Annotated in this window: 45 protein-coding genes and 1 pseudogene; 21 read left to right on the top strand and 25 right to left on the bottom strand. The window is 60.5% G+C overall.

The window, feature by feature from the left end; translation table 11 throughout:
- Positions 1 to 300: transposase (locus BMY36_RS12455; RefSeq protein WP_139194039.1), on the top strand; the 300-nt coding region annotated here is incomplete at its 5' end.
- Between the two features lie 146 nt (positions 301 to 446).
- On the opposite strand, the pseudogene BMY36_RS12450 reads toward BMY36_RS12455, so the two are convergent.
- Positions 447 to 632, bottom strand: a pseudogene (locus tag BMY36_RS12450) (IS3 family transposase); the annotation flags it as partial.
- Between the two features lie 221 nt (positions 633 to 853).
- On the opposite strand from BMY36_RS12450, the gene BMY36_RS12445 reads away from it, so the two are divergent.
- The 10 genes from BMY36_RS12445 to BMY36_RS12400 all read left to right on the top strand — a co-directional run bounded on the left by BMY36_RS12445 (position 854) and on the right by BMY36_RS12400 (position 10,980).
- The gene (locus BMY36_RS12445; protein ID WP_050520453.1) at positions 854 to 1,534 is read left to right on the top strand and encodes an orotate phosphoribosyltransferase; all 681 of its coding nucleotides are present in this window, start codon (positions 854 to 856) and stop codon (positions 1,532 to 1,534) included.
- A 221-nt stretch (positions 1,535 to 1,755) separates the two neighbouring features.
- On the top strand, positions 1,756 to 3,249 hold the full coding sequence (locus tag BMY36_RS12440) for a replicative DNA helicase (protein WP_050520452.1): 1,494 nt from the start codon (positions 1,756 to 1,758) through the stop codon (positions 3,247 to 3,249).
- A gap of 335 nt (positions 3,250 to 3,584) precedes the next feature.
- Complete coding sequence (gene alr / locus BMY36_RS12435) at positions 3,585 to 4,634, top strand: alanine racemase (RefSeq protein ID WP_050520451.1); 1,050 nt, start codon at positions 3,585 to 3,587, stop codon at positions 4,632 to 4,634.
- A 39-nt stretch (positions 4,635 to 4,673) separates the two neighbouring features.
- The gene (locus BMY36_RS12430; protein ID WP_050520450.1) at positions 4,674 to 5,132 is read left to right on the top strand and encodes a hypothetical protein; all 459 of its coding nucleotides are present in this window, start codon (positions 4,674 to 4,676) and stop codon (positions 5,130 to 5,132) included.
- A gap of 222 nt (positions 5,133 to 5,354) precedes the next feature.
- A complete protein-coding gene (locus BMY36_RS12425) occupies positions 5,355 to 6,077 on the top strand; it encodes a hypothetical protein (protein ID WP_050520449.1) in 723 nt (240 codons plus the stop codon).
- Positions 6,078 to 6,207: 130 nt separating this feature from the next.
- Positions 6,208 to 6,657, top strand: coding sequence for a paraquat-inducible protein A (locus BMY36_RS12420; protein WP_050520464.1), 450 nt, complete (start codon positions 6,208 to 6,210; stop codon positions 6,655 to 6,657).
- Positions 6,658 to 6,701: 44 nt separating this feature from the next.
- Positions 6,702 to 8,060, top strand: coding sequence for a DNA repair protein RadA (radA, locus tag BMY36_RS12415; RefSeq protein WP_050520448.1), 1,359 nt, complete (start codon positions 6,702 to 6,704; stop codon positions 8,058 to 8,060).
- A gap of 21 nt (positions 8,061 to 8,081) precedes the next feature.
- A complete protein-coding gene (locus tag BMY36_RS12410) occupies positions 8,082 to 8,690 on the top strand; it encodes a CvpA family protein (RefSeq protein ID WP_050520447.1) in 609 nt (202 codons plus the stop codon).
- An 86-nt stretch (positions 8,691 to 8,776) separates the two neighbouring features.
- Entirely contained in the window at positions 8,777 to 10,240 is a 1,464-nt protein-coding gene (gene purF / locus BMY36_RS12405) for an amidophosphoribosyltransferase (protein ID WP_050520446.1), read from the top strand.
- Between the two features lie 89 nt (positions 10,241 to 10,329).
- Positions 10,330 to 10,980, top strand: a complete 651-nt coding sequence (locus tag BMY36_RS12400; protein ID WP_139194038.1) for an SDR family NAD(P)-dependent oxidoreductase — start codon at positions 10,330 to 10,332, stop codon at positions 10,978 to 10,980.
- A 3-nt stretch (positions 10,981 to 10,983) separates the two neighbouring features.
- Here the strand turns inward: BMY36_RS12400 and BMY36_RS12395 are convergent, their stop codons facing one another.
- From BMY36_RS12395 to BMY36_RS12380, 4 genes are all read right to left on the bottom strand, one after another.
- A complete protein-coding gene (locus BMY36_RS12395; protein ID WP_050520463.1) occupies positions 10,984 to 11,883 on the bottom strand; it encodes an NAD(P)-dependent oxidoreductase in 900 nt (299 codons plus the stop codon).
- A complete protein-coding gene (locus tag BMY36_RS12390; protein WP_050520444.1) occupies positions 11,883 to 13,313 on the bottom strand; it encodes an aldehyde dehydrogenase family protein in 1,431 nt (476 codons plus the stop codon). The genes BMY36_RS12395 and BMY36_RS12390 overlap by 1 nt, the downstream gene beginning before the upstream one ends.
- Positions 13,310 to 14,869, bottom strand: a complete 1,560-nt coding sequence (locus BMY36_RS12385) for a trimethylamine methyltransferase family protein (protein WP_139194037.1) — start codon at positions 14,867 to 14,869, stop codon at positions 13,310 to 13,312. The genes BMY36_RS12390 and BMY36_RS12385 overlap by 4 nt, the downstream gene beginning before the upstream one ends.
- A 129-nt stretch (positions 14,870 to 14,998) precedes the next feature.
- Positions 14,999 to 17,434, bottom strand: a complete 2,436-nt coding sequence (locus tag BMY36_RS12380; RefSeq protein ID WP_050520461.1) for a GcvT family protein — start codon at positions 17,432 to 17,434, stop codon at positions 14,999 to 15,001.
- Between the two features lie 188 nt (positions 17,435 to 17,622).
- On the opposite strand from BMY36_RS12380, the gene BMY36_RS12375 reads away from it, so the two are divergent.
- Positions 17,623 to 18,177: a helix-turn-helix domain-containing protein gene (locus tag BMY36_RS12375; RefSeq protein ID WP_050520443.1), complete on the top strand. Its 555-nt coding sequence runs from the start codon at positions 17,623 to 17,625 to the stop codon at positions 18,175 to 18,177.
- Between the two features lie 7 nt (positions 18,178 to 18,184).
- On the opposite strand, the gene BMY36_RS12370 is transcribed toward BMY36_RS12375, so the two are convergent.
- The gene (locus BMY36_RS12370) at positions 18,185 to 20,623 is read right to left on the bottom strand and encodes a GcvT family protein (protein WP_050520442.1); all 2,439 of its coding nucleotides are present in this window, start codon (positions 20,621 to 20,623) and stop codon (positions 18,185 to 18,187) included.
- A gap of 172 nt (positions 20,624 to 20,795) precedes the next feature.
- On the opposite strand from BMY36_RS12370, the gene BMY36_RS12365 reads away from it, so the two are divergent.
- Positions 20,796 to 21,647, top strand: a complete 852-nt coding sequence (locus BMY36_RS12365) for a LysR family transcriptional regulator (RefSeq protein WP_050520441.1) — start codon at positions 20,796 to 20,798, stop codon at positions 21,645 to 21,647.
- On the opposite strand, the gene BMY36_RS12360 is transcribed toward BMY36_RS12365, so the two are convergent.
- From BMY36_RS12360 to BMY36_RS12350, 3 genes are all read right to left on the bottom strand, one after another.
- On the bottom strand, positions 21,644 to 22,681 hold the full coding sequence (locus BMY36_RS12360) for a zinc-dependent alcohol dehydrogenase family protein (protein ID WP_050520440.1): 1,038 nt from the start codon (positions 22,679 to 22,681) through the stop codon (positions 21,644 to 21,646). The two genes, BMY36_RS12365 and BMY36_RS12360, sit on opposite strands and share 4 nt — an antisense overlap.
- Positions 22,682 to 22,751: 70 nt before the next feature.
- Positions 22,752 to 22,991, bottom strand: coding sequence for a phosphoribosylformylglycinamidine synthase subunit PurS (purS, locus tag BMY36_RS12355; protein ID WP_050520439.1), 240 nt, complete (start codon positions 22,989 to 22,991; stop codon positions 22,752 to 22,754).
- Positions 22,992 to 23,011: 20 nt separating this feature from the next.
- Positions 23,012 to 23,770 (bottom strand): phosphoribosylaminoimidazolesuccinocarboxamide synthase, encoded by a 759-nt coding sequence (locus BMY36_RS12350; RefSeq protein WP_050520438.1) that lies wholly within the window; start codon positions 23,768 to 23,770, stop codon positions 23,012 to 23,014.
- A 174-nt stretch (positions 23,771 to 23,944) separates the two neighbouring features.
- Between BMY36_RS12350 and BMY36_RS12345 the strand changes: the two genes are divergently transcribed.
- The 3 genes from BMY36_RS12345 (at position 23,945) to BMY36_RS12335 (ending at position 26,278) form a co-directional block, all read left to right on the top strand.
- A complete protein-coding gene (locus BMY36_RS12345) occupies positions 23,945 to 24,259 on the top strand; it encodes a DUF1476 domain-containing protein (RefSeq protein WP_050520437.1) in 315 nt (104 codons plus the stop codon).
- A 174-nt stretch (positions 24,260 to 24,433) separates the two neighbouring features.
- Positions 24,434 to 25,447 carry a betaine--homocysteine S-methyltransferase gene (gene bmt, locus BMY36_RS12340; protein ID WP_050520436.1) on the top strand — a complete coding sequence of 338 codons (1,014 nt, stop codon included), beginning with the start codon at positions 24,434 to 24,436 and terminating at the stop codon, positions 25,445 to 25,447.
- A 135-nt stretch (positions 25,448 to 25,582) separates the two neighbouring features.
- Positions 25,583 to 26,278 (top strand): cobalamin B12-binding domain-containing protein, encoded by a 696-nt coding sequence (locus BMY36_RS12335; protein ID WP_050520460.1) that lies wholly within the window; start codon positions 25,583 to 25,585, stop codon positions 26,276 to 26,278.
- 132 nt (positions 26,279 to 26,410) lie between these two features.
- On the opposite strand, the gene BMY36_RS12330 is transcribed toward BMY36_RS12335, so the two are convergent.
- From BMY36_RS12330 to yghU, 3 genes are all read right to left on the bottom strand, one after another.
- Entirely contained in the window at positions 26,411 to 26,857 is a 447-nt protein-coding gene (locus tag BMY36_RS12330; RefSeq protein ID WP_082224895.1) for a rhodanese-like domain-containing protein, read from the bottom strand.
- A gap of 152 nt (positions 26,858 to 27,009) precedes the next feature.
- Positions 27,010 to 27,312 (bottom strand): DUF1801 domain-containing protein, encoded by a 303-nt coding sequence (locus BMY36_RS12325; RefSeq protein ID WP_244888670.1) that lies wholly within the window; start codon positions 27,310 to 27,312, stop codon positions 27,010 to 27,012.
- A gap of 143 nt (positions 27,313 to 27,455) precedes the next feature.
- Complete coding sequence (yghU, locus tag BMY36_RS12320; RefSeq protein WP_050520434.1) at positions 27,456 to 28,316, bottom strand: glutathione-dependent disulfide-bond oxidoreductase; 861 nt, start codon at positions 28,314 to 28,316, stop codon at positions 27,456 to 27,458.
- A gap of 153 nt (positions 28,317 to 28,469) precedes the next feature.
- Here yghU and BMY36_RS19955 point away from each other — a divergent pair, with 153 nt between their 5' ends.
- The 4 genes from BMY36_RS19955 to BMY36_RS12305 all read left to right on the top strand — a co-directional run bounded on the left by BMY36_RS19955 (position 28,470) and on the right by BMY36_RS12305 (position 31,094).
- Positions 28,470 to 28,619, top strand: coding sequence for a hypothetical protein (locus BMY36_RS19955; RefSeq protein WP_175469298.1), 150 nt, complete (start codon positions 28,470 to 28,472; stop codon positions 28,617 to 28,619).
- The gene (locus BMY36_RS12315; protein ID WP_050520433.1) at positions 28,616 to 29,254 is read left to right on the top strand and encodes a DUF1638 domain-containing protein; all 639 of its coding nucleotides are present in this window, start codon (positions 28,616 to 28,618) and stop codon (positions 29,252 to 29,254) included. Before BMY36_RS19955 ends, BMY36_RS12315 begins: the two co-directional genes overlap by 4 nt.
- Before the next feature lie 65 nt (positions 29,255 to 29,319).
- Positions 29,320 to 30,693, top strand: a complete 1,374-nt coding sequence (locus BMY36_RS12310; RefSeq protein WP_050520432.1) for an FAD-binding oxidoreductase — start codon at positions 29,320 to 29,322, stop codon at positions 30,691 to 30,693.
- Positions 30,690 to 31,094 carry an SgcJ/EcaC family oxidoreductase gene (locus BMY36_RS12305; RefSeq protein ID WP_050520431.1) on the top strand — a complete coding sequence of 135 codons (405 nt, stop codon included), beginning with the start codon at positions 30,690 to 30,692 and terminating at the stop codon, positions 31,092 to 31,094. Before BMY36_RS12310 ends, BMY36_RS12305 begins: the two co-directional genes overlap by 4 nt.
- Here BMY36_RS12305 and recN read toward each other — a convergent pair.
- The 13 genes from recN to murD all read right to left on the bottom strand — a co-directional run bounded on the left by recN (position 31,091) and on the right by murD (position 46,582).
- The gene (gene recN / locus BMY36_RS12300) at positions 31,091 to 32,731 is read right to left on the bottom strand and encodes a DNA repair protein RecN (RefSeq protein WP_050520458.1); all 1,641 of its coding nucleotides are present in this window, start codon (positions 32,729 to 32,731) and stop codon (positions 31,091 to 31,093) included. The two genes, BMY36_RS12305 and recN, sit on opposite strands and share 4 nt — an antisense overlap.
- A gap of 66 nt (positions 32,732 to 32,797) precedes the next feature.
- On the bottom strand, positions 32,798 to 33,637 hold the full coding sequence (locus BMY36_RS12295) for an outer membrane protein assembly factor BamD (protein WP_050520430.1): 840 nt from the start codon (positions 33,635 to 33,637) through the stop codon (positions 32,798 to 32,800).
- A 125-nt stretch (positions 33,638 to 33,762) separates the two neighbouring features.
- On the bottom strand, positions 33,763 to 34,683 hold the full coding sequence (gene lpxC / locus BMY36_RS12290; protein ID WP_050520429.1) for a UDP-3-O-acyl-N-acetylglucosamine deacetylase: 921 nt from the start codon (positions 34,681 to 34,683) through the stop codon (positions 33,763 to 33,765).
- A gap of 280 nt (positions 34,684 to 34,963) precedes the next feature.
- Positions 34,964 to 36,643, bottom strand: a complete 1,680-nt coding sequence (ftsZ, locus tag BMY36_RS12285) for a cell division protein FtsZ (protein WP_050520428.1) — start codon at positions 36,641 to 36,643, stop codon at positions 34,964 to 34,966.
- A gap of 181 nt (positions 36,644 to 36,824) precedes the next feature.
- On the bottom strand, positions 36,825 to 38,159 hold the full coding sequence (ftsA, locus tag BMY36_RS12280) for a cell division protein FtsA (protein WP_050520427.1): 1,335 nt from the start codon (positions 38,157 to 38,159) through the stop codon (positions 36,825 to 36,827).
- Positions 38,156 to 39,073 carry a cell division protein FtsQ/DivIB gene (locus tag BMY36_RS12275; protein WP_050520426.1) on the bottom strand — a complete coding sequence of 306 codons (918 nt, stop codon included), beginning with the start codon at positions 39,071 to 39,073 and terminating at the stop codon, positions 38,156 to 38,158. Before BMY36_RS12275 ends, ftsA begins: the two co-directional genes overlap by 4 nt.
- Entirely contained in the window at positions 39,061 to 39,939 is an 879-nt protein-coding gene (locus BMY36_RS12270; protein ID WP_231579741.1) for a D-alanine--D-alanine ligase, read from the bottom strand. Before BMY36_RS12270 ends, BMY36_RS12275 begins: the two co-directional genes overlap by 13 nt.
- 77 nt (positions 39,940 to 40,016) lie before the next feature.
- The gene (murB, locus tag BMY36_RS12265) at positions 40,017 to 40,949 is read right to left on the bottom strand and encodes a UDP-N-acetylmuramate dehydrogenase (protein ID WP_050520457.1); all 933 of its coding nucleotides are present in this window, start codon (positions 40,947 to 40,949) and stop codon (positions 40,017 to 40,019) included.
- A gap of 62 nt (positions 40,950 to 41,011) precedes the next feature.
- Positions 41,012 to 41,269, bottom strand: coding sequence for a DUF2484 family protein (locus BMY36_RS12260; RefSeq protein WP_050520424.1), 258 nt, complete (start codon positions 41,267 to 41,269; stop codon positions 41,012 to 41,014).
- A complete protein-coding gene (gene murC / locus BMY36_RS12255) occupies positions 41,266 to 42,720 on the bottom strand; it encodes a UDP-N-acetylmuramate--L-alanine ligase (RefSeq protein WP_050520423.1) in 1,455 nt (484 codons plus the stop codon). Before murC ends, BMY36_RS12260 begins: the two co-directional genes overlap by 4 nt.
- Positions 42,717 to 43,811, bottom strand: coding sequence for a UDP-N-acetylglucosamine--N-acetylmuramyl-(pentapeptide) pyrophosphoryl-undecaprenol N-acetylglucosamine transferase (locus BMY36_RS12250; RefSeq protein WP_074818771.1), 1,095 nt, complete (start codon positions 43,809 to 43,811; stop codon positions 42,717 to 42,719). The genes murC and BMY36_RS12250 overlap by 4 nt, the downstream gene beginning before the upstream one ends.
- A 3-nt stretch (positions 43,812 to 43,814) precedes the next feature.
- The gene (ftsW, locus tag BMY36_RS12245; RefSeq protein ID WP_050520422.1) at positions 43,815 to 44,981 is read right to left on the bottom strand and encodes a putative lipid II flippase FtsW; all 1,167 of its coding nucleotides are present in this window, start codon (positions 44,979 to 44,981) and stop codon (positions 43,815 to 43,817) included.
- A gap of 197 nt (positions 44,982 to 45,178) precedes the next feature.
- Entirely contained in the window at positions 45,179 to 46,582 is a 1,404-nt protein-coding gene (gene murD / locus BMY36_RS12240) for a UDP-N-acetylmuramoyl-L-alanine--D-glutamate ligase (protein ID WP_050520455.1), read from the bottom strand.
- A 217-nt stretch (positions 46,583 to 46,799) separates the two neighbouring features.
- Between murD and BMY36_RS20470 the strand changes: the two genes are divergently transcribed.
- Positions 46,800 to 47,058 (top strand): IS3 family transposase (locus BMY36_RS20470; RefSeq protein WP_074818768.1); only part of this gene is annotated, 259 nt, incomplete at its 3' end.

Raw genomic sequence — 47,058 nt, 5'->3', positions numbered from 1 at the left:
GGGAGTATGGATCGAAAGCAGGTGGCTTGTTTAACTGGAGTAGCGCCGATGACACGGCAATCTGGACAATGGCGAGGGAAATCATTCATTCAGGGTGGTCGCAAAGTAGTGAGGGACGCCCTCTACATGCCAGCCTTGGTCGCGATGAGATTCAACCCTGACCGCAAGGCAAAATATCAAGCCATGATTAAAGCTGGAAAGCCGCCAAAAGTCGCCCTTACTGCGCTCATGCGAAAGCTGATTGAACTCGCCAACGCCCTCATCAAAGCAAATCGAAGTTGGGTGATGAAAGAGGCTTGATCAAGACGGATACTCTGATCTTCGTCCAACATGATCGCCTCCTGAAATTCTTCAGGCGCAATATCGCAAATCCCTTATTTTATTGAAACATGGGGTCTTTGCACCGCTTACCATGCATGTAAACATGCATTGCCGGGTAACATTATCCAAGGATGCCCCTTCACATTGCGCAGATGCAGGAAACATAGGCCAAATCCCCAAGTCTTACGGGCATCCGTAAGTCCGGTCAGCAGATCGGCGATCACATCGTTCTCGGCACGCAACTTCGGGCCATAGCGGTGGCAGGTCTCGCTAACTCCGAAGGCCCGACACGCCAGCGCTATGCTGATGCCCATGACGGCCTCCTCGTTGGGCGAATGGCCGTAGTCATCGGACCCGATGTGTGACACATATATGCGACACACCGGAGTTGGAACAAGCCAACACCATAATTCCAAACGGATATCCCGGCTATTTACCTCCGGCTATCCCCGCCGGAGGCTTTTTTTGCGGACGGTGGATGCGCTCCGCGCGGGGGATATTTAAGAACAGAAAAAGTTGAAAGGACCAACACATGATCCCCTCCAGTTTCCCCCCCGCCGATGAGATTGCCCGCCTGACAGCGCGGATGTTGTTGGAAATCAAGGCGGTGCATTTTAACGCCGACCAGCCGTTTACACTGGCATCTGGCCTGCCCAGCCCGACCTATATTGATTGCCGCAAGTTGATTTCCTATCCGCGTATCCGGTCGACGTTGATGGATTTTTTATGCATCACCGTGATGCGAGACGCGGGGTTTGAAGCGTTTGACAACATTGCGGGCGGTGAAACTGCGGGGATACCCTTTGCCGCTTTGGTGGCGGAACGGATGGCGTTACCGATGACCTATGTGCGCAAAAAACCCAAAGGGTACGGTCGCAATGCGCGGATTGAAGGTGTGATGACCGAAGGCCAGCGCGTTTTGTTGGTTGAGGATTTGACGACTGATGGCGGGTCAAAGCTGTCTTTTGTCGATGCCATCCGCGACACAGGGGCCGAATGTGCGCACACGGCGGTGATTTTTTATTACGGAATTTTTCCCGATACCGTGCAAAAGCTGGCCGATCACGGTGTGGCGCTGCATCACTTGTGTACTTGGTGGGATGTGCTGGCAGAGGCGCGCGCCAGCGGGGCGTTTGACGCGGAAACGCTGGCGGAGGTTGAAAGCTTTTTACGCGCCCCCCGTGCGTGGCAGGACGCCCGCACGCCCGATTGATTCGCCAAGGACGGGTTGCGCCACGCGCCGCTATATTTGGCCTGCCGCACCATATGCTGCGGCAAGCATGACTTTGGCATCATAATACTGTAGTGTTTGATTGGGCGGTTTTTTGCCCTTTGCTTGGATATTCGCGTTCTCCACAGCTTATCCACAGCCCTTTCCCCACGGGGCTGTGCTAGGCCCAGACACAACACGACAACAGACATAAGGCAGGTCCCATGAACGAAGTCGCCCCCATCCGCCAAACCCTTCCGGCGGAAACCCAGACCGAAAGCCTGCCGCATAACATTGAGGCAGAGCAGCAGTTGTTGGGCGCGATTTTGACCAACAACGATGTGTTCGACCGCATTTCCAGTTTGGTGAAGGCAGAACATTTTTACGACCCGGTGCATGCGCGGATTTTTGACATTGCCGCCGCGCGCATCCAGAAAAACGCGCTGGCGTCGCCCGTCACGCTAAAGGCGTTTTTAGAGGATGACGCGGGGCTAAAGGAGCTGGGCGGCCCGGCTTATTTGGCGCGGCTGGCGGGGGCGGCGATTTCCAGCTTTGCCGCCCGCGACTATGCACAGATGTTGTATGATCTGGCGGTGCGGCGCGAATTGATCGGGTTGGGGCGCGATATAGCGGCGCGCGCGGCCAAGGTCGATGTGGCGTCCGAGCCGAAAGAGCAGATCATCGAGGCCGAACAGCGCCTGTATAAGCTGGGCGAACAAGGGGTTGCCGAGCGCGGCTTTCAAAGCTTTCTGAAAGCGGTGACAGAGGCGGTCAACGTGGCCAACGCAGCCTATCAGCGCGATGGGGGCTTGGCGGGGATTTCAACCGGGTTGATTGATCTGGACAAAAAGCTGGGCGGGCTGCATCCGTCGGATTTGCTGATTTTGGCAGGGCGTCCGTCGATGGGCAAAACCTCGCTTGCCACCAACATCGCGTTTAATGTGGCCAAAGCGTATAAGCGCGGGCGCCTGCCAGATGGCAGCGAAGGCGCGGTTGAAGGCGGCGTTGTGGGGTTTTTCAGTCTGGAAATGAGCGCGGAACAGTTGGCCGCGCGGATCCTGTCCGAAGCATCAGAAGTGCCAAGCGAGCAAATTCGGCGCGGCGATATGACGGAAGTCGAATTTCGCCGCTTTGTGGAGGCCGCCAAAAGCCTGGAGGCCTGCCCTTTGTATATCGACGACACCCCCGCCTTGCCCATTTCCCAAGTCGCGGCCCGCGCGCGCCGTCTGAAACGCACGCATGGCTTGGACGTGTTGATGGTGGACTATTTGCAACTTCTCAAGGGCACCGGGCGCGGCGAAAACCGGGTCAATGAGGTTTCGGAAATCACCCAAGGCCTAAAGGCAATCGCCAAGGAGCTGCACATCCCCGTCATCGCGCTGTCCCAGCTGTCGCGCCAAGTTGAAAGCCGTGAGGACAAGCGCCCGCAACTGTCGGACCTGCGCGAATCCGGCTCAATTGAACAAGACGCCGATGTGGTGATGTTCGTCTACCGCGATGAATATTACAAAGAACGCGAGAAACCCGGCGATCACGAGCTGGAGAAAATGGCGCAATGGCAATCGGTGATGGAAAGCGTGCATGGCAAGGCCGAAGTCATCATCGGCAAGCAACGCCACGGGCCCATCGGCTCGGTCGATCTGTCGTTTGAAGGGCGCTTTACCCGCTTTGGCAATCTGGTCAAAGCGTGGCAAGAGGGCAGCGATCAAGGGTATTGATGACCACCAAACGCGGCGGCCAATCACGCCGGAACTGACAAGGGGCCGCCAAGGAAAAGGGCCATTGAGACCCTTTCCCTTGGCGCTAACGCCTTTCAAATCCAACAGCATCGCACAGGCGCAAAACGATGATTTCCTCTTTCGGCTTGGCTTAAATACCTAAAATCCACCCCCGCCCCGCACCCTATGCCCCCCGTTACAGACCGCCCGCCCCCCACACCGCGTCAGCCGCCGGGCGCAGGGGCCTCAATGGCCCCAAGCCCGGCCTCCCCTTTCCGCGTCCTGCACAATCGCTTTCCCCTTGACCTCCTCCTTCAAGCAGTCAAAACACAACCATGGCCACCGCAACGCTTTCAATCGACCTTGACGCAATCGCTGCCAATTGGCGGGCGTTGGACCGTTTGTCGGCCGCTGACACGCAAACCGCTGCGGTGGTCAAGGCGGATGCGTATGGGCTGGGTGCGGCCCGCGTCGCCCGCGCTTTGGCCCAAGCTGGCGCGCGCCGGTTTTTCGTCGCTTGTGCCGAAGAAGGTGCCATCGTGCGCCAAGCCCTTGGGGCGGGGCCGCAAATTTCCGTGTTTTCTGGCCATATGGCGGGAGACACCGACACAATCTATGACCTCGACCTGACGCCGATGTTGAACTCTTTGGACCAGATCACCCGCCATTTAGAATCGCTGCCGGGGCATCCGTTTGGCATTCAGTTGGACACGGGCATGAACCGTTTGGGCATGGAAGCGGCGGAGTGGGAGGCGGTTGCGGCCTTTGTCCTTAAGGCCAAACCAGAGTTGATCATGAGCCATCTTGCCTGCGCCGATGCGCCGGGGCATGAAATGAACATGGCCCAATTGGCCGAATTTCACGCGATGACCGATGGCATTGATGTGCCGCGATCGCTGTCGGCCACGGGCGGAATTTTGCTGGGGCCCGAATTTCACTTTGATCTGACCCGCCCCGGCATCGGCCTTTATGGCGGTTTGCCGTTTGAGGCGGGCCAGCCCACCGTGGCTTTGTCGCTGCCTGTGATCCAACTCCGCGAATTGGCGATTGGCGAAACTGTCGGTTACAGCTGCGCGTGGACCGCTGAGGCGCCAAGCCAGATTGCCACGGTGCAGGGCGGTTATGCCGATGGCTTGCTGCGCGCCTTGGGCAACCGCGCCGTGTTGTGGGCGGGCGATGTGCCTTGCCCCATCGTGGGCCGCGTGTCGATGGATTTGATCACGGTGGACGTGTCGCATCTGGAACAGGCCCCGCGTCAGTTGGATATTTTGGGGCCGCAGCAAACGGTGGATGATCTGGCCGCATCGGCCGATACCATCGGGTATGAGATTTTGACCGGGCTTGGGGGCCGCTATGTGCGCCGCTATATCGAAGGCCGGGGCTGACCGCCGCGCGGCCCACCCTGCAATCACGGGTGCTGCGCCATGATGGGTGCGGGCCAAGCGGTGTTGATTTGGGTTATCGCCTCCGGCCTCGCTTGCATTTTGTTGCTGTGCTGGGCCGTGATCACGGGTTTGGGGGCGGGTTTGGCCGACAAACGGCACCGGATTCTGGCCTTTGCGCTGTTGGCGGTGACGGCTGTTTTGGCAGTTTTGCCCACTGGCGTGTCCCATCTGCGCCACGCTGTCCCCCTGCCGTTCAGCGTGACCTTGTTTTTGGGGGCAAGTTTGTGCCTGTTTGCGGCCATCGCCGTTTTGTTCAAACTGCGCCGCATCCCCCCCGATAAGACGGGCGCCAAGACGGACGCCACGCCCCCCGGAACCACGCCCGCAAATACCCCCATCAAGACCCCCACCAAGACCAGCGCCGATCTGGGAATCGCTGCTTGTTTGAACCTGTGGTTGGCGCTGCTGATGTTGCTGACGCCGCTGCCCTATCTGTAACCCCACAACCGGCGGGCGATCTTCGTTTCCAGACCCGATACAATGCGCAGATGCCCACAGGGATTATTCTTTGGCATCGACATCATCGCGTTTTTGCGTTGATTTTTAATCATAATTAACTCCGGGTGTGGTCTGCAAGAGTGAAAACCCGGGGGGTGTGGATGTCGAACCAACCGATTTTCGTGCTGCAACAAGTGCAGCGTGCGATGCAAATTATCAGTCATGCGTGATCGTGGCGGCCGCGGTGGCGCTGGTGTTGGCCTGCGTGCTGGCGACCTTTTGGGCAATCCCCTGGCCCGAATTGTCGCTGCGCTGGGGCGCGCAATATATTCCCAACGCGGGGATGTATGGTCAATTGGGTCTGATGGCCCTTTTGGTGATGATCTGCTTTTTCTGCCCGCCAACACCCGGATGTCACGGTTGGAACGGTCGCACCGCGCCTTTCAAATCTCGATGAACGACGTGCGCCACGCGTATGAGGTGGTGCATAATGCCGACCGCCGTTCGGTGTTCACCTTGTCACCGGTATTTGAAGATATGCGCAAGCGGATGGAATATTTGCGCCAGCACCCCGATCGGTCGCATCTGGAACCAGAGCTGTTGGAGATCGCAGCCCAGATGAGCCATCATTCCCGCGACATCGCCCGCGTCTATTCGACCGAGCGGGTGAAGCGCGCCAAAACCTTTATCAAGCAGCGCCAAGAAGAGGCGAATCAGATGCAAGACCGTCTGGCGCTGGCCCGCGCCACCTGCGACCAAATCCGCAACTGGATGCGTGACGTAGAAGCGGGCGAGCGCAGCAACACCCAAAGCCTGCGCGCGTTGGAAAATGATTTGCGCGATATTTTGCCCACCCTTGGCTATGATGTGGATGACATGCGCGAGGCCAATATCGTGGCGCTGCCCAAACAACCGACCCAAGCGACCAGCTCGCAAAAGCAGTAACACTTGACCCGCGCTGCCCTGCGCCGCATTTTGCGCGCAAAATGGGGCCCGCGCCGCAGTTTGCGCGCGTAACCCGGGGGGGGCGCGCCGCATTTTGCGCGCAAAACGGGAGAGGAGCGGGATGCAAAAGCTGTTGATCGGGGTCAATCTGGCGTTGTTGGTTTTGTTCCCGCTATCGTGGTTTGCGCCTTTGATGCGGGCGGGGCTGTTGCCGTTTTTCAACCTGTCGGAAATATCGGTTGTGTCGGGCCTGCAAGCGTTGTGGCAAACGGATGTGTCCTTGGCGCTGTTGGTCACGTTTTTCGCCATTTTCGCGCCCTATCTGAAAACCATTGGCCTTGCTTTGGTGCAGTTTTCGTTGCTGTCGCCGCGCGTGGCCCCCGCGCTGCATATTTTGGGCAAACTGGCGATGGCCGATGTGTTTTTGATCGCGCTGTATATCATTTTGATCAAAGGCATTGGGCTGGCGCGGGTGGAAACCGCTTGGGGGCTTTACCTGTTCACCGCTTGCATCCTTGCCTCCCTCACCTTGTCCATCGCCAGCAGTCGGGTAAAACCAAGCCATGTGCCGCCTGCCTAATTCTTCCCCCTTGCGCCCCTGCGCGCGCCATTGCATCAAGGTGCATGGCCAAATCATCCCCCGCCTTTACCTGTACCTCCTGCGGCACCGCCCATAAAAAATGGGCAGGGCGGTGTGAAGGGTGCGGCGCATGGAACGCGGTGGTCGAAGAACAAGCGCTGTCGTCTGGTCCGAAATCGCTGGGCGGCAAAGGGCGCACCATCCCGCTGACCGATCTTGCCACCCAATCCGCCCCGCCGCCGCGCGCCAAAAGCGGGATGGATGAATTTGACCGCGTCCTTGGCGGCGGGCTGGTCGAGGCATCGGCGATTTTGGTCGGCGGCGACCCCGGCATCGGCAAATCCACCTTGCTGTTGCAGGCCACCGCCGCCTTTGCGCGCAACGGCGTGAAATCCATGTATATTTCGGGCGAAGAGGCGACCGCACAAGTCCAGATGCGCGCACAGCGCCTTGGGCTGGCGGATGCGCCGGTGATTTTGGGGGCTGAGACAAACCTGCGCGATATTTTGACCACGCTGGACGCCGAACGCCCCGGTTTGTGCGTGATCGATTCCATCCAAACCATGTGGCTCGATACCGTCGAATCCGCGCCGGGGTCGGTGTCACAGGTCCGGTCTGCTGCGCATGAACTGGTGACATTTGCGAAAAAACGCGGTGTGGCGATAATTTTGGTGGGCCATGTCACCAAGGACGGCCAAATCGCGGGCCCCCGCGTGGTCGAACATATGGTCGACACTGTGCTGTATTTTGAAGGCGAACGTGGCCACCATTTCCGCATCCTGCGCGCTGTGAAAAACCGATTTGGCCCCGCCGCCGAAATTGGCGTGTTTGAAATGACCGGGGATGGGTTGGCGCAAGTCACCAACCCTTCGGCGCTGTTTTTGTCCGACCGTGACAAACCCGCGCCCGGATCGGCGGTTTTCGCAGGGATTGAGGGCACGCGCCCGGTGCTGACCGAAATTCAGGCGCTCGTCTCCCCCTCCCCCCTCGGCACCCCGCGCCGCACGGTGGTGGGGCTGGACGCAGGTCGCCTCTCCACCATCCTCGCGGTGCTAGAGGCGCGCTGCGGCATCCCGTTCACGGGGCTTGATGTTTACCTCAACGTGGCGGGCGGCATGCGCGTGTCTGAACCCGCCGCCGACTTGGCCGTGGCCGCCGCACTCTTGTCCGCGCGAGAGGATGTTGCAATTCCGCCAGATATGGTGCTTTTCGGTGAAATCAGCCTGTCGGGCGCGCTTCGCCCTGTCACGCAGACCGAAAATCGGTTGAAAGAAGCGATGAAACTTGGTTTTTCGCAAGCGATAGCGCCCTCTCGGTCAAAGATGGTCGAGGTGGAGGGGATGAAGACCCGCCAAATGCCCGATCTGACGGCGTTTGTGGGCGAAATGTTTGGGGCTGGGTGACCGGCCCAAGAGGAGAGTGTGATGGAAGGCTTTACCATTATCGACGGTGCGGTGGCGCTGGTCATCGTCTTGTCTGCGGTGCTGGCCTATTCGCGCGGGTTGGTGCGTGAAGGGTTGGCGATTGCGGGTTGGGTCGGCGCTGCCGCCCTTGCCTATGCTTTCGCTGTGCAGGCCCAGCCTTTGGTCAAAGAACTGCCCTTTGTTGGCAAATTTCTGACCGACAGTTGCGAGTTGTCGATCATCGCGGCCTTTGCTGTGGTGTTTGCGATCGGCCTTGTGATCGCAGCGCTGTTTTCGCCTTTGCTGTCGTCGCTGGTGCAACGCTCCATCCTTGGCGGGCTGGATCAGGGCCTTGGGTTCTTGTTTGGCGTGCTGCGCGGGGTGCTGCTGGTTGCGGTCGCTTTCCTTGTCTATGACCGCGCGGTGGCCGCAAACACTGTGCCGATGGTCGACAATTCGCGCTCTGCCAAAGTATTCGCCTCGTTCCAAACCAATATCGACGCGTCCATCCCGTCCGATGCGCCCGGTTGGATTGTCTCGCGCTATGAAAGCTTGACGGGCGTTTGCAACAGCGCTGCGGCACCTGCGGACGGTATCCAATTTCAAACCCCGCCTGTGCCCGGAAACTGACATCTAGGCGTGACACGCCCCGCGCAAGGGGCTATTCGGGGGATATGAACAGCCCCTCGAATAGTCCCCAAGATTCGGAGCCAGCCATGCGCCCCTTTCTCGCCCACCCGTTCGACCATGATAAGTTGCACGAAGAATGTGGGGTGTTCGGCGTTATTGGCGTGGTCGATGCCGCCAGTTTTGTGGCCCTTGGCCTGCACGCCCTGCAACATCGCGGCCAAGAGGCGGGGGGCATTGTCACCTATGCCGACGGTCCGGGGTTTTGTTCCGAACGCCGTTTCGGCTATGTGCGCGACAATTTCACCAAGGCCGATGTGATGGCCACCCTGCCCGGCAGCATCGGCATTGGCCATGTGCGCTATTCCACCGCAGGGTCCAAAGGGGCCACCGCCATCCGCGATGTGCAGCCGTTCTTTGGCGAATTTTCCATGGGCGGCAGCGCGATTGCCCATAACGGCAATATCACCAACGCGCTGGCCCTGCGCAAAGAACTGGTGGAACGCGGGTCAATCTTTCAATCGTCCAGCGACAGCGAATGTATCATCCATCTGATGGCCCGTTCCATGGGTCGCACGATCCCAGATAGGATGGAGGAGGCGCTGCGCAAAGTCGAAGGCGCGTTTTCCATCGTCGCCATGACCCGCACCAAATTGATGGGCGTGCGCGACGCGCTTGGCGTGCGCCCCTTGGTGCTTGGCAAATTGGGCGACGGTTGGGCGCTGGCATCTGAAACTTGCGCGCTTGATATCATCGGCGCGGAATTTGTGCGCGAAATTGAACCGGGCGAAATGGTTGTGATCTCGTCGGACAAAGGGGTGGAAAGCCATTTCCCCTTCCGCCGCCTGAAACCACGCGGCTGCATTTTTGAACATGTGTATTTTTCGCGGCCCGATTCGATCCTCGGCGGCCGCTCCGTCTATGAAACCCGCCGCCAAATCGGTGTGGAACTGGCGCGCGAGGCCCCGGTTGACGCCGATCTGGTCTGCCCCGTGCCCGACAGTGGCACGCCGGCGGCCATCGGTTACAGCCAGGAGTCCGGCATTCCCTATGCGATGGGCATCATCCGCAACCAATACATGGGCCGCACCTTTATTGAACCGACCGAACAAATCCGCAATATGGGCGTGCGTTTAAAACTGAACGTCAACCGCGCTCTGATCAAAGGCAAACGGGTAATTTTGGTTGACGATTCTGTGGTGCGCGGCACCACCTCGCGCAAAATCAAAGATATGATCTTGGATGCGGGTGCGGCCGAGGTGCATTTTCGCATCGCATCGCCCCCCACCGCATGGCCCTGTTTTTACGGCGTCGACACGCCCGAACGCGGCAAACTGCTGGCCGCGAACATGACCGAGGAAGAAATGCGCGAGTGGATCGGCGTTGACAGCCTCAAATTCGTCTCGCTCGACGGGCTGTACCGCGCGGCAGGCGAACCCAAAGGCCGCAACACCAAACAGCCGCAATATTGCGACGCGTGTTTTTCGGGCGAATACCCCGTCGCCCCCTCCGACATGATCGAAAAAGGGTTTGAAATGAAAGCGGCGGAATAATACCCGCCGCTTCCCCCTTTTTCTGTTTATAAATATCCCCGCCGGAGGCTCCGCCACAGCCCCCCGGCACCGCTGCGTCAGGACTGAACATGCTCGATAAAATCGCCCTCATCACCGGCGCATCGCGCGGCCTTGGTGCCGCAATGGCCGAAGAACTTGCCCTGCAAGGCTGGCACGTTGTGGCCGTCGCGCGCACCACCGGCGCGCTCGAAGAATTGGACGACCGCGTGAAAGCCGCCAAATCGCCTGGCGCCCTCACCCTCGCACCGATGGACATCACCAATGATGATGCGATGCGCCATCTATGTCGGTCGATCTTTGATCGTTGGGGCGGGCTGCACCTGTGGGTCCACACGGCGGTGCATGCAGCGCCCCTTGCCCCCACAGGCCATATCGACGCCAAGGATTGGGACAAATCGGTGAACATCAACCTGCGCGCCACCGGCACGCTGATCCCGATGATGGAACCGTTGCTGCGCGCCAATTCGGGGGCGGCACTGTTCCTTGATGATGCCAACACCGGCGCAAAATTCTTTGGCGCGTACAGTGCCACCAAATCGGGCCAAACCACCCTTGCGCGCACTTGGGCCACGGAAACCGCCAAAACCGGCCCCAAAGTGCATATCATGACGCCTGCGCCCATGCCCACCGCCACCCGCGCGCGGTTTTATCCGGGCGAAGATCGCAGCACCCTGACCGCGCCCCGCGATGAGGCAAAGCGCCTGCTGGCCGCCCTGTAACCCCTATTCCAGTCGCGCCGGAAACCCCGGCGCGCGCAAATCCGTGCCCAGCAAATCCTCCAGCAGTTTCGCAATCATTGGCGATTGCGCGTGGCCGCCATATGCCGCCTTTGCCGCGACATAGGTCTGCTCGGTGGCTGCGGCCAAATCCAGCGGTACGCCAAATTCGCGGCCAAACCCCAGCGCAAACCCCAAATCCTTCAGCGCCAAATCCACATTGAACGCCACATCATAGGACCCGTTCAAAATCAACGCGCCCTCGGTTTCATGCACAAAACTGTTGCCAGATGAGGCCGCAATCGCCGCATGGGCCTGTGCCAGATCAAGCCCCCCGCGTTTGGCCAGCATCAACGCCTCGCTCGTGGCTTTCAGGTGGATAAACGCCAGCATATTGGTTATCACCTTGATGATCGACGCGGACCCCAGCGGCCCCATGTGAAAAATCTGGTCGCCCATCGCCTGCAAAGCGGGCAGGTGCAGATCGAACAAATCACGCGCGCCCCCCGCCAGCATCGTGATTTTGCCAGTGGCCGCCAAATGCACGCCACCCGTCACCGGCAATTCCATCATCCGCACGCCCGCCGCCTGCGCCACCGCCCCCAAACGCAAAACATCTTCGCGCCCAAGCGTCGACATTTCCAGCCATGTCGCCCCCGGCCTCATGGCCGGCAAAATCGCGCGCAGCACCGCCTCCGACACGGCGGGCGACGGCAAGCAAGTGATCACATGATCCACCGACCCCGCCAATCCTTCGGCCGATGGGGCCAGCACCGCCCCCATATCGACCAACCGCTGGGCCAGCCCCGCATCCAGATCAAACACCGTCACCCGCAGGCCAGCGCGCAACAAACAGGCCGCACAATTGGCCCCCAAATTGCCCAAACCAATATAGCCGTAATGCATCATGACCCAAACCCCACCATCGCTTTGATTTCGCAAAAATCATGGATGCCCCAGCCGGCATATTCGCGCCCGTTGCCCGATTGTTTGTACCCACCAAAGGGCGCAAACACGTCCCAGTCCGGCCCATTGATATTGACCTGCCCCGCGCGCAACTGCCGCGCCACGGCCCGCGCCTGCACCACATCGCCTTGCACATAGGCGGCCAAGCCATAGACCGTATCATTGGCCATGCGCACCGCATCCTCCACCGTGTCGTACGGCAGTATCACCAGCACGGGGCCAAAGATTTCCTCGCGCGCGATCACCATATCGGGCGTCACATCGCCAAAAATCGTGGGCCGCGCGTAATGGCCCGCACGCATCCCAACGGGCCGCCCAAGACCACCGCACACCAGCGTCGCCCCCTCCGCAATCCCTTGCGCAATCAGCCCTTGCACCTTGTCAAACTGCGCGCGACTGACCAGCGGCCCCATCGTCACGGCCGCATCATTCGTATCGCCAATCACAATTGCGCCCACCGCCGCCACCGCCGCCCGGTGCGCCATGGCCACGCTAGCACGCGGCACAAACATCCGCGTTGGCGCATCGCAGCTTTGCCCGGTGTTGGACATGATCGCCGCCACCCCTTGGGCCACCGCCCCCGCAATATCGGCCGAGGGCAGAATGATATTGGCCGATTTCCCGCCCAATTCCTGCGCCACCCGTTTCACGCTTGGCGCCGCGTTCAACGCCACCTGCACGCCCGCCCGCGTGGACCCGGTAAAGCTGACCATATCCACCTCTGGGTGGCTCGACAGATACGCGCCCACCTCCGGCCCGGTGCCATTGATCAAGTTGAACACGCCCGCAGGCACCCCCGCCGCATCGCACACTTCGGCCCATAAAATCGCCGACAAAGGCGCAATTTCCGACGGTTTCAACACCATCGTACAGCCCGCCGCAATCGCCGGGGCCACCTTGCACACAATCTGGTTCAGTGGCCAATTCCACGGCGTGATCAGGGCGCAAACCCCAATCCCTTCGCGCACAATCCGGGTGGAGCCTTGCGCCTCCTCCCACACAAAATCCTTTGCCGCCGCGATCGTGGCCTGCAAATGCACTTGCCCCGCCCAGACTTGCGCCTCGCGCGCCCAAGTGATCGGCGCACCCATTTCCAGCCGCATCGCTTGGGCAAAATCCTCTGCCCGCGCGTCGTATTCGGCCAAAATGCGCTCCAACAGCGCAATCCGGTCCGCCACGGGCGTCAGGGAAAACCCCTCAAACGCCGCGCGCGCCGCCGCCACCGCCCGGTCTGCATCTTGCGCAGTGCCCAGCGCCACTTGCCCCAAAACCGCTTCAGTCGCGGGGTTTTCCACATCCAAACGCGCCGCCCCAACGGGGTCCACCCACGCGCCGCCACTATAAAACCGCTGCAAATTGGCGGAAATCATTGGAAATAAATCCGGTATTTCGCCCGGATTGCGGCATCAATTTCGGGGTCAATCTGCCGCCCGGCCTTTGCCAAAATCGCATTTTTGCGCGCAAATGCCTTGTCCAGCAACAAAGGCTTGCCCGCCTCGTTCCACTCTTTGGGCGACATGCGATTGGCAACGCTTGGGTAAATATACTCTGTCTGCATCAGTTTTAACGTCTGATCAGACCCCAGATAATGCCCCGGCCCGCCCATACAAACCTCGCGCATCGCATCAATCGACGTGCTGTCGGGCGTCACATCAATGCCCCGCACCAACCGCATCGCTTGCCCCAGCAAATCATCGCCCAGAACCAGACTTTCCAAACAGAACCCCAGCAAGGATGCATGCATCCCCACCGCCTCATAACACATGTTCAACCCCGAAAGGCCCGCCAGCGCATTGGTTATCCCCTGCTCCCATCCGGCCTGCATATCGGGCAGTTTGCTGTCCGATATGCCGCTGGCCGCCCCCCCCGGCAGGTCGTAAAACCGGTGCATCTGCGCGCAACCCGCAGTCAGCAGCGCCTGCTCCGCCGATCCGCCCGACATCGCCCCCGTGCGCAAATCCGACACAAACGGCCAAGTGCCAAAGATACAGGGCGCACCGGGCTTGATGGCATTGGCATAAACCACCCCCGCCAAACACTCCGCCACCGCCTGCACAATCGTCAACGCAATCGGCGCAGGGGCGGTCGCCCCGGCTTGGCCCGCCGACAGCAAAAGCATCGGCATTCCGCGCCGAATACAATCCTCCATCACGATGCAGCTTTCCTCAGCGAACTTCATCGGCGGCACCACAAAACAGTTGGAATTGGACACAAACGGCCGCTCCAACCACCGCTCCTCGCCGCCCGCTACGGTATAGAGCATGTCAAAACACGCCGCGACATGGCTTGGGTCGCTAAACGACGTACCCACATGTTTGCGCGTCCCGGAAATCGATCCGTACAGCGTGTTCAAATCCATCTCAAGGTTATCAACCACATCGCGGCACACCATCGTGCGTTGATAAAAATGGATATTGTCCAAGTTATCCACCAACCGCGCGGCATCATACAAATCCTGCGCCGTGCTTTCGCGGTAATCCAGCGTGAACGGGTCCACAATATGCACCGCCGCCCCCGCCGTGCCGTAATGCACCTTGGACCCTGACAAATGCAGGTCATGCTTGGGGTCGCGGGCATGCAGCGTGATGTTGCGCGCGGCAATCGCCAACATATCCTCGACCAGCGCGCGCGGGAACCGAATGCGCCCGTCATCGCCCTCAATCGCGCCCGCATCCGTCAACAACTTAACCCCCGATGGCGGCGCTTGGGACAGCCCAATCTCCTCCAGCGCCTGCAACGCCGCTTCATGGATTTGCGCCACCCCCGCCTCACTCAACGGCTTATACTGCCCCCCTGCCATGCCGCCGCGCACCGGCCGCACATCATCGGCCAGCGGTGCGCTGCGCATCGCCACCCGGCTCGCCCGCCCACCCGTCCGCCCTGCCCGCGCCCGTGCCGGCTCACACATCTCGATCAAATCATCCATCCCGCCACCCTTTTTCTGTTCAAAAATATCCCGGGGGGACCGGGGGGCTGGCCCCCCGGCTTTCACCTTGGTCCGGGGGGCTGGCCCCCCGGCTTTCGTCTCGGTCCGGGGAACTACCCCCGGCGCATCTCACATCCGCACACGCTCGGCCTTTGGGTCATACATCGGCGCCAATGATGCATCCGCCGCAAACCGCCGCCCGGCCACCTCAATCTCATAGGTGGACGCAAGCACCTGCTCCGCACTTTCCCCCGCGCAAGGCACATAGCCAAGGCCAACCGCACCCCCCAAATGATGCCCATAATTGCCCGATGTGATCGGCCCCACGATGCGCCCATCACGCACAATCGCCTCATTGTGGTATAGCATCGGCATGGGGTCACGCAGCTTGAACTGCACCATCCGCCGCAAAAGTCCCGCCTCACGCTTGCGCAAAACCGCCTCGCGCCCAATGAAATCGCCCTTGCCAGATTTCACCGCAAACCCAAGGCCCGCCTCCAGCACATGATCCTCATCGGTGATATCATGGCCAAAATGGCGATAGCCTTTTTCAATCCGGCAGCTGTCCAACACATGCAGCCCGCACAGAACCATGCCCTTATCAGCAGCCTCCAACACCTCAAAAACATGCGCGGCTTGGTCGGTCGATACATACAACTCCCACCCCAATTCGCCCACATAGGTCACCCGGTGCGCCCGCGCCAACCCCATGCCAATCTCAATTTCGCGTACTGTGCCAAAGGGATGCGCGTCATTGCTGAAATCCGCAGGGCTCACCGCCTGCAACAGCGCGCGGGACGCTGGCCCCATCACACACAGCACCGCCTCCGCCGCGGTGACATCCGTGACCACCACAAACCCGTCCAAATGCCGGCGCAACCACGCCAAATCGCGCTGCAACGTCGCCCCCGGCACCACCATAAGATACGCGGTCTCGGACAGGCGCGTGACGGTCAAATCACTCTCAATCCCGCCGCGCGGGTTCAGCATTTGGGTGTACACAATCCGCCCCACCGCCACGTCCACATCATTGGCGCAAACCCTTTGCAAGTACGCGCAAGCATCGCGTCCTTCCACCCGAATTTTGCCAAAGGACGTCATATCAAACAGCCCAACGCTGTTGCGCACCGCCTTATGCTCGGCGGCCGCATTTTCAAACCAATTCTGCCGCCCCCAAGAATATTCGTATTCCCGCGCTTGGCCCTCGGCTGCAAACCAATTCGCCCGCTCCCAGCCCGCCACCTCACCAAACACCGCGCCCCGCGCCCTCAGGTGTTCATGCAAGGGCGACCGCCGCACGCCTCGACTGGTCGCCATCTGCCGATAAGGGAAGTGGTCGGCGTAAAGCAGCCCCAAAGTCTCCGACACGCGCTCCTTCAAATAGCTGCGGTTGCGCTGGAACGGCTGCGCACGCCGAATATCGACCTCCCACAAATCAAACGGGGCCTCGCCTTCGGTAATCCAATGCGCCAGCGCCATGCCCGCACCGCCCGACCCGGCGATGCCCACGGAATTGTACCCCGCCGCCACCCAGTATCCGCCCAGTTCGGGTGCCTCGCCCATATAGTACCGATCATCGGGGGTAAAACTTTCGGGCCCGTTGAAAAACGTATGGATGCCCGCAGTTTGGAACATCGGCATCCGCTCCATCGCGGCCTCTAAGATGGGCTGGAAATGGTCCCAATCTTCGGGCAGCGTGTCAAATTCGAAATCTTCGCGGATGCCGCCCATCCCCCACGGTTTCGCTTTCGGCTCAAACGCGCCAATCATCATCTTGCCCGCGTCCGATTTATAATACGCACATTCATCCGGCACCCGCAGCACCGGCAAATGGCCAAGGCCCGCAATCGGTTCGGTGACCAAATAGAAATGTTCGCACGCATGCAGCGGCAATGTCACGCCACTGGCTTCGGCCAAATCGCGCCCCCACATGCCGCCGCAGTTGACCACCACATCGCAGGCAATATGCCCGGGCTCTCCCTCCACCACATAATCCACCCCCGTCACCCGGCCCCCAGCCTTGGTAACGCTCGTCACCTTCACCCCCTCACAAATCCGCGCGCCGCGCATCCGTGCGCCTTTGGCCAGCGCCATGGCGATATTGGTCGGGTCACATTGCCCATCCAGCGGCAAATGCACCGCGCCCACCACATCGGACACGTTCAAATGCGGGTACATCGCCTTCACCTCGGTGGGCGACACTTCCGCCACATCCACCCCGAAAATCCGCGCGGTCGTGGCTTGGCGCAACAACTCCTCATGCCGGGCCGCCGTCAGCGCCACCGAGATTGAGCCCACCTGCCGCATCCCTGTGGCCACCCCGGTTTCCGCCTCCAGCTTTACATATAAATCCGCCGAATATTTCGCCAGCCGGGTCATATTGGCGGTTCCGCGCAACTGCCCAATCAACCCCGCCGCGTGCCAAGTGGTGCCCGATGTCAGGCGCTTACGCTCCAACAACACAATATCCGTCCACCCGGCGCGTGCCAAATGATACGCGACCGAGCAGCCGGAAATCCCGCCCCCGATGATAACTGCACGCGCTGTTTTAGGGACCAAAGACATCAAAAACTCCATATGGGATAAGATACACCATCAATGCGCAAGCATAAATGAAATTTCAAACGGTTTATTCACTCCAAAGTAAAAACACTAATAAACTTCACACCACCCCTCAATCCACACCATTTTTTCAGCTTTGGCCTTGCCTCTGCCCCCAGTTTCACCGCACCTTGCCGCAAAGGAGAACGGGGATGAGCGAACAAGTCGGCCAAGATATACGCGCTTTGCGCAAGGCGCGCGGGCTGACGCTGGCCGCGCTCGCCGCACAGGTCGGGCGCTCCGTCGGCTGGCTCAGTCAGGTCGAGCGTGGCCAAACCCTGCCCGCAATACCCGACCTTGGCCGCCTTGCCGAAATCCTTGGCGTCACCATCAGCTTTTTCTTTCGCTCCGCCAGCCGCACCGCATCCGAACGCGGCATCATCCAACGTGTCGCAGACAGAACCCCGATTGGCGATGCCACCCATGGCTTGGAGGAGGAATTGCTTTCCCCCGGTCTTGGCGGCAGTTTTGAGATGCTGAAATCCAGCTTTGCCCCCAAGGCGCGCAGCAAAACCATCCAACCCCGCCCGGAACGAGAGGATGGCGGCGTGCTGCTGTCCGGCCAGTTGGTCATCACCATCGACGCCGTGGATTTCACCCTTACACCCGGCGACAGCTTTCAATTCGCCGGAAAACCCTATGCATGGCATAACCCCGGCGACACGCCCGCCGTTGTGATCTGGATTGTTGCGCCCCCGATTTATTGACACGGTCCTATGCCCTAATCCGCGCGTTTTTCGCGTCCCACATCGGCGCATCCGCTTGCACCACGGCCCGGTGCCGCACCCCGAAAATTTCCACCTCCAACGCTGTCCCCGGCGCGTGCAAATCCGACCGCACCATGCCCAACCCAATACACGCCCCAACCCGGTGGCCAAAATACCCGCTGGTCACCTCACCGACCACCGTATCCCCGTGCCAAATCGTTGACATATAGGGCGGGTCATAATCCCCCGCCTCAATCATCAAGGTCGCAAACTGCTTGGTCACCCCAGCCTGCTTTTCGGCAGCCAGTGCCGCCTTGCCGCGAAACGCGTGGTCCCAATCGACAAACCGCTCAAGGCCCCCTTGCAACACCGTGTAATCGGTCGACAAATCGCCTTTCCACGCGCGGTATCCCTTTTCAATCCGCAAGGAATTCAGCGCAAACATCCCAAAGGGGCGCAAGCCATGCGCGGCCCCCGCCGCCATCACCGCATCATACACCACGCCCGTATCGGCAACCCGCGTATGAACCTCCCAGCCCAGCTCCCCCGCAAACGACACGCGCAACAACCGCACCCAGCGCCCGGCAATTTCCGTTTCCTGATGGCTCAACCACGGCAGCGCCAAATCCGCCCCGCACACCTGCGCCATAATCGCGCGCGATGCAGGCCCCGTCACAATCTGGCAGGCAAACTGCGCACTGACATCCTCCAGCACCAACCCCGGCGCCAAATGCCGCGCCAACCAGTCATAATCATGCGCTTGTGCCGTTGCCGCCGTGATCAAGGTCATGTCATCAGGACCAAGACGCACGATTGACATCTCCGTCACAACCCGCCCCAGATCATCCGCGAAATACGCCAGCCCCACGCGCCCCACGCTCGGCATCCGGCCCGTAATCTGGCGTGACAACCACGCCGCCGCCCCCGCCCCCGTCAAACGATAGCGTGAAAACCCCGGCAAATCCAAAATCCCCGCCGCATCGCGCACCGCCTCACATTCGGCGCGCACGGCACCAAACCAAGCGCCGTCCCGCTTCCACGTCTGGCTTCCTTCAGCCGATACATCATCGCCCAAACGTGCGTACCAATTCGCCCGCTCCCAGCCATTATAGGCCCCAAACTGCGCGCCCAATGCCGCCACCCGATCATGCACGGGGCTTAGTTTCTGCCCCCGCCCCGCAGGCCAAGCGTAATGCGGGAAATGCATGCCATATTCATGCCCATACACCTCCATCCCCTTGGCAATGCAGTATTCCTCCGCTTCAAACCCGGTAAAGCGGCGCGGATCACACGACCACATATCCCACTCGGTGGCCCCCTTCGTCACCCATTCCGCCAGCACCTTGCCCGCACCGCCCGCCTGACAAATCCCAAAGGTGAACACACACGCCTCAAACGCATTGGGCACCCCCGGCATCGGCCCGATCAACGGGTTCCCATCAGGGGTATAGGGGATCGGCCCGTTGATCACCTTGGTCAGCGGCGCATTTGCCAGCAACGGCACCCGCGCCATCGCATCCTCAATATACCACTCCAACCGCTCCAAATCGTCGGGGAACAACTGGAAACTGAAATCGGCGGGAAACGGGTCATCCTTGGAAATCCAATGCGCCTTGCCATTGCGCTCATACGGCCCAAGGTTAAACCCGTTCTTTTCTTGCCGCAGGTAATAACTGCTGTCGACATCGCGCAGCAACGGCAGCTTCGTCCCCGTTTGCGCCGCATGCGCCGCCACCTCGGGCACCGTGTCAAACAGCATATACTGATGGCTCATCACCATCATCGGCACATCGCGGCCAAACATCTGGCCCACCTCGCGCGCGTAATATCCCGCAGCATTCACCACAAACTCGCAGCGCACTTCGCCCTTCTCAGTCACAATAACCCAGTCATCCCCGTCCCGCCGCACCGACAAAACCGGGCAAAACCGTTCCACCCGCGCCCCCATGTTGCGCGCCCCTTTGGCCAGCGCTTGGGTCAATTGCGCCGGGTCAATATCGCCGTCATTGGGATCATAAAGCGCGCCTTTCAGGTCATGCACCTCCAAGAACGGATAGCGCGCCTTGATCTCATGCGGTGCCAACAACTCCAACGCCATCCCCTGATAGCGCCCCATCCCCACCACGCGGCGAAACTCATCCATGCGCTCGTCGCTATGCGCCAGCCGCACCGACCCCGTCACATGATAATTCATCGGATAATCGACCTCGGCCCCAAGACCCCGGTACAGCTCCGCCGAGTATCGCTGCATGTTCATAATCGACCAACTGCTGGAAAATGTCGGCACATTTCCCGCCGCATGCCAGGTCGACCCCGCCGTCAACTCATTCTTTTCCAACAACAAACAGTCGGACCATCCCGCCTTGGCCAAATGATACAGACACGACGCGCCCACCGCCCCGCCGCCAATAATCACCACCCGCGCCCGGCTCGGAAACTCCGCCATACCCCACCCTTTTTCTGTTCTTAAATATCCAGCGCGGTTTTGCGCCGCGTAGCCGCAGGCTCCGCCATCAGCCCCAAGCGCCTTTTCACCCCAAACTATCCGCCCTTTCGCGCCCCCTTACAATTCGGCCATACCGGCCTTATTAATCGGATACCCCGATTAGGAGCGTCCTATGCAACCCGACCTCATTGAAACCTTCCTCGACCTCTGTGAAACCCACAGCTTCAACCGCACCGCCGAACGCCAAGGCCTTACGCAATCCACCGTGTCGGGCCGCGTGGCGTCGCTGGAAAATTCCCTCGGGGTGCGCCTCTTCACCCGGTCGCGCGCGGGCACGGAACTGACCACCGAAGGGCTAAAATTCGCCCCCCACGCCCGCACACTGCGCCACGCTTGGGCTGAAGCGCGCCATTCGGTGACCGCCACTGGCGAATCGGTCATCAACATCCGCCTTGGCATCCAATCCGATCTCGCGCCGACCCATATGGGCGACTGGATGCAAGGGTTTCGACACCACCTGCCCGATTGCGCGTTCTACATTGAACCTGATTTCTCCGCGCAAATGTGCCGCGACCTTACCTCAGGCACGTCCGATTTCGCGGTGATGTACACCCCCTACCCCAGCCCCGATCTGAACTTCACCTCGCTGGGCGAAACCAAATACCGCCTGATATCGTCGGAAACCGACCGTCGCGCGGGCCTGCGCGCGGCCACCTATATTCGCGGCAATTTCGCGCCCGCGTTTGATGCGCACCACAGCATCGCCCTGCCGGACCTGCGCCAAACCCCCATCGCTGCGGGCCAAAGTGCGACCATCGCGGGCCTGCTCACCAAACTTGGCGGCGCGGCCTATTTGCTTGATGATATGGCCAACGCGCTTATCGCCACGGGGCAGTTTCGCGCGGTGACGGATGCGCCCATCATCCGCCAACCGGTCCACGCCGCCACGCATCTGCGCCACCGCACGTCAAAACTGCACCGCCACCTGTTGCGCGTGGTGCAATCCAGCTTTGCCGCGACTTAACCTGCAAAATCCGAAATCACCGCCACCCCCGGCGATGTCGGCCCATTGAACGCCCGCAATTCGGCGGATGCATCCGACAGCCGCACCTCCCGCGCGATCAGGGGCGTCATATCCACCGCGCCGCGCGTGATCATATCCAACAGTGACGGATAGCGCCACGACGGCATCCCCCGCGTGCCAAACAGCGCAAGGTTTTTCATATAAACCGCATTCATATTGATCTGCATATGGGCCGTGTGCCCCACGGGCATCCCCACCTGCACATGCCGCCCCAACGGGCGCAAACACTCAATCGAGGCATTGGTCGTCGCCTCAATCCCCAGCGCCTCTACGGACACATGCGCGCCGCCGCCTGTGATCTCCACAATCCGCGCTGCCACATCGCCGTTGCGCCCATCAAGCGCGGCCTCGGCCCCCAAGCCCATCGCATGGGCCAGCTTTTCGGCCACCACATCGACCACAATCACCCGCGCCCCAAGCGCCCGCGCCAGCAACAGCACCGACAGGCCAATCCCGCCCGTGCCATGCACCGCCACCCATTCGCCCGCCTGCACCGCCGCGCGCCCCGTCAGCGCGTGCCACGCGGTCGTCACGCGGCACCCCAGCCCCGCCGCCATCACGGGTGACAGGCTTTCGGGCAGCCGCGCAAGGTTATGCGCAAAGGGAACGCTCACATATTCCGCGAATGCCCCCGGTTCTACAAACCCCGGCAAACGCTGCGTTTTGCATATATTTTGGTTGCCAGACTGACATTCGGGGCAGGCCCCACAAGCAAGGATAAACGGTGCCACCAATCGGTCGCCCACCTGCCATTTGGCGTCGCGCCCCACGGCCACCACTTCGCCGCAATACTCATGCCCTTGAATTTGGCCGGGTTTCACGCGGGGGTGTTCGCCCACCCAACCGTGCCAATCGGACCGACAGACGCCGCAGGCTAGCACGCGCAGCACCACGCCGTCCGCCTCACAGGCAGGGTCGGCCACATCCTCAATGCTTAAATCTGCGTTATATTCCCGTAAAACCGCTGCGCGCATGTGACCCCCATTTTGTCCCATCCCATTTTGCCCCATCAAGGAACAAACGGCGGCACGGGTCAAGCGGCGATCAGATCACTTCGACAGTGAACTTTTCAATCACAGTGTTGGCCAACAGCTTTTCGCACATGGCGCGCACTTGTGCTTCGGCACCCGCCTTGTCATCGCCTGCCAAATCCAGCTCAATCACCTTGCCTTGGCGCACGCCCGTCACCCCTTCAAACCCAAGGGTTCCCAGCGCGTGGCGCACCGCCTCACCTTGGGGGTCCAAAACACCGTCTTTCAGCATGATATGAACGCGGGCTTTCATAGGGCGGGCCTTTCCGTAACTTAATTGATCAAAGTGGGCTTGGTGGTATGAGTCACATTGCTGGGCAAAACCCCCAAGCGCCGCGCCAGTTCGGTATACACCTCGGCCAGCGGCACCGGGTCGCGGCCTTGGTCCTCACGCTCGGACAAATCAAGCCCGCGAATATCCCACAAGCGGCAACTGTCGGGGCTAATTTCATCCGCCACGATCAGGCGCATGAACTCGCCTTCCCAGACGCGCCCCACCTCCAACCGGAAATCGGCCAAACGCACACCGACCCCCAGCATCACGCCGGTCATAAAGTCATTCACCCGCAGCGCCAGTGCGATAATATCATCCAAATCTTGCTGGTTGCCCCAGCCGAACGCGACGATATGCTCCTCAGACACCAGCGGGTTTCCCAGCTTTTCGTCCTTGAAATAATATTCCACAATGGGGCGCGGCAGGGCGGTGCCCAGCGGTATCCCTAACCGTTCGGTCATGCCACCTGCGGCATAGTTGCGCACAACCACCTCCAGCGGCATCATCTCGGCCATGCGCACCATCTGTTCGCGCATGTTCAGGCGTTTGATGAAATGCGTCGGCACGCCGATGCTGTTTAACCCGGACATGAAAAATTCGGACAAACGGTTGTTCAAAACCCCTTTGCCTTCCACAGCGCCCTGCGGCTTGGCATCAACCTGCCCATCATCCTTGAAATACTGGATCAACGTCCCCGGCTCTGGACCCTCATAAAGGATCTTGGCCTTGCCTTCGTATACTTTTTTGCGGCGTGCCATGCGGTCCCCGATATATCCCAAATCGGTCCGCCCATTGGGCCCACACCGCTTTCCCCATGCGATATAGTCCAGTCAGCCCCCACCTGCAAGCCAGCGCACGCGCCCCCCTTGCAGCACGCGCCCCCAAAGGGCATATCAAGGGCAACGCAAACCCACAGGGAAAGGGGCAAAGCCATGTCCACATTCGACGAACGCGCCAACGCATTTGAGGCGAAATTCGCCCATGACGCCGATATGCAATTCCGGGCCGAGGCGCGGTGCAACAAGCTTACGGGCCTGTGGGCCGCAGGCCTGCTGGGCAAATCAGAAGATGCGGCAACAGAATACGCCATGACCGTGGTCGCCGCCGATTTTGAAGAGGCCGGGAATGAAGATGTGGTGCGCAAACTCGCCGCCGATCTGGAAGGCCACGCCACCGCCGATGAAATCCGTACCAAACTGGTCCAAAATCTGGCCGTGGCCAAAGTGCAGTTGATGCAGGAACTTTGATCCTTTTCGGCCCGCGCCATCCCCTTGCGCGCGGGCCAAATCAAAACGGCTTCATAATCATCCACCGGAAAATGAATTTGCTCCCCCACCCGCCGCATGGCATAGGGACGCAATTTACAGGCCGCGCGCCGCCCAAACTGGCGCCCAGTCCTTTATCCACAAAGGCAGGACCCCATGACAAACGCCCTCTCCAAACTCCTTGCGACCCGCGACTGGCTGCTTGCCGATGGCGCGACTGGCACCAACCTGTTCAACATGGGCCTAGAGGCAGGCGAGCCGCCGGAATTTTGGAACGTCGACAGACCCGACAACATTCGCACGCTGTACAAAGGCGCTGTCGAGGCGGGCTCTGACATCTTCCTCACCAACACATTCGGCGGCAACGCCAGCCGTTTGAAACTGCATCAGGCCCAAGGCCGCGTGCATGAACTCAACCGGGTTGGTGCGTCGATTGCGCGCGAAATTGCCGATGCATCGGGCCGCCAGATCGTCGTCGCAGGCTCGGTCGGGCCAACGGGTGAAATTTTTGAACCGTTGGGCACGCTGACCCATTCGGCCGCCGTGGAAATGTTCCACGAACAGGCCGAAGGGTTAAAGGCAGGCGGCGCGGACATTCTGTGGGTCGAAACCATTTCCGCCCCCGAAGAATACCGCGCAGCGGCCGAGGCGGCAAAACTCGCCGGCATGGCGTGGTGCGGCACCATGAGCTTTGACACCGCAGGCCGCACCATGATGGGCACCACATCCGCAGATATGGTCACCATGGTCGAAAAGCTGGATCATCCACCGCTGGCCTTTGGTGCAAACTGCGGCGTGGGCGCGTCCGATCTGTTGCGCACCATGCTGGGGTTCGCCGCCCAAGGTTCCGCCATCCCGTTGATCGCAAAGGGCAATGCGGGCATCCCCAAATACCACGACGGCCATATCCACTATGATGGCACCCCCACCCTGATGGCGGAATACGCTGTGCTGGCCCGCGATGCAGGCGTGCGCATTATCGGCGGCTGTTGCGGCACCATGCCCGACCATTTGCGCGCCATGCGGGCCGCATTGGAAAGCCGCCCCACAGGCCCGCGCCCCTCGCTTGAAACCATCTCAACGGCGCTGGGTGGCTTTTCCTCCACCTCCGACGGGACGGGCGATGACGCCAACGCACCAAAGCGCGAACGGCGCGGCAAACGCGGCTAACCCCCCACAGCGCCGGGGTAAATCAAACGCCGAAATCGCAATCTGTCGGCTTTCATCCCGCCCATGTCGCAAACCGATAAGTGGGCGGGACGGTTTAAGATCATTAACGAAGTATGGGCAGTGCAGGAGCATCCAATGTCTGACGACGAAATCATCCTTTCCGACCTTTCTGATGACGAACTTGTCTTGCAAATGCACGACGACCTTTACGACGGCCTGAAGGAAGAGATTCAAGAAGGTGTAAACCTACTGATCGCCCGCGGCTGGACCCCCTATGACACGCTGACCAAGGCGCTTGTGGCGGGCATGACCATCGTCGGCGCCGATTTCCGCGATGGTATTTTGTTCGTCCCCGAAGTGCTGCTGGCCGCCAACGCGATGAAGGGTGGCATGGCCATCCTGAAACCGCTGTTGATCGCGACAGGCGCACCGCGCATGGGCAAAATGGTGATCGGCACCGTCAAAGGCGACATTCACGACATCGGCAAAAACCTTGTCGGCATGATGATGGAAGGTGCTGGGTTCGAGGTCCGCGATTTGGGCATCAACAATTCAGTGGAAAAATACCTAGAGGCGTTGGAGGCAGAACAGCCCGACATCCTTGGCATGTCCGCCCTTTTGACCACCACCATGCCCTATATGAAGGTCGTCATCGACACGCTAAAAGAAAAAGGCATGCGCGAAGATTACATCGTGCTGGTCGGTGGCGCGCCCTTGAACGAAGAATTCAGCAAGGCCATTGGCGCAGACGCCTATTGCCGTGACGCCGCCGTGGCCGTGGAAACCGCCAAAGCGATGGTCGCGCGCAAACACAACCAGATGAACGCGTAAAACCGTTCGTTTATTCAACAAAAAGCCCCGGCCAAAACCGGGGTTCTTCCACACCCGTAGGTCGGGGTTCACCCCAACTCTCCCCCATCTACCACACCCGTAGGTCGGGGTTCACCCCGACCCTCCCCCAAATCAACAAACCCCACAGCCCATCGCCTTGGTCGGTGCCACAGGCTGGTATCCCTGCCCCAAAACCCGGTTCATGCCGCCCGCAATATCAATCACCTGCGCCGTCACAATTGGGGCCAATTGGCGCGCCGCGCGCGATGTGCGATTGCCCGACCGACAGATCAGTCCCAACCGCTGCCCCGGTTTCAAATGCGGGGCAATCGCCTGCAAAAATGCCTCGGGCGTGGTATAGGTCACCAACAATGCCCCCTCCACCACCCCGGTTTGCTGCCATTCCTGCGCCGTGCGAATATCAACCAACAGCATGGACGCGTCGGCCACCAGCACCGCCCCCGACGGCGATTCCAACGCCACATTCTGCGCCTGCGCCCTGCCCGAAACCTGCGAAAACCCAACAAGTATCGCGCCGATCACGGCGACCGCGCCTAAAATCTGTATCCATCCCGGCATTATACCCGTCCCCCGGTAAATCGTAGCTTTACGTTGGCTGGTGGGCAGTTGGCGGGGAAAAAGGTCATGGCGCAGTCCTTTGTCAGATGGTTTTAGCCCTTAATATTCAAAAACTTGTATATGTAAACCATTTTCAGGACAGCGCGCCGCACCTAACGCGTTTGCCCTGCAGAAAAGGCCACCGCCGCCGCCACAACCGCGCCCACCGCATCTTCGCTGACCCCGTCCAAACGGGCAAAGTTGATGCGGCAGCGCAGCTTGCCAGTCCCGGTCAAAACGCCTGCCGGGTTCAGCAACGCGGTGCCGTGGCTAAAGGCCAGCTGCACATGATCTTTGTAAACAAAGACCCCGCAAAACTGCCCTTCCTTTTGGTCAGGCCACAGGGTGTACAGCGTGCCGCCGTATTTCGGCACGCGCACCACCTGCGGCGCGCAGGCGTGAACAAGGCTGTTCAACCCGCGCGACAATCGCCTCTTGTTCCATGCTGTCCACGCCCGCCCCCCTCGCGCGATGCAAATCTTAACCAAAGGTAAACATATTTTGCGATATCCTGCAAAATCAACTCCTTAACGTCCGCATCGCGCGCGATATCAAAGCCCTATGTTGCGATTTTATCCTGCGTCTGGGTGTCAAAATCACCCGCATCATGCCGTTCATGCAGCTGCATTTCCGGCTCGCCAAAGGCGCGGTTCACCATCCGGCCCCGCAGCACCGCAGGCCGCGCATCAATCCGGCCCGCCCATTCCACAACGTTTTTATAGGACGCGACATCCAAAAATTCGGCGGCACCATACTGCCGCCCCAAAACCAGCTGGCCATACCACGCCCAAATCGCCATATCTGCGATCGAATATTCGGCCCCCGCAATATAATCATGCTCCGCCAATTGCCGGTCCAAAACATCCAACTGCCGTTTCGTTTCCATCGCAAAGCGGTTGATCGGATATTCAAACTTCTCGGGCGCATAGGCGTAGAAATGTCCAAACCCGCCGCCCAAATAAGGCGCGGACCCCATTTGCCAAAACAGCCAATTCAAACACTCCGCCCGCCCTGCCGGGTCGGTCGGAATAAACGCCCCAAACTTTTCGGCCAGATGCAACAAAATCGACCCGGATTCGAACACCCGCACAGGCGCGGCCCCCGACCTATCCATCAGCGCCGGAATTTTTGAATTCGGATTGACCTCCACAAACCCCGACCCAAACTGGTCGCCGTCCCCGATTTTGATCAGCCAGGCATCATATTCCGCACCCGTATGGCCCGCCGCCAGCAACTCCTCCAGCATCACGGTCACTTTGACCCCGTTCGGCGTGGCCAGCGAATACAGCTGGAACGGATGCTTGCCCACAGGCAGCGCCTTTTCCTGCGTGGCCCCCGCGATGGGGCGGTTGATATTGGCAAACTGGCCGCCATTCGCTTGGTCCCAAGTCCAGACTTTGGGGGGGGTATATCCGGTCATCACGCAATCCTTTTTTCCATTTGCCGGGATTTAGATAGTAAATCGGCGCAAGGGGCCAGCCCAGATGACGCAATCACGGGTCAAGTCGCCGTGTATCCCGCTTGGCATCCCGCCCCCGCGCCCCTACATTTAAATTACATCTAAGGAGTCCCAATGCCCGCCCGCATCTTTATCAGCTTGATCGTCGTGGTCATCCTTGCCGCCGGGGCCACCATCGCCGCAGCGGTGCAGTTTGGGGTGCCCATGGTCGCCCTCGCACTGCTGGCCGCCGGCGCAGCCCTTGCCATCCGCTTTGCAAAATGACCCCCAACGATCAAACCCTAACCGAATCCGGCCTGCCCCCCACAGGCACGGGCCGCGTGCTGTTGATCGCTTGCGGGGCGCTGGCCCATGAAATCCTGACCCTGAAACGCGCGAACCGCTGGGACCATCTGGACCTGCAATGCTTGCCCGCCAACCTGCACCTGTGGCCCGACCGCATCCCCCCTGCCGTGGCCGCTGCCGTGGCGCAGCACCGCGCCCATTACGCACAAATTTTCGTCGTCTATGCCGATTGTGGCACGGGCGGGCAGTTGCAAACGCTGTGCGATGATCTGGGCGTGGGCATGGTCGCGGGCCCGCATTGCTATTCGTTTTTTGAAGGCAATGATGTGTTTGCCGCCAATGCCGAAACCGAATTCACCGCCTTCTACCTCACCGACTTTTTGGTGCGCCAATTTGATGCGTTCGTTTGGAAACCCATGGGCCTTGATCGCCACCCCCAGCTGCGCGACATGTATTTCGGCAATTATACCAAGCTGGTCTATCAAGCCCAAACCAATGACCCCGCGTTGGATGCCAAAGCTGCGGATTGCGCCGCCCGGCTGGGCCTCGCCTATGAACGCCGCTTTACCGGCTACGGCGATCTAACGCCTGCCTTGTCCGCACTGAAACCCTAGCTTTCAAACCCTCGCTTTCCCTGCGCCCGCCCATGCGCTAGTTTGCCCCCAAACCCGGAGGCTGCATGACCCTCGAACCCGCCCTTGCCGAACTCGCGCATCGCCTTGGCCCGCGTTTTAGCCGCACGGGTGCCACGCTGGCGCAGTACAGCCAATCCGAAACCCATATCAGCGGCGGCACGCCCGATGCCGTAGTGTTCCCCCACACGGCGGATGAGGTGTCGATGATCGCGCGAATGTGCGCGCGCAACGGTGTGCCGATGGTGGGCTGGGGCACGGGCACCTCGCTGGAAGGGCACGCACTGGCGCTGAAAGGCGGCGTGATGGTCGATTTCAGCCAAATGAACAAAATGCTGGCGGTCTATCCCGAGGATATGCTGTGCGTGGTCCAGCCCGGCATCACGCGTGAGGCGCTGAATGAAGAATTGCGCGCAACGGGGCTGTTTTTTCCCGTTGATCCCGGTGCAAACGCCAGCCTTGGTGGCATGGCGGCCACGCGGGCGAGTGGGACCACCGCCGTGCGCTATGGCACCATGCGCGACAATGTTTTGGGGCTGGAGGTGGTTTTGGCCGATGGGCGGGTCATCCGTACCGGGACATCTGCGCCGAAATCATCGGCGGGCTATGATCTGACGGCGCTGTTTGTGGGGTCCGAAGGGACGCTGGGCCTGACCACCGAATTGACCCTGCGCCTGCATGGGCAGCCCGAGGCGGTATCGGCCGCCGTCTGTGCCTTTCCCAGCATTGCCGATGCGGTGGATTGCGTGATCGCGACCATCCAAACCGGGATACCCATGGCGCGGATTGAATTTTTGGACGCGACCACAGTTGCCGCCTGCAACGCGTTTGCGGGCACCACCTTGTCGCTAGACCCGCAGTTGATGGTGGAATTTCACGGCTCCCCTGCGGGTGTGCAAGAACAAACTGACCGGTTCGCCGAAATCGCTGCGGAAATGGGCTGTACCGGGTTTGACTGGGCGCAAGTGACCGAAGATCGCACGCGGTTGTGGCAGATGCGGTACAACGCCTATCCGGCGATTTTGGCACTGCGGCCCGGGGCCACGGCGCTGGTTACCGATGTCTGCGTGCCAATTTCGCGGCTGGCCGAGGCAGTAGAGGAAACCCGCGCTGATATTGAAGCAAGCCCGCTGATGGGACCAATTTTGGGCCATGTGGGGGATGGCAATTTCCACGCCATTTTGCTGGTGGACCGCAATGACGCGGCGGAAATGGCGGCCGCCCGCGCGCTGTCGGGGCGGATGGTGGAACGGGCGCTGGAACTGGGTGGCACGATTTCGGGCGAACACGGTATTGGCTGCGGCAAGCTGGGGTATATGGCGGCGGAACATGGCGCAGCTTGGGATGTGATGGGGCAAATCAAGCACGCGTTGGACCCTGCGGGCCTGATGAACCCCGGCAAGATGGTGCGCCAACCATGACGCCCGCCACCGTCCCCGCCACTGCCGAGGAATTTCCCCGCGCCTTTGCCATGGCGTGGGGCGCGCGTGACGCGGCAGGGCTAGCCGCGCTGCTGGCCGAGGACGCGGATGTGTTAAGCCTGACAGGCGGCGTGGCGGAAGGGCGGCGCGCGATTGAGGCGCTGTTTGCGGGCGAATTGGCGGGCGCGTTTGCCCAAGCACGATTGGTCACCGGCAAAATGCGGCTGCGCGCGTTGGGGCCGGGGGCCGCCGTGCTGCACCAGCGCTTTGTTTTGTCGGGGATTGTCGATGCGCAGGGCCGCGATGCGGGCCGAGTGGGCGCGCTGTTGGTGGCGGTTTTGGTGGCACGCGCAGGCGGTTGGCAGGCGGTATCGTTGCAGTTTTGCGCGGCAGAAGGTTAACCCAGCAACGCGCGTGCGGCATCGCGGGCGGCGGGCGTGATGGTGTCACCCGCCAGCATCCGCGCGATTTCTTCAATCCGCGCGTCGGGGCCAAGGGGGGTAACGATCGATGTGGTCATGCCCTTTGCCACCTTCTTTTCCACCCGCCAATGATGCGCGCCAAGGGCGGCAACTTGCGGTGAATGGGTGACGACCAGCACTTGGGCGGTGGTGGCAAGGGCGGCCAGACGGCGGCCCACAGCATCGGCGGTGGCCCCGCCCACGCCGCGGTCAATTTCATCAAAAATCATCGTCAAGCCCGGCGTGTTTCCCGCCAGACAGACCTTCAGCGCCAGCAGGAAGCGTGACAGTTCCCCGCCCGATGCGATTTTGTTCAACGGCCCCGCAGGCGCGCCGGGGTTGGTGGCAACGGTAAACGCAACTTCATCACTGCCATCCGGCCCGGCATCTGTGGGGGTGATATGGGTCGAAAACACCGCGCGTTCCATTTTCAGGGGTGCGAGTTCGGACGCCATCGCCTTATCCAACCGTTTGGCGGCACGGGTGCGGGTTTCGGTCAATTGCACGGCGTGGCGGTGATAGGTGGTTTCCGCATCCGCCAGCGCCAAATCCAAGGCGGCCAAGTTGCCCGCCCCCCCGTCGATCACGGCCAAACGCGCACGCAAATCATCGGCATATCCGCCCAGATCATCGGCCTGCACGTTGTGTTTGCGGGCCAGCCCACGAATGGCAAACAGCCGTTCTTCCAGCGCCTCCAGCTCATGCGGGTTGAAATCAAGTGCGGACAGGCAGTTGGCCACGCCCGTCTGCGCCTCGTCCAGCTCCACCAACACTCTTGCAAGGGCGGCAAGCGGCGCATCAAGGCGACCCTCGGCACGGTCAGCCGCCCCTTCCAGCCATCGCAGCGCATCGACCAGCGCGCCTTCGGCCCCTTGATCGGACATGGCGTTGTGCGCGCGGGAAATGTCGGTGCGAATTTTTTCGGCCCCTTGCATGGCGCGGCGGCGGGCGTCAAGCGCCGCCTCCTCGCCCGGTTCGGGGTTCAGTTTGTCGAGTTCTGCGACCGCGTGGCGCAAAAACTCCTCCTCCACCTTGGCGGCCGCTAGAGCCTTTTGGGCGGCGGTGCGGGCACGCCGCGCGGCAGAAAGGCCGGTCCATGCAGCGCGCACAAGGGCCCCATCGACGCCCGCAAAACTGTCCAGGATTTGGCGGTGGCCACGCGGGTTTAACAGCCCGCGATCATCGTGTTGGCCGTGAAGTTCGACCAAGGTGTCGGACAGGGCGCGCAGCACCTCGCCACTGGCGCGGCGATCATTGACCCACGCGGTTTTGCGGCCATCAGATGTGTTGATCCGGCGCAAAATCAGCTCATCCTCGGCCACGATCCCGGCATCGGACAGCACAGCGCGGGCGGTATGATCGGGGGACAGATCGAAAACGGCTGTCACTTCGCCTTGGTCGGCCCCGGCGCGCACCAATTCAGCACGCCCCCGCCAGCCCAGAACAAACCCCAACGCATCCAAAAGGATGGATTTGCCCGCCCCGGTTTCCCCGGTCAGCACGTTCAGCCCCGGTTGAAACGCTAGGTCCAACCGATCAATGATCAGCAAATCACGAATTTCCAAAGACCGAAGCATCAGATGCCCCCCGTCGAAAGGCAAGCGGCCCAAAGGCGGAACATCAGCAGGTGGGCGCGTGGCATGTTACAGCCAATTGCCTTTGATCACCTGCGAATAAACATTGCTCAACCAGCTTTGGCCCTGCGCCTCCATCGACAGGCCGCGCCCAGTTAGCAGGCGGAAGCTGTCATCGTAGAAGGGACTGGATTGATAGTTGTGGCCCAAAATGGCCCCCGCGGTCTGCGCTTCATCGTTCAGGCCAAGCGCCAAATACGCCTCGACCAAGCGATGCAACGCCTCGGCGGTGTGGGTGGTGGTTTGGAACTCCTGCACCACCACGCGGAAGCGGTTGATTGCCGCCGTATACTGCCCGCGCTTGAGGTAATAGCGCCCGATTTCCATTTCCTTGGCCGCCAAATGGTCAAAGGCCAGATCGAATTTCAGCATGGAGGAGCTGGCATATTCGCTGTCTGGATAGTTTTCGATCACTTCGCGCATGGATTGCAACGCTTGGAAGGTCAGGCCTTGGTCGCGGCCCACCTCATCAATCTGGTCATAATAAGACAGCGCCATAAGGTATTGCGCGTAAGCCGCATCCTCCTCGGCGGGGTACAAATCGAGGTAGCGCTGCGCGGAGCCGCGCGCCTCCTCATAATTTTTGGCTTTGTGCTGCGAAAACGCCTGCATGATCAAGGACCGCTTGGCCCATTCGGAATAGGGGTAAAGCCGCTCCACCTCAGAGAAATATCGAATCGCCTCGTCGGGTTTCTTGCTGGTTTCCAGCGACAATTCCCCACGTTTGAAAATCTCTTCTGCGGTCAGGGTGTCCAGCGGGACCTCATCTTGACCACCAGCACAGCCAGACAGGGACGCAATGACCAGCGCCGCCCAAATGAACCCTGCGCGTGACTTAACGCCTGCCATCTTCCGCCTACCCCATATTCCTATGAATACCGACCTTTATGGGCCGGGTTTGATACGTCCTAGCACAGAAAAATCTGCTGCGCAAAACGCCTTTCACCCTTTTGGCCTGCCAAAGGCGAATTGCCTTAGGCCAGCACCGGAATATCCGAGCGGACCACGCCAACACCCGGCAATTTGCGCCCGGTTGGCACGCCACATTCCACAATTTCCCAGGCGCCCGGACGGGCAAACAGCGCGCGCAGTAAGCGGTTGGTCATCGCGTGACCGGCACGCTGCCCAACATAACGCCCAAGGATGGGGCCACCCGCCAGCGCCAAATCGCCCAAAGCGTCCAGCATTTTATGGCGAACAGGTTCATCCGCGTGGCGCAGACCGCCGGGCGACAGCACCTGGTCGCCTGCAAACACCACAGCATTTTCCAAATTGCCACCAAGGGCCAAACCGTTGGCGCGCATCGCGTCCACATCGGCCTGCAGGCAAAAGGTGCGGCTGTCGCAAAGTTCGCGCACAAACGCACCGTTGGACATATTCAGCGTTTTTTCCTGACGACCGATCGCGGCATCGGCAAAATCAATGCTAAAATCAATTTCCAGCATGTCAGACGGTTCCAACCGGGCGACCGCGTCACCTTCGCGGACCTCAATCGTTTCCAAAATACGAATCGCGCGCACAGGCGCGCATTGGGTGCGTACACCGCTGGCCAAGAGACCCGCCACAAACGGCCGTGCCGATCCGTCAAGGATTGGCACCTCTGGCCCGTCAATATTAACCAGCGCATTGTGGATGCCACAGCCCGCCAATGCCGCCATAATATGTTCGATGGTCGATACCGAATGACCCGACGTGTTGGCGACAAGCGTACACAGGCGCGATGGCACAACCGCATCCCAACGCGCCGCAATCATCACATCCCCGGTGGTGATATCGCTGCGCCGAAACCAGATGCCGTAATCGGCCGAAGCAGGCATGACAACCATGCGCACCGGTTTGCCGCTGTGCAGCCCGGTTCCGTCAAAAATCGCATTGGATTTAAGCGTGTGTTGCATGGTGTAGACCCTTTCGGCCATTTCTATTTTTAACCAGATCCATGATTGGGGCACAGCATTCGCCGCAATCCCAACCCCATCTTTCTGATGGATTGTACATATGCGGGTGCAGCATCATCAACAACACACAGATTGTGACCTTCTGTTACAAAAGCCGAACCAGAGTGCGAAAGGCCGCTTATTACCACCCAAACCCTTAATAAGTCGCATAAAAAAGGCCCCACGCTGGGGGCCTTTTTCGTAAGGAGTGATTGGGCTCATCCCAAAAGAATGGCCTAACTCAGTTGGCCTGACGGCGCAGGAAGGCTGGAATTTCGATGCGTTCCTGATCTGCGCTCAGCTCCGGCTCATCATCATAGGCGGTGACGGGCGGTTGCTGACGGCTGGCGGCGGGCTGGTGGGTGGGGCGTTCAACCCGACCTTCTGTGCGGCCCTCGTTTTGTGGTTCGGCATGTCCGGCCATCCGGTTGATCAGGGACCCGATGCCAAAGCGGGCGCGCGGTGCCTCTGGCGCGGGTTGGCGCGCGGCGGGTGGTGCGACCGAGCGCTGTTGTGGCTGGCTTTGCTGGCCGGGGGCGCGCGATACGGCGGCTTGCAAACGGGCCAATGCCTCGGGCGATGGGGCGCCGGTTGGGCGCGGACGCGGGGCCACAAACTGGCCTGCATCCTCATCATAGCTGGGCTGCTGAATGGCGCGGGGTGCGGGTGCTGGCTGCTGGCGATAGACTGGCGCTGGCAAATCATCGGCGTGGCCGTTATCGGCTGCGTATTGCGCCTGTTCTGGCTGCTGGTCAAACAAGCTTGGGGCCTGTTCTTGCACCGGGGCCACGGCGGGACGTGGCGCAGGCGCTTGGGTCACAGTGGCAGAGGAAACCGAAAAGGTTGGGCGCGTTGCCTCGGCCTTTGGTTCGGATGTTGGGGGGACAAAGGCCGCAGACTGCAGCGGCGCGGCCATCGACCGGCGCACCACTGGGTTTTCGGCATGCGACACGGCGGCATCAATGCCTGTGGCGACAACGGACACGCGCAAACGCCCCTCCATCGAGGTATCGAGCGTGGAGCCGACGATGATATTCGCCTCTGGGTCCACTTTTTCGCGGATAATGTTCGCGGCCTCGTCCAGTTCAAACAGCGTCAGGTCATAGCCGCCAGTGATGTTGATCAACACACCCTTAGCACCATGCAGGCTGATTTCGTCGAGCAACGGGTTGGCGATGGCTTTTTCGGCGGCTTCAACAGCACGGTTTTCACCCTCTGCCTCGCCTGTGCCCATCATGGCCTTGCCCATTTCGTCCATCACGGCGCGCACATCGGCAAAGTCGAGGTTGATCAGGCCGGGGCGCACCATAAGGTCGGTCACGCCCTTAACGCCTTGGTACAAAACATCATCGGCCATCGCAAACGCTTCGGTAAAGGTTGTGCGTTCATTGGCAAGGCGGAACAGGTTTTGGTTTGGAATGATGATCAGCGTGTCCACGACCTTTTGCAGGGCTTCGATGCCCTCCTCGGCCTGCTTCATCCGCTTGTTGCCTTCGAACTGGAACGGCTTGGTCACAACACCCACGGTCAGCACGCCCAATTCACGCGCTGCCTGCGCGATGATCGGCGCGGCCCCTGTGCCTGTCCCGCCGCCCATACCGGCGGTGATGAAACACATATGCGACCCGGCAAGGTGGTCGACAATTTCTTCAATGGTTTCTTCGGCAGCGGCGGCCCCAACGGATGGACGCGCACCTGCGCCCAAACCTTCGGTCACTTTCAGCCCCATCTGAATGGTGTTGGCCGCGCGGCTTTGCTGCAACGCTTGGGCGTCGGTGTTTGCCACCACAAACTCCACGCCTTCCAGCTGCTGGTCGATCATGTTGTTGACCGCGTTACCGCCTGCCCCGCCCACGCCAAAAACCGTGATGCGCGGCTTAAGTTCTTCGCGCTGCGAAGTCATCATCAGATTAAGTGCCATTGCCTATCCGCCTGCCTAATATGTGTCCCTGCGCCTTAAGATGGCGCTTTTCGTCCCGATATTCCCCATTATTACGCATAAAGCGCAGAAAGGTCACGAGAAAAACGCATATCGCCCACAAAATATGGGCGAATTCCTGCCGTTTTATGCATTATTTTGCGAACAAGACCGGATATGGTGTTTACCAGTTGTCCTTGAACCATTTCATCGCGCGTTTCAACGACCGCGCGGGGTAACGTTCGGCGGGAATATCGAAATCCCACCATTCGTCTTGCGGGTGCGCCGCAAACAGGCACAGCCCCACAGCCGATGAAAATGCAGGCCCCGTCGCCGCCTGTGGCAAGCCTTGCACGCGCAGGGGCCGCCCCAAACGCACGCGCTGGCCCAAAATACGCGCGGCCAAACCATCCAGCCCCGGAATTTGGCTGGCGCCCCCGGTCAGCACAATTTGCTGGCTGGGCAGATGGTCAAACCCTGCGGCGTCCAGACGGGCGCGGGCCTCCTCCAAAATCTCCTCCACGCGGGGGCGCATGATGCCGATCACCTCGGTCCGGCTCACCTGCCTGCGGTCTTTTTCCCAATCGCCACTATCACCGCCAATTTCTATCATCTCACGGTCGTCCATGCCCGTTGCATGCACGCCGCCGAATTTGGTCTTGATGCGTTCGGCCGTGGTCAACGGCACTTGCAGACCTTTGGAGATGTCGGAGGTGACATGATCGCCGCCCATCCGCACAGAATCCGAAAAAATCATGTGTTTTTTCATAAACACCGAAATGCCGGTGGACCCGCCACCCATGTCGATGCAGGCAGCGCCCAGTTCCTGTTCATCCTCGACCAGCGACGAAATGCCGGAAACATAGGCCGATGACGCCATCCCAGCCAGTTCAAGATCACAGCGTTTCAGGCAATAAATCAGGTTTTGAACCACGGAGGCATCAACCGTCATCATGTGCAAATCGCACGACAAGCGGTTGCCAATTTGCCCGCGCGGGTCGCCAAGGCCGGACCGATGATCCAGCGCAAAGTTTACGGGCTGGGCGTGCAGCACCTCGCGCCCTTCGCCAATATCGGGCACATCGCATGCCGCCAGAACGCGCGCCACGTCCTGTTCAGACACCACGGAATCTTGCAAATCCCATTCGCCTGCAAGGCCATAGCTGCGCGGTTCAGCCCCCGAAAAACAGGCGATGACATGATCGACGCGCACATTCGCCATTTTCTGCGCCGATTGCACGGCGGTGCGAATGGCGCGTTCGGTTTCGTTCATCACCGCAATTTCGCCAAGCCGCACACCACGCGACCGTGTGGTGGCAGCGCCAATCACCCGGAACGACGATTGCCCGGCCATGGAGCCTACACCCTCCATATCCCGGCCACCCGCCGCATCGTCAAACTTCAAAATCAGGCAGCCCACTTTGCTTGACCCGATGTCCAAAATCGCGATCACCCCCCGCTGCATGGCCGCGCGACGAATGTTGCGCATGGCGCGCTGGGTTTGATAGAGATCGGTCATAGATCACTCTCCGCAGGGATGATGCCGCGCAAACGGCGCATTTCGGCAAGGGAATAGGGTGCAAGCCGCAATGCAGGGCGGGCTTGCAGACGAAGGTCAACAGAGGCCAGATCGCGGGCCAAAACCTCTTGCGCTTGGTCCAGCGCAATCAGGCGTTCAAGGGCTGCCACGGGGTCAACGCTGGGCAGCATGATGCGCTGTTCACGGTCCAGCACAATGTCCCAGCGCCGATCGCCCATACGCACAAGGCCGCGCAAGCGGGGCAGCAATGGCCCTGCCGATGTCAAAATGGCGCGGGCTTCGGCAATTGCGGTATCCGCCCCTTCGCCCGCGATCAGGGGCAAATCGGCGCGGTCGCCGCGCGCCTCCACCTCCGCAATGCGGGTGCCGGTGTCATCGACCAACCACACCCCCGCCGCGTTGCGCCACACAAAGGCGGGTTCGCGTTCCGTGATGGTGACTTGCAAAATACCGCCCGATTGCACGCGCACATCCGCGCTTGCCACGGCCTGCAATTGCGCGATTTTCGCATGCGCAGCGTCAAGGTCCAGATCAAGCGAGCTTTGCGGCAATGGCAGCGCAAGGGCGGTGCGCACGGCGGCATCCAGATCGGGGGATGCGCCGTCAATGGCCAACAGGTTCACCATAAATTCGGGGCGATTTTTCACAGTCTCGGTCAGGTCGGTGTACATGGCGTTCAACGCATCGCGGCGGGGTTGGTCAGACAGATAAATCCCCACGCCAAGCGCCAGCACCAGCACGGGCAACCCCACGCGCAACCCGGCGCGCACCCAAGGGCGCAACCACATCCGCTGCATCCGGTACGCGGTACGGCTGGGGGCCGGATCGCGGCGCAGGGGCGCGGGGCGGGCGGTGTTTGCGGCACCGGGGCGTTGGGCGGTCAGCGGTCGCATGAGGCATCCTTTGCAATCCAGTCGCACAGGTCGGGGAAACTGAAGCCCGCCGCCGCCGCCTGTTCTGGGGCCAATGATGTCGGCGTCATGCCCGGCTGCGTGTTGGTTTCAAGAATGATCAAGCCATCAAGGCCACGGCTTTCGTCCCAGCGAAAATCGGTGCGCGACAGGCCACGGCAGCCAAGGGCGGCATGGGCGCGAATGGCGTAATCCTTGCAAGCCGCTGAAATCGCGTCGGGAATATCCGCAGGGATCACATGGCGCGACCCGCCCACCGCATATTTCGCGTGGTAATCATACCAGCCGTCCACGATAATATCGGTCACGGCCAACGCACGGTCACCCAGTACCGCCGTGGTCAATTCACGGCCCGGCGCATAGGTTTCCACCATCACCACATCGGGCATATCATCCGACAGTTGCGGTGGCGCATTGGCCGCGTCATGCACAATATAAACCCCGACAGAGGAGCCTTCGTTGTTGGGTTTCACCACATAGGGCGGCGGCAAAACATGGCGCGCGCAAACCTCCGCCTTGGGGGCCAACACACTGGCCACCACAGGCAGACCCGCGGCGCGAAACGCCGCTTTGGATTTTTCCTTGTCCATCGCCAGCGCCGACGACAGCACGCCCGAATGGGTATAAGGAATGCGCAGCCATTCCAGAAGGCCTTGCACGCAGCCATCCTCGCCCCACCGGCCATGCAGCGCGTTGAACACAATATCGGGTTTGATGTCTAAAAGTCGTGCGCACAGGTCCGCCCCGGCATCCACCGTGACCACCTTATACCCCGCCTGCCCCAGTGCGTTCGCGCATTCGCGCCCGGATGACAGCGACACCTCGCGTTCCGCGGAGGGACCACCCATCAATACAACGACTGTGGAGGCTGCCCTGCTCGACACACCATCCATATTTACTGCCTCAAGGACCTTTTCGGCCCGTATTATTGTTTATCCGCAAGCCTTACGCCGACCCGCTTGATTTCCCACTCTAACGTCAATCCCTTGTGTTGGAAAACCCTATTTCGTACCTCTTCACCCAAATCTTCTAAATCTGCGGCGGTTGCGCCACCTTTGTTGATCAAAAAGTTGGCGTGCATCAGGCTCATTTGCGCGCCGCCGCGTGTGGCGCCCTTCATTCCGGCGTCTTCAATCACGCGCCAAGCCTTCAAATCATGCACATCATCGACGCGGCCCGTGGATGAAAATCCCGCCGGATTGCGAAAGGTGGAGCCTGCGCTGCGGTCGCGTGTCGGCTGGGTCGCATCCCGTTTGGCAATTTGGTCGGTCATTTTATCGTGCAGTTCTTGAGGGTTGCCGTTTGGCGCGCGCAATGTCGCCCCGATGATCACCGCCCCATCGGGCAAGGTGGATTGGCGATAAGCAAAGTTCAGATCAGCGGCGGTCAGGGTTTGGCGCACTCCTGCCCGCGTGACAATTTGCACCGATTGCATCACATCGGCCGTATATTGCCCATAACAGCCCGCGTTCATGCAGACAGCACCCCCAATGCTGCCCGGAATGGTGCGCAAAAATGTCAAATCCAAGCCCGCATCGGCGGCTTTGCGCGCCACATGGGCGTCCAATGCTGCGGCCCCCGCAGTCACCAGATCACCCGCAATCTCAATCCCGTTAAACCCACGCCCAAGGCGAATGACCACCGCCCGCACCCCCCCATCGCGCACAATCAGGTTGGAGCCAACGCCCATGGGGAACACTTGGACTTGTTGGGGCAGCACCGCCAGAAAATCGCATAGATCCTGCACATCGGCGGGTTGAAACAGCCAGTCGGCAGGTCCCCCCACGCGCAGCCACGTCAAATCCGCCAACGCGCGGTCCGGGGTTAAAATGCCGCGCACAGGCGGCAAAGGGTGCATATCTTGGGTCATGCCCCTGTCATACCGCCAGCCATAGGTTTCGGCAAGCGGGCGCGCGCGCCCTATTCCGCCGGATTAACAGCCTTCGCCCGCAGCCAACGCCAGAAATACACCACAGGCCAGCGCAGTACGGATGCGCCCATCGCAAGGATCACAAGACCCACAATCGGGCCATTTGTCCACGTCACCCAGCCCAAAATCGGGATGCCAACTGCGATCAAAACATAGGCCGCGCGCCAATGTTTGTCACGGCTGGGCAAAAACCCGGTGACATTGGCTGCCACCAGCCAAATCAGTGCGGCTGTCAGCGCCGAGATCACGCGGCACCTGCTTTGGCGGGGACTTTGGCGGGGGCCAGCGCCTCTAGCTGCGCGGGCAAGCCGTTGGCCCAGGTGGAAATTGTACCCGCACCAAGGCACACCACCATATCACCCGGCCGCCCTTGTTCGCGCACCAAACGCGCCAAATCGCCTTCATCCAAAATCGCGCGGGCGTGGCGGTGGCCGTGGGCGATTAACCCTGCGACCAGATCATCGCGTGATGCGCCCGCAATCGGATCCTCGCCCGCGCCGTATACTTCGGCAATGGCAACCACATCCGCCTCATTGAAACAGGTACAGAAATCCTCAAACAAACTCGACAGGCGGGAATAGCGGTGGGGTTGGTGCACTGCAATCACCCGGCCTTTGGTGGCTTGGCGCGCGGCGCGCAGCACGGCGGCGATTTCCACCGGGTGGTGGCCGTAATCGTCGATAATGGTCACCCCGTCCACCTCAGCGACCTTGGTGAAACGGCGGTTGACGCCTGCAAAGCCTGCCAGCGCCTCGCGGATTTTGGTTTTCGGCATGCCCAGAAAACGACACACCGCAATCGCCGACAGCGCATTGGACACGTTGTGATCGCCAGGCATCGGCAAAGTACAGCCTTTGATCACCACCGGGTTGCCATCCGCATCGGGACTTTCGCCCTGCAAGGCCACATCGAAATGCGCAACGCCGTCGACATAGGTCAGGTTAATCGCGCGCACATCCGCCTGGGCGTTGAACCCAAAGGTCACGATGCGCCGATCGGTGATTTTACCCACCAGCGTTTGCACCTCGGGGTGGTCGGTGCAGCACACGGCCAGCCCGTAAAACGGAATGTTGGACACAAAATCAAGGAAGCCTTTGCGCAGCGCGTCAAAGCTGTGCCAATGCTCCATATGTTCGGGGTCGATGTTGGTGACAATCGCGATTGTGGCGGGCAAGCGGTTGAACGACCCATCGCTCTCATCCGCTTCCACCACCATCCATTCGCCCGCCCCCGCCCGCGCGTTAGAGCCATACGCGTGAATAACGCCGCCATTGATCACAGTCGGGTCAAACCCACCCTTGTCCATCAATGTCGCAACCATCGTGGTGGTGGTGGTTTTGCCATGCGTGCCCGCAATCGCGATATTCGATTTCAGGCGCATCAATTCGGCCAGCATTTCAGCCCGGCGCACCACAGGCAGGCCCATGCGGCGCGCCTCCTCCAGCTCTGGGTTGCCCTTTTTGATCGCGGTAGAAATAACCACCACGGCCGCCGCCCCAATGTTTTCCGCCCGCTGACCTTCAAACACGGTCGCGCCCAATTCCACCAAACGATCGGTGATTTTCGACGCTTTCGCGTCCGACCCTTGGACCTGATAGCCAAGGGTCATCAACACCTCAGCAATGCCCGACATGCCGATGCCGCCGATGCCAACAAAATGGATGGGCCCCAATTCGACGGGAAGTTTGGTGGCATTCATGGCTTGGCTCTTTCTGTCAGGCTGGTCACAAGTTCAACAAGGCGGTCGGTCGCATCGGCACGCGACAGCGCCAGCGCATTGCGCGACATCATAAGCGCCGCAGGTGGGTTTTCCAAAACGGCGGCGATTTGGGTGGACAAGGTGTCCGCGTCCAGCGCGCTTTCAGGGATCAATATCGCAGCTTGCCCATCGACCAGCCCGCGCGCATTGGCGGTTTGATGATCGCCCGTGGCGGCGGCAAACGGGATAAGAATGGCTGGCCGCCCGATCACGGAAATATCGGCAATAGATGACGCGCCAGACCGCGATACCACCAACTGCGCCTCCGACAGCCGCCTTGGAATATCGGTGAAAAACGCCTGCACATCGGCATGGATGCCCGCCTGCGCATAGGCGTCGATCACCCGGTCCAAATCCTCGGCACGCGCCTGATGGGCCACGCGCAAGTTCACCCGCAAGGCATCGGGCAATGCAGCCACAGCGGCAGGCACCACATCGGATAATATCCGCGCGCCTTGGCTGCCGCCAATCACAACCATCGACATCGGGTAATCGCCGGGCGGAATATACCCGGCTCCTGCCCGCTCCAGCACCGCCGCGCGCACTGGGTTTCCGGTATGAACACCCTCCACCCCCGCAGGCAAAGCGGTCGGCCATGTCCCACATGCCACCGCCATCACACGCGGTGCGAAAATCTGGTTCACCCGCCCCAAAACGCCGTTTTGTTCATGGATCATCCGGGGGCGGCGCAGCAAAGTTGCCGCCGCCAGCGCCGGGATAGACGGATAGCCGCCAAACCCCACCACAACGGCAGGCCGGTCACACAACATGCCCCACAGCGCACCCAAAACCCCGCCCGCAATGCGAAACGGCACGCCCATTTTGGCCAGTACCCCACCACGCGCGAATGTGGCCGATGCCACCTGCGCCACCGCCACCTCTCGCGGGAAACCACCCGCATAGCGCGCGCCACGCGCATCGGTCGACAGCTTCACGCGCCAACCTTGCGCCACCATCGCCTCGGCCAGCGCTTGGGCGGGAAACATATGCCCCCCCGTCCCACCCGCCGCGATCAACAACAAGGGTTTCATGCCCTACCGCCCCCGCCGAAACAGAATTTCACCGATCTGCCCCTGCGGCCGCGTCCGCGTCAAGGCCAACAGCATCCCCAGCGTAATTCCCGCCGCAATCACCGAACTGCCGCCATAGGAAACGAATGGCAAGGTCATGCCCTTGGACGGCAACAACCGCACGGCCACCCCCATGTTCACCATCGCTTGTACCGCAAAAATACAAGCCAAACCCGCACCCGCAAGCCGGGTGAACGGGTCACGTTCGCGCATCAGTCGAAACAGCGACATCATCACAATGGTGGTGTAAAGCGCGATGATGCACAGCACCAAAATCAACCCATATTCCTCCGCCGCGACTGCGATAATGAAATCGGTATGCGCGTCGGGCAGCGACCATTTTACCTGCCCCTCGCCCACGCCCACACCAAAAAATCCGCCTTCTTGAATGGCATTGGTGGCGTATCCAATCTGTGTGCGCGGATCGACGTCAGGCGATAAAAACCCATCAATCCGGCGGGCAAAGTGTTCAGAGCTTTCATAGGCAAAAACCGCTCCCGCCCCCACCAAACCCAACACGGAGGCGATCAACACCATCGGCGCTCCCGCGATGAAATACACCACCGACCAGCCGAAAATAATCAAGGCGGCCTGTCCAAAGTCAGGCTGCATCGCCAGCAGCAACACCACAATAAACGTGACCAAAAACGAATAGGATTTGCCCCGTGGCCCGTTCACATCTTGCGCCGCCGCCATCAACCAAGCAGTCAAAACGATAAACCCTGGTTTCAAAAACTCCGACGGTTGCACGGATGCAAACCCAAGGCTGATCCAGCGCACAGCCCCTTTGCCAAAATCCGTGCCAACCGCGGGCAACGCACACATCGCGGCAAAAGCCGCCAAAAACCCCAACACACCCAAACGGCGGATCATCAAAGGCGGCATCATCGAAACACCAAGCATCACGCACAGCCCGATGGTGCCAAAAAACGCCTGCCGCTTGACATAGTAAAACCCATCCAGCCCGTTGCGCTGCGCCAGTGGCACCGATGCCGCCAACCCCAGCAGCAAACCAATGCCAAACAACGCAAAAACGGCGGTCAGCGACCAGCGGTCGATGCTGCGCCACCAACGGGGAATAACCGGTTCCACCACCCGACCGGGAGAGGAGCCATAGACCATTTCAGTCATGGGATACCGCCTGATTTTGCCTGTTCACTGCCAATGCGCCCGAATGTTCCCTCGGATCACAGCATAAACCTTAGCAATGATCTTGCCCCGTGGCTAGGGGGAAGCACCACGGGCGCGCTGCAAATCTTGCAGTATCAAGCGGCCCTTCGATTTCGGCTTGGTTCAAATACCTCACAACGCCCGCAGCGCGACCCGCCTTAGCCTGCCAAAACCGCCTGCACCTGCGCACAAAAATCATCGCCGCGCCGTTCAAAATTCGGGTATTGATCAAAGGATGCCGCCGCCGGGGCCAGCAGCACCACCTCGCCGGATTCTGCCTCGGCCGCAGCCATCGCCACGGCGCGGGCCATGGTGTTGCAAATCTCATAAGGTGTGCTGCCCAATTCCAGCGCGAAATCGCGGGCGGAATGGCCGATCAGATAGGCCTTGGACACCGCCCCCAGATGCGGCACCAACCCTTTGATCCCGCCATCTTTGCCAAGGCCCCCCGCGATCCAGCGGATGCGGGGAAAGGCTTGCAAGGCCTTGGCGGCGCTGTCAACATTCGTGGCCTTGCTGTCATTGATAAACCGAACCCCGCCGCGTTCCCCCACCAATTGGCTGCGGTGCGGCAGGCCCGCAAAGCTGTGAAACGCCGCCTCGATCACTTTGGGGCCAATCCCAAGGCTGCGCACGGCGGCATAGGCGGCGCAGGCGTTTTGGTGGTTGTGCGCCCCCGGCAGGCCCGGCACGGACCGCAGGTCGATGGAGGCCATTTGACGACCTTTTCGCCACTCGCTCAAAAACCCTTTGCGGGCGAAAACGGACCAGCCGAACCCTTCCAGCTTTTGACCCGAGGAGATGCGGATCACCCGGTCATCCTCCGCGCCCTCGGCCAGTTGGTTGGCCATGAATTGGCCCTCCACCTCATCCACGCCGATCACGGCGCGGTCGGGGCCGCCTTCGGCAAACAGCCGCCGTTTGGCCGCGAAATAGCCGCCCATGCCGTGGTGACGGTCCAGATGATCGGGCGACAGGTTGGTGAAAACAGCGATATCGGGGGTCAGCGCGCGGGCGAGTTCGGTTTGATAGCTCGACAGTTCCAGCACGATCACCTCGCCATCAATGCCGGGGTCGATATCAAGGGCACCGCGCCCGATGTTTCCGGCCACCTGGGTGGGGCGGCCAGCGGCCTCTAGGATATGATGGATCAGGGCGGTGGTGGTGGATTTTCCGTTCGACCCGGTCACGGCGATAACGCGGGGGGGGGTGTCATATGCCTCCCAATCTTGGGTCGCGAAGCTGCGGAAAAAGAGGCCAATATCATTGTCGACGGGGATGCCGAGCGCGAGGGCTGCGGCGATCACGCGGTTGGGTTCGGGATAAAGATGCGGGATGCCGGGCGAGGTGATGAGGGCGGTGATGCCGTCCATCGCGCCGTTCCGGCTGAGGTCTTGGCAAATGAAGCCTTCGGTTTGGGCTTTTTCGCGCGCCTCCGCGCTGTCGTCCCACAAAATCGGCTCCGCCCCCCCGGCTTTCAGGGCGCGGGCGGTGGCGAGGCCGGAGCGGCCGAGGCCGAGAACGGCGATTTTTTGGCCGGGAAAACAAGTGACGGGAATCATGGCGCGGCCTTTTTGATGGGTTTGGCGCAGGATGGGGGGTGATGCGGGGGCGCGCAAGGGGGTGATTTGGCCGCGATTTGGGGGGTGCATCGCGCGCGATGCGGCGGGTAAGGGGTTGGTTTGGTTTGGTTTTGGGTTTTTTGTTGAGTATAGAGTTGGTCGCGGAATTTCGGACCAGTTGTTAAGTTGGATCGCATGATGAGAGAAGTGATCCAGAATGAAGAAACGAAAGAACCATTCGCCTGATTTCAAGGCCAAGGTTGCGCTTGAAGCGATCCGTGAGGAGCTGACGCTGGCGGAGCTGTCGAAGAAGTACGATGTTCATCCGACACAACTCGGCACTTGGAAGCGCGCGGCGATAGAGAACATGGCGACAGCTTTTGCGCGCCGAGGTGCCGCCCCGGAGCAGGTAAGTGCGGCTGAACTCGACAAGCTGCATTCCAAGATTGGCCAACTTGTGGTGGAACGGGATTTTT

The organism is Pseudorhodobacter antarcticus (assembly GCF_900110135.1).
Lineage (GTDB): Bacteria > Pseudomonadota > Alphaproteobacteria > Rhodobacterales > Rhodobacteraceae > Pseudorhodobacter > Pseudorhodobacter antarcticus.
The sequence above is the reverse complement of the archived record's forward strand: the minus strand, read 5'-3'. Positions and strand labels throughout refer to the sequence as shown.

Excerpts from the sequence above, each read along its gene's own strand:
- BMY36_RS12390 (WP_050520444.1), bottom strand. The coding sequence starts at position 13,313 with ATGATTTCCGCCAATTTGCAGCGGTTTTATAGTGGCGGCGCGTGGGTG.
- BMY36_RS12375 (WP_050520443.1), top strand. The coding sequence starts at position 17,623 with ATGAGCGAACAAGTCGGCCAAGATATACGCGCTTTGCGCAAGGCGCGC.
- BMY36_RS12395 (WP_050520463.1), bottom strand. The coding sequence starts at position 11,883 with ATGCATTACGGCTATATTGGTTTGGGCAATTTGGGGGCCAATTGTGCG.
- BMY36_RS12330 (WP_082224895.1), bottom strand. The coding sequence starts at position 26,857 with ATGCCGGGATGGATACAGATTTTAGGCGCGGTCGCCGTGATCGGCGCG.
- purF (WP_050520446.1), top strand. The coding sequence starts at position 8,777 with ATGCGCCCCTTTCTCGCCCACCCGTTCGACCATGATAAGTTGCACGAA.
- BMY36_RS12295 (WP_050520430.1), bottom strand. The coding sequence starts at position 33,637 with ATGGCAGGCGTTAAGTCACGCGCAGGGTTCATTTGGGCGGCGCTGGTC.
- BMY36_RS12275 (WP_050520426.1), bottom strand. The coding sequence starts at position 39,073 with ATGCGACCGCTGACCGCCCAACGCCCCGGTGCCGCAAACACCGCCCGC.
- BMY36_RS12305 (WP_050520431.1), top strand. The coding sequence starts at position 30,690 with ATGACGCCCGCCACCGTCCCCGCCACTGCCGAGGAATTTCCCCGCGCC.
- BMY36_RS12335 (WP_050520460.1), top strand. The coding sequence starts at position 25,583 with ATGTCTGACGACGAAATCATCCTTTCCGACCTTTCTGATGACGAACTT.
- BMY36_RS12360 (WP_050520440.1), bottom strand. The coding sequence starts at position 22,681 with ATGCGCGCAGCGGTTTTACGGGAATATAACGCAGATTTAAGCATTGAG.
- BMY36_RS19955 (WP_175469298.1), top strand. The coding sequence starts at position 28,470 with ATGCCCGCCCGCATCTTTATCAGCTTGATCGTCGTGGTCATCCTTGCC.
- recN (WP_050520458.1), bottom strand. The coding sequence starts at position 32,731 with ATGCTTCGGTCTTTGGAAATTCGTGATTTGCTGATCATTGATCGGTTG.
- lpxC (WP_050520429.1), bottom strand. The coding sequence starts at position 34,683 with ATGCAACACACGCTTAAATCCAATGCGATTTTTGACGGAACCGGGCTG.
- murD (WP_050520455.1), bottom strand. The coding sequence starts at position 46,582 with ATGATTCCCGTCACTTGTTTTCCCGGCCAAAAAATCGCCGTTCTCGGC.
- BMY36_RS12250 (WP_074818771.1), bottom strand. The coding sequence starts at position 43,811 with ATGAAACCCTTGTTGTTGATCGCGGCGGGTGGGACGGGGGGGCATATG.
- purS (WP_050520439.1), bottom strand. The coding sequence starts at position 22,991 with ATGAAAGCCCGCGTTCATATCATGCTGAAAGACGGTGTTTTGGACCCC.
- murB (WP_050520457.1), bottom strand. The coding sequence starts at position 40,949 with ATGCACCCTTTGCCGCCTGTGCGCGGCATTTTAACCCCGGACCGCGCG.
- BMY36_RS12430 (WP_050520450.1), top strand. The coding sequence starts at position 4,674 with ATGATGGGTGCGGGCCAAGCGGTGTTGATTTGGGTTATCGCCTCCGGC.
- murC (WP_050520423.1), bottom strand. The coding sequence starts at position 42,720 with ATGAATGCCACCAAACTTCCCGTCGAATTGGGGCCCATCCATTTTGTT.
- alr (WP_050520451.1), top strand. The coding sequence starts at position 3,585 with ATGGCCACCGCAACGCTTTCAATCGACCTTGACGCAATCGCTGCCAAT.
- ftsA (WP_050520427.1), bottom strand. The coding sequence starts at position 38,159 with ATGACCGATCTCTATCAAACCCAGCGCGCCATGCGCAACATTCGTCGC.
- BMY36_RS12315 (WP_050520433.1), top strand. The coding sequence starts at position 28,616 with ATGACCCCCAACGATCAAACCCTAACCGAATCCGGCCTGCCCCCCACA.
- BMY36_RS12440 (WP_050520452.1), top strand. The coding sequence starts at position 1,756 with ATGAACGAAGTCGCCCCCATCCGCCAAACCCTTCCGGCGGAAACCCAG.
- ftsW (WP_050520422.1), bottom strand. The coding sequence starts at position 44,981 with ATGACTGAAATGGTCTATGGCTCCTCTCCCGGTCGGGTGGTGGAACCG.
- BMY36_RS12400 (WP_139194038.1), top strand. The coding sequence starts at position 10,330 with ATGCTCGATAAAATCGCCCTCATCACCGGCGCATCGCGCGGCCTTGGT.
- BMY36_RS12425 (WP_050520449.1), top strand. The coding sequence starts at position 5,355 with ATGCGTGATCGTGGCGGCCGCGGTGGCGCTGGTGTTGGCCTGCGTGCT.
- BMY36_RS12365 (WP_050520441.1), top strand. The coding sequence starts at position 20,796 with ATGCAACCCGACCTCATTGAAACCTTCCTCGACCTCTGTGAAACCCAC.
- BMY36_RS12445 (WP_050520453.1), top strand. The coding sequence starts at position 854 with ATGATCCCCTCCAGTTTCCCCCCCGCCGATGAGATTGCCCGCCTGACA.
- radA (WP_050520448.1), top strand. The coding sequence starts at position 6,702 with ATGGCCAAATCATCCCCCGCCTTTACCTGTACCTCCTGCGGCACCGCC.
- BMY36_RS12350 (WP_050520438.1), bottom strand. The coding sequence starts at position 23,770 with ATGGCACGCCGCAAAAAAGTATACGAAGGCAAGGCCAAGATCCTTTAT.
- BMY36_RS12310 (WP_050520432.1), top strand. The coding sequence starts at position 29,320 with ATGACCCTCGAACCCGCCCTTGCCGAACTCGCGCATCGCCTTGGCCCG.
- BMY36_RS12345 (WP_050520437.1), top strand. The coding sequence starts at position 23,945 with ATGTCCACATTCGACGAACGCGCCAACGCATTTGAGGCGAAATTCGCC.
- ftsZ (WP_050520428.1), bottom strand. The coding sequence starts at position 36,643 with ATGGCACTTAATCTGATGATGACTTCGCAGCGCGAAGAACTTAAGCCG.
- BMY36_RS12385 (WP_139194037.1), bottom strand. The coding sequence starts at position 14,869 with ATGGATGATTTGATCGAGATGTGTGAGCCGGCACGGGCGCGGGCAGGG.
- BMY36_RS12270 (WP_231579741.1), bottom strand. The coding sequence starts at position 39,939 with ATGGGTGGTCCCTCCGCGGAACGCGAGGTGTCGCTGTCATCCGGGCGC.
- BMY36_RS12410 (WP_050520447.1), top strand. The coding sequence starts at position 8,082 with ATGGAAGGCTTTACCATTATCGACGGTGCGGTGGCGCTGGTCATCGTC.
- bmt (WP_050520436.1), top strand. The coding sequence starts at position 24,434 with ATGACAAACGCCCTCTCCAAACTCCTTGCGACCCGCGACTGGCTGCTT.
- BMY36_RS12370 (WP_050520442.1), bottom strand. The coding sequence starts at position 20,623 with ATGGCGGAGTTTCCGAGCCGGGCGCGGGTGGTGATTATTGGCGGCGGG.
- yghU (WP_050520434.1), bottom strand. The coding sequence starts at position 28,316 with ATGACCGGATATACCCCCCCCAAAGTCTGGACTTGGGACCAAGCGAAT.
- BMY36_RS12380 (WP_050520461.1), bottom strand. The coding sequence starts at position 17,434 with ATGTCTTTGGTCCCTAAAACAGCGCGTGCAGTTATCATCGGGGGCGGG.